We start from the raw sequence: 57,343 nt of genomic DNA, 5'->3' as shown, positions 1-57,343 counted from the left end.
GTTTCCGGGCAAGTTGCAAGGGCGTGGGCAGGCGTTGTATTCCGGGGTAAGCTACGGGCTGGGCGGTGCACTGGGCAGTCTGCTGAGTGGCTACGGCTGGGAAACGCTGGGGTCGGCGCAAACGTTTTATATTGCAACGGTGGTAGTGAATGTGGGGCTGTTCCTGAGTCTGTATGCCATCCGCGATTTGGGGAAACACTATGCACAACAAGTTGGATGAAACTGCTATCTGCACCCGGCTGGATACCGCTACACAGGCAGGTTTGTGCAAAATCCACGTATTCCAGCAACTGGATTCCACCAACCGCTGGTGTTTGCAGGAAGGGCAGTGCGGCGATGTGTGCCTTGCCGAACAGCAAACCGCTGGGCGTGGGCGATGTGGGCGGCAATGGGAATCACCAGCGGGCAGCAATGTTTACCTTTCCCTGCGCTGGTGTTTTGCACACGTGCCGCCACATTTGCCCCTGCTCAGCCTTGTGACCGGGCTGGCAGTGGCGGAAGCGCTCGAAGATTGTGCGCTAGCAGGACATGGCCTGAAATGGCCTAACGATCTGTACTATGCTGACAGGAAACTGGGCGGTATCCTGCTGGAAGCGGTGGGATCGCTGGAGCAGGTGGTCATCGGTATCGGCCTGAACGTCAACATGCTGCCGGAAGAAGTCGCCGTTATTGACCAGCCGTGGATCAGTCTGCGGGCAATCCATGGTGACAGGCTGGATCGCAATGTACTGGTTGCTGCCATTCTCCGGCGACTGGTGACGCAGTTGCAGGAATTTCCAATGCTGGATATGGCGCGTTTTCGGCAGGATTGGCAGCGTTGGGATGTGTTGGCAGGTCGCCCGGTGCGGGTACTTTCCGGTAGCCAGGTATCGGAAGGTGTTGCCTATGGGGTTGATACTCAGGGACAATTGCAGCTCAAGGGAGCAGATGGTTCCCTCAGGACTTTTTCTTCGGCAGATGTATCGGTGCGCATGTGACAATTTTGCTGGTAGATGCAGGCAATTCACGCCTGAAATGGTCAGAGCTGGATGCGTCGGGCGGCATTTCCGCCCAACAAGCGTTGGCGTATGCGGAGCGTCCGGCCTTGGCGGTATTTCTGGATTTGCTGGATGTCTACCCTGCGGTGCAGCATATTACGCTGGTGCATGTGTTGACCCACCTGTTTGATGATAGCGTGCAGGAAGTGTGTGCGGAACGTGGCATTGGCTTGCATGTGGTGCGTTCCGTGGAAAGTGCGTATGGCATTACCTCCGGCTATCAGAATCCTGTTTCGCTGGGTGCTGACCGCTTTGTTGGGCTGGTGGCTGGTCATCGGCTGGCGGGGCGGCAAGCCTGTATTGTGGTGGATTGCGGTACTGCCGTGACCATTGATGCGGTGGAACAGGATGGGCAGCATCTGGGTGGTCTGATCCTGCCCGGCTTGCAATTGTCGGCAGATGCACTGATTGCCCGTGCGCAAAACCGTCTTTCCCTGTCGTTTGACCAGCCCACGATTTTTGCCGACGCAACCAGCCGTGCCATTGGTGGCGGTTGTCTGTTCGGGCTGATAGGAGCGATTGAAGGCATTTGCAAACGGATGCAACACGCCATGACCAGTATGCCGTTGCGTGTCCTGACCGGTGGGGATGCTGAACACTTGCGCCCGTGGTTGCCAGGTGATTGTCTGGTGCAACCGGATTTGTTGATGCGTGGTTTGCACTACATCACCGAGGAGGAGGCATGTATCCGCTGCTGATCCTGCTGTTATTACTCAACCTGTCGGTCTTGACTTGGAATGTGGTGCTGTCGCCGGACGCAGCCTATGCCCGACCACCGCTGACTGATGCTGGTGTTCCGGAACTGGAATTGCGCCATGATGTGGAAGATGTCGTCTACAACAGCAATGCGGTTGGTACGCAAAGCAGTTGTTATACTCTTGGCCCTTACAACAGCGAAAAGGCCGCGCAACTGGTGGCAGACAAGGTGCACAGCTTCGGGTTGGCAACTCAGGTGCGGGCAATGCGCAGCATGGAAACACTCAATTTCCTTGTTTACATTCCACCGTTGCCTGACCATGCCAGTGCCGAACAGACCGCCAAGGACATCGCCAGTTTTGACGTGCGAGACGTGCTGATCATCAATGAAGGCCCTTACCAGAATGCGATTTCATTGGGCTTTTTCAACAACCTCAACAAGGCCAAACGCCACGCGGAATACATCCGCTATCTGGGCTACGATGCCCGCTACACCGAACAGCAAACTGCACGGGAAGTGTTTTGGCTGGACTACGATGAGCCGTTTGGCAGCAATGCACCCGTGCAGGCGTGGAGTGCGGCAATAGACGCAACCTCGGAAGTCCAGCGGATTCCGAGGGTATGCAAATAGTGCCGTCATGCGGTTTAGCGAAACGGTATCAGCCCCGCCATAAACGGGTCAAACTCCGGTTCCGGCAGCCGGTACAGTTTCAACCACGCCTTGAGCGCCTTCACATCGCGGAACAGGCGCAAATCTTGCTGAATGCGGGCAATTTCATCCTGTAGGGTGCGGATGTCCTGTTTGAGCAAGCCCCCCAGCCGTTTGGGCGAGAGCGGCGCGTAAGGTGGCAAGCCCAGCATCAGGCGGATTTCGTCTTCCTTGAACAGGACTTCATCCTGTATTTCCCGCAACTGTTCCGACAGGATTTTGTTGTAATGCTTGAGGCGGTCAGCAGCGATGTTGTTGAGTTTGCTCTGGTCGATCTGTTCCACCGCCAGTTGCAGTTCCAGCAGCTTGAGCAAATCCTTGTTGCCGTAAGCGACCGTGACTTGCTGCATCAGCTCGGTCTTGCGTTCGCGTTCCACCGGGTCTTGCTCACGGTCGGGGTGCAGGGCACTGGTCAATTGGCGGTAAACTGCCTGGATGGATTTGCTGACATTGGCGGCTTCTTCGGCCTGTTGGGCTTCCTTTGCCAGTTGTTTGGCGCTTTTTTTGCGCTGGGGGCGGGCGGCAGCCGCTTCCTGTGCTTGTGCCTGTTGCTGCTGGACTTTTTCTGCCAGCCGTGCTGCTGTCGCTTGTGGGTTGCTCATGTCCAGTTCATCGTCGTCCAGCATCACCCCGAATTCTTGTTCCAGCATTGACTTGATAAAGTCGTTTGCCATCGCCTGTTCTTCCTGCGCTTCGCTGTCGTAATCGCCGCCGCTGTATTTGTTGTACAGCGTTTTCAGTGTGTCATCGTCCTTGCGTCGCAGCAGTTCTTCGCAAAGTTCACAAATCAGGTGACTCAGTTTTTCCTGCTGGTTGGTGGTGAACTTGTGGCTGGTGAACTGCTGGTCAAGCAGGTCAGCCATCGCACGTTGTTGTTCATGCATGGTGGCACGTAGCGGTTCCAGTTTTTCGGCCGCTTCCTGACGTACCGCGTTGAATGTTTCCTGCCATTCCGCCAGCAGCTTTTTCTGGGTGTCGATTTTCTTGATCAGGCTGTTGAATTTTTTCTGTGCCGGGGAAAGGCTGGCTTGGGCAGGCTCAGTCTGGATGTGGACGACTTTGGAAGAAGGCATGTTATTTTCCTTGTGCAGGCAGAGGGGAATGCGCGTGAAGATTAGCACAATTCCAGCTAGATGATGCCCTGCAAAATCGGTAGTATGTACCCCTTTTCCAACGGCAGTTTATCGATTTATGGCTGGCAAAACGCTCTACGACAAAGTTTGGGATGCGCATGTGGTGCGGCAAGAGGCCGACGGCACGTGTTTGCTCTATATTGACCGTCATTTGGTGCATGAAGTCACCTCGCCGCAAGCATTTGAAGGCTTGAAACTGGCTAACCGCCAGCCGTGGCGCATCAATTCGATGGTCGCCGTACCTGACCACAATGTACCAACCATCGGTCTGGAGCATGGCATTACCGACCCGGTTTCACGCCTGCAAGTCGAAACACTGGATGAAAACTGCCGCGATTTCGGTATCACCGAATTCCGTTTGGGCGACATCCGCCAGGGGATCGTCCACGTCATCGGCCCTGAGCAAGGTGCAACCCTGCCGGGCATGACCGTGGTTTGTGGTGATTCGCACACTTCCACCCACGGTGCATTCGGCGCACTTGCTCACGGTATCGGTACATCCGAAGTCGAACACGTGATGGCAACCCAATGCCTTATCCAGAAAAAGATGAAAAACATGCTGGTGAGTGTGGATGGCAAGGTCGGTTCCGGTGTGACCGCCAAAGACATCGTGCTGGCCATCATTGGTGAAATCGGTACTGCCGGTGGCACAGGTTATGCCATCGAATTCGGTGGGCAAGCGATCCGTGACCTGTCGATGGAAGGGCGCATGACCCTGTGCAACATGGCGATTGAAGGTGGGGCGCGTGCCGGTATGGTGGCAGTGGATGACACCACCATCGAATACGTCAAAGGCCGCCCGTATGCACCCAAGGCCGCAGACTGGGACAAGGCTGTTGCGGCCTGGAATCACCTGCATTCCGATGAGGATGCCGTGTTTGACCGGGTGGTACGTCTGGATGCTGCCAGCATCAAGCCGCAAGTTACCTGGGGTACATCACCGGAAATGGTGATTCCCGTTGATGGCAATACCCCCGACCCCGAACAGGAAAGCGATAGCGTCAAGGCTAACGGTATCCGTGCCGCCCTGAAATACATGGGGCTGCAAGCCAACACCCCGATCAGCAGCGTGCAGATCGACAAGGTGTTCATTGGTTCTTGCACCAACTCGCGCATTGAGGATTTGCGGGCTGCCGCCGACATTGCCAAAGGCCGCAAGGTTGCCAGCAATGTGAAACTGGCGATGGTGGTTCCCGGTTCCGGTCTGGTCAAACAACAGGCTGAACAGGAAGGGCTGGACAAAATCTTCATCGAAGCCGGGTTTGAATGGCGTGCACCGGGCTGTTCCATGTGTTTGGCGATGAATGCCGACCGGTTGGAACCGGGCGAGCGTTGCGCTTCCACCTCCAACCGCAACTTTGAAGGGCGGCAAGGGCAGGGGGGGCGTACCCACTTGGTTAGCCCGGCAATGGCTGCGGCTGCGGCAGTCACCGGTCACTTCGTCGATGTGAGGGCACTGTAATGGAAAAATTTGTTGTACACACTGGCCTGGTTGTGCCGCTTGACCGTTCCAATGTTGATACGGATGCGATTATTCCCAAGCAATACCTGAAATCCATCAAGCGTACCGGTTTTGGCCCCACCCTGTTTGATGACTGGCGCTATAACGAGCCGGGCGAGCCGGGTATGGATCACAGCCAGCGGTCGGTCAATGCCGGTTTCGTGCTGAATTTCCCGCGTTATGCCGGTGCATCGGTGCTGCTGGCACGTGAAAACTTTGGTTGTGGTTCCTCGCGTGAGCACGCAGTGTGGGCGTTGACGGATTATGGTATCCGTACCGTGATTGCCCCGAGTTTTGCCGATATTTTCTTCAATAACAGCTTCAAGAATGGCCTGTTGCCGCTGGCCTTGCCTGTCGAAGTGGTTGAACAGTTGTTCCGCGAAACACAGGCTCAGGAAGGCTACCAGTTGACGGTGGATTTGCCGAACCAGCAAGTAGTGACGCCTGCTGGTGATGCGTTTGCCTTCAGCATCGACGAGTTCCGCAAATACTGCCTGTTGAACGGGTTGGATGACATTGGTCTGACCCTGCAACATGCTGACGACATCCGTGCCTATGAAGTACAGCGCAAACAGCAAGCACCCTGGTTGTTTTAATGATTTTGATTGGATTGGTAACGAAATAATGACACACAAAATTCTCGTGCTGCCCGGCGACGGTATCGGGCCTGAAATCGTGGCGGAAGCTGTCAAGGTGCTGGACGTTTTCAAGGCGGAAGGCTCCCTGGATGCAACGTTTGAATACGCCAACATCGGTGGTATTGCCTATGACCGTGAAGGTCAGCCTTACCCGGAAACCACCCAGGCACTGGCGAAAGCCTCCGATGCCATCCTGCTGGGAGCGGTTGGTGGCCCGCAGTACGACACGCTGGATCGTCCACTGCGCCCGGAACGTGGTTTGCTCGCTATCCGTGCTGATCTGGGCTTGTTTGCCAACCTGCGCCCGGCGATCCTGTACGAAGAACTGGCTTCTGCTTCCACCCTGAAACCGGAAGTGGTGGCAGGTCTGGACATCATGATTGTGCGTGAATTGACTGGCGGCATCTATTTTGGGCAGCCCCGTGGCATTCGGGTGCTGGAAAATGGTGAGCGTCAGGGCTTCAACTCTGCCACCTACACTGAATCGGAAATTGAGCGCATTGCCCGCGTTGGTTTTGAAACTGCCATGAAGCGCAACAAGCGCCTGTGTTCCGTCGACAAGGCCAACGTGCTGGAAGTGTGCGAACTGTGGCGTGAAATCGTCGAGAAAGTCGGTAAGGAATACCCTGAAGTCGAGCTTTCCCACATGTACGTTGATAATGCGGCGATGCAACTGGTGCGTGCGCCCAAGCAGTTTGATGTTATCGTTACCAGCAACCTGTTTGGTGATGTCCTGTCGGATGCGGCAGCGATGCTGACCGGCTCCATTGGCATGTTGCCGTCGGCTTCCCTGAATGCCTCTGCCTGTGGCCTGTACGAGCCGATCCACGGTTCTGCACCCGACATTGCAGGCAAAGGGATTGCCAACCCGCTGGCAACCATCCTGTCTGCTGCCATGCTGCTGCGTTATAGCCTCAACCGTGCCGATCTGGCTGACCGTATCGAAGTCGCCGTGAAAAAAGTACTGGCTGATGGAGTACGCACAGGCGACATCTATACTGACGGTTGCCAAAAAGTCGGTACGGCAGCGATGGGTGATGCTGTCGTTGCGGCATTGCAAGGTTAAGTCATGAACAAAGTGGATGTTGCTGTTGTTGGGGCGACCACGCTGGTCGGTGAAGCCATGCTGGATTTGCTGGCTTCCCGCAAGTTTCCGGCAGGTCGTGTGTATGCACTGGAAGCAGAAACCGACGGTGAACAGGATGTCGATTTCGGCAACAAAACCCTGGATGTCGAGCCGCTGGCAGATTTCGATTTTGCTAGCGTGCAGCTTGTGCTGTTTGCAGCCGGTGAGGACATCGCTGCCCGTTATGCACCGGAAGCAGTAGTCGCAGGCTGTGTCGTTATCGACGATAGCGCCTGTTTTCGTTTTGATGCCGATGTGCCTTTGGTAGTGGCAGAAGTCAATCCGCAGGATATTGCCGCTGGCAAGACCCGTCGGATCATTGCCAATCCTGGTAGTACGGTCAGCCAGATACTGGCAGTACTCAAACCCTTGCATGATCGTGTCACTGTCACTCGCATCAACGCGGTGACTTTCCAGGCAGTTTCAGGAAGCGGCAGGGCGGGAGTGGATGAGCTGGCTCGTCAGACTGCCCAGTTGTTGAATGCCCGCCCGGTCGAACCCAGCCTGTATCCACGCCAGATTGCGTTCAACCTTTTGCCACACATCGGTGCTTTCCAGGAAAACGGCTATACTTGGGAAGAAATGAAGATGGTGCTGGAAACGCGCAAAATACTGGGTGAGGCAACGTTGCCGGTAAACCCGAGTGCGGTGCGTGTTCCCGTATTTTTCGGACATGCCGTAGCCCTGCACGTCGAAACCGCGCAAAAACTGTCAGCAGCAGAAACCGTTCGTCTGCTGACAGCCGCTGCGGGTGTGACGGTGCTGGATGAACGTGCTGATAGTGGTTATGCCACTCCCGTCACAGACGCAGTGAATACGGATACGGTGTATGTCAGCCGTATCAGGGAAGATATTTCCTGTGCAGCAGGTCTGGATTTGTGGGTGGTTGCGGATAATGTGCGCAAAAGTGCCGCATTGAATGCTGTACAGATTGCTGAAATATTAGTGCGCGATTATCTGCCGGATTGGTTAAGCGGGAATTAATTCGCTATTATCGACAATAGGCTTAGGATATGAAGCAGATTTTGTGCAGTGTCCGGGCTTGCTTGGGTATAGCGTTGCTTAGCGTAACGTACTGATATATAGTTCCAGCGTAACAACAACAACCAGAATCGCTATTCATCAAAAAAATAAGGGCTAATAAGAAATTTAGTTAAGGTGATGAATCAGGGATGCCACAATCATACAGATACAAAGGGGAATTGCAGTGAATAAACAGGCTCTGAGCTTAGCTGTATTCATCGCCGGTGCATATCCTGCGGCCTCCAACGCCTTGGGGCTTGGGGACATCGAATCCAGTTCTCACCTGAACCAGCCACTTCGTGCCACCATTGACTTGCTGGCGGCAGCTCCTGCGGATGCTAGCCAGATTCAGGTACGTCTGGCGTCTCCTGATGTGTTCAACCGAGTAGGTGTGGCGCGTCCTGATTTTCTCGGCAATCTGAATTTCACTCCTTCCGTGCAGGGCGGCAAGCCAGTTATTCTGGTCACGTCTGATGTGCCCATGCAGGAACCGTTTGTCAATTTCCTGCTGGAAGTCAGTTGGCCCCAGGGGCAATTGCTCAAAGAATATACCGTGATGCTTGACCCGCCAGTACTGATGCAACCTGGCAATACGGTCGCGGGTGACGCAACGGTGCGTGCCGAACCCAAGGCGGCTGGAACTGTGCGTCGTCCAGCGCAACAACAGCAAGCCAGTCAGGGTGCTCAGCCACCCGCACGTCAGGCTGCTACGGCACAACAGGCAAGCAACCGGACTTACCGCGTCAAACCGGGTGATACCCTGTTCCGGGTAGCTTCACGCCTTCAGCAGTCTGGTGTGAGCAATGACCAGATGATGATGGCGCTGTTCCGGGCAAATCCGAATGCTTTCATTGGCGGCAATATCAACAATCTGCGTTCAGGTGTCGAAGTGAAAGCACCGGCTGCCAATGAGGCCAGTAGTGTTTCCCGCGCTGAAGCTCGCCGCGAAATTCGTCAGCAAAATGCCGCTTGGCGCGAATTGCGCAAGACACTGGCCAAAAATACCGTTCCGCAAAAAGCCACAGGTGCGGCGGACAAGCCTGCCACGACTGCTCAGGCTCCAGCCAAACTGGCGGATAATAATGCGGCTGCCAACAATGTTGCCAAGACCCCAGACAAGGCGCGTCTGGAAGTGCTGGGGGCAAAAGCAGGGCAGACAACCGACAGCAAAGCAGCAGTAGCTGCCGGGAATGCCAAGCTGACAGAGCTGGAAAAAGAGCTGTCTTTGGCACGTGAGTCCCTGACCGCACGTCAGAATGAAAACAACGAGCTCAAGTCACGTATTTCTGATCTTGAAGCCCTCATGGGCAAGAAAGACCGCTTGATCTCCTTGCGCGACGAGCAACTGGCCGGTTTGCAGAAACAACTGACTGACAAGGGAGTTGCTGTTCCACCGGTTACGGGCAGCGAGACAACTACTGACAACGCAGCCAGCAAGCCAGCGCAACAGGCGGCTACACCTCAGACAACGCCACCAGATCAGGGTAAGGACATCCAGACCCATGTTGCCAATGTAACGGGGCAAGGCAATGATGCCGTCTTGCGGGGTGAGCAGAAACCAGCTACTACTACGCCAGATGCGCCGAACCAAGCTGTTCCGGCACAGCCTACAACCCCAGCACAACCGGCAACGCCAGCGAATCAGGCTACTCCGGCACAATCGGCAACACCCGCGAATCAGGTTACTCCGGCAGCCCAGGGTACTGAACAGCAAGCCGCTGTTCCTGACAGACCAACTCCGGCTGGTTTGGCAATGGGCGGGCGTTCCAGCATACCGTTGACACCTCCGGTAGAAACCAAACCTGCCGAGCAGAACAATACAACCGTGGTGCCGGTTTCCCCGGTAACAGGTGGCGATGCGAATAACAAGCCGCCCAAGGTGTTCGCCGACCAAAGTGAGGGCAACGATGACCTGCTGAGCTTGCTGACTTCACCACTGGCTTTGCAAATCGGTGCAGGTTCATTGGCGCTGCTGCTGTTGTTATGGTTGCTGGGTCGCCGTCGCAAACCGGCTGGACGGGCGGATTACAAAGCATCCGGTCTACGTGATGAACCGGATGTTGGCACGGACAACTTCCATGCCGCTGACAGCTTTGATCTGGGTGCTCTGGAAAATGAGCTGGACAAAGCTGAAACACGCGGAGAGAAATTTGATGATCATCACGGGCATGATGCAGCCGACCCATTTGGTGTCGCAGGCGGTGCATGGGATGATGTATCTGACAGCAAGTCAGTCAGCGGTGATGGTCAGGAAGAAGATGATCTTTTGACCGAAGCCAATGTTTACATCGCCTACGGTTTGTATCAGCAGGCTGAAAGCGAGTTGAAGAAAGGCATTGAACGTCATCCTGAGCGTCTGGAATATCGGCACAAGCTGCTTGAGTGCTACTTTGTTGCCAACAACCGCGAAGCATTCGACCGTCAGGCCAGCCAGTTCGCCGGTCTGGAAGGTAATAACAAGTCTGCCTTGTGGAAAGCCATTGCTGAATGGGGGCGCAAGATCAGCCCTGATAACGCTCTCTATCAGGAGAATGGTCTCGGCAAGGTGGGTGGCGTAGCCGCTACGGTTGCTGCCGCACTCGGTGGAGTTGCTGCTGCAACGGCATCGGTTGCAGCAGTGGCAAGCCATGATGACACAACATCCGTCAAACCACAGGATAAACCGGTTAGTGTCACGGATGATTTTGAACTGGATCTGGATCGTGCCTTGGGTGAGCTGGACATGGAAGCCAAGCCTGTTGCGGTTGAGAGTAAGGCATCTGCGGATGATGAATTCGCTGACCTTGATCTCGGCGATCTTGATTTTGACGGTCTGGATCTTGACAAACTGTTGCAGGATGACGAGCGTCCATCCCGTGATGTGCCTACCACACCTGCTGTTGCCGCAACAGCATTTGACGATGAGTTACCGGATTTGTCTGATTTTGATGAACCGGTGCAAAAAACCACTCCACAACCAGTTGTGGCAGCGGTAGACGATGATTTCGAGCTGGATCTGACTGATCTGGATCTGGAGTTGGGGCTTGAGGACAAACAGCCTGAGCCAGTAGCCTTTGGCATCGTGCCAACCATTGCAGACGGCGATAATCTGCTGGATTTCGTTACTGATGAACCAGTCAAGCCAGCACCCATAGCGGCTGCTGTTATGGAGCCGGAAGTACCTGTGGCGAAAGCTGCCGGTCACGTCGCCAACCTTAACTTGCACCTGGATAATGCCAGTGGCATCAACCGTATTTTGCCGAAAGACACATTCTACGCTCCGGCAGAAAGTGCTGATGGGGATTGGTTGGGTGATATTGATGATGCCCTGTCGTTCCTTGACTTCCCGGATGAGGAAATCGACCTGCACGAGGCGCATATCAGTACCAAGCTGGATTTGGCGCGTGCCTATCTGGACATGGGCGATATTGAAGGTGCTCGCAGCACACTGGAAGAGGTCATGGTTGAAGGTAATGATGACCAACGTCGTGAAGCCGAAGTGCTGTTGCATCAGACAGGTTGAGCAATCCACGTTTTCCCGTTATAAAGGCCGGTTCATCCGGCCTTTTTTTATTTACGTAACCCGGTCAAGCCCATGAGATTTGCAGCCTGTATCGAATATGACGGAACGCCTTTTTATGGCTGGCAACGGCTTGCCCATGCCCCCACGGTGCAGGAACACGTCGAACAGGCACTGTCGACCGTGGCAGCACATCCGGTCAGCGTGGTGTGTGCTGGTCGGACGGATTCCGGTGTACACGGGCTAGGGCAAATTATCCATTTTGATACGGATGCCCAGCGACCTGAACGGGGCTGGCTGTTTGGTTGCAATGCCCACTTGCCGGATGCGATTGCCCTGCGCTGGATCCAGCCTGTGGCGGATACCTTTCATGCGCGTTTTTCTGCGTTTGCCCGTCGTTACCGCTATGTCATCCTGAATAGGCTTGCCCGCCCGGCCTTGCTGCAAAACCGTGTCTACTGGCAACATGGCAGGCTGGATGCAGAGGCTATGCATCTTGCTGCGCAGGTGTTGGTGGGGGAGCAGGATTTTTCCAGTTTCCGTGCAGCGGGCTGTCAGGCCAGTCATGCCATCCGCGAGATTCACTCGGTACAGGTGACGCGCACAGGGGATTTCCTGTATGTCGATATTGTGGCGAATGCCTTTCTGCATCACATGGTGCGTAATATCGTCGGCTCACTGGTGAAAGTGGGAGCAGGTGAACATCCGGTAACATGGATGGCAGAACTGCTGGCATGGCGTGACCGTACCAAAGCGGGGATGACAGCCCCTGCGGCAGGATTGTATTTTGTACATGTTGCGTATCCAGCGGAATTTGGGCTACCCGATACCTACACCTTACCGTTTTTCCATAGCTGAAGGAGATTGCCATGCAGGCATTGCAAGCACAGGACTTGTTACGTACCCGCTGTTATATCAATGGCGAGTGGGTAGATGCTGATGCCGGTCAGACCATGCTGGTTGTCAATCCGGCAACTGGCGAAAAACTGGCTGATGTGCCGCTGTGTGGTGCAAACGAAACCCGCAAGGCCATTGCTGCCGCAGAGCTTGCCTTGCCTGCCTGGCGAGAGAAAACGGCAGCAGAACGCGGGCGTGTCCTGCGCCGCTGGGCTGAGCTGTTGCTGGCACACCAGCAGGATTTGGCGATACTGATGACATCGGAGCAGGGCAAACCCTTGGCGGAAGCGCGTGGTGAAATCGCTTACGCAGCCTCCTTTTTTGACTGGTTTGCCGAAGAGGGCAAGCGTGCCTATGGTGATGTGATCCCTACGATCCAGCCTGACCGGCGTTTGCTGGTCATCCGCCAGCCAGTCGGGGTGTGTGCGGCGATTACACCGTGGAATTTTCCGGCGGCAATGTTGACTCGCAAGCTGGGGCCTGCATTGGCAGCAGGTTGCACGATGGTGTTCAAACCGGCTGAACAGACCCCGCTGACTGCGTTGGCTCTGGCGCAACTGGGGGAGCAGGCGGGTGTGCCTGCGGGTGTTTTCAACGTGGTGACAGGCAACCCGGTGGCTATTGGTGGAGAGCTGACCGCCAGCCCGGTGGTGCGCAAGCTGTCGTTTACCGGTTCTACCGAAGTCGGTCGCCTGCTCATGCAGCAATGTGCCCCAACCCTGAAAAAACTCTCGCTGGAACTGGGGGGGAATGCACCTTTCATTGTGTTTGATGATGCGGATCTGGATGCGGCGGTGGAAGGTGCTTTGCTCTCCAAGTACCGCAACAGTGGGCAAACTTGCGTATGTGCCAATCGTTTTCTGGTGCAAGCCGGTGTTTATACAACATTCGCTGAAAAACTGGCAGCAAGGGTTGCGAGCCTGAAAGTGGGTAATGGTCTGGATGAGGGTGTTACCCAAGGGCCGCTGATTGATGAGGCTGCGGTGTGCAAGGTGGAGGCGTTGGTGGCAGATGCGGTTTCCCTCGGGGCACAGGTTGTCGGCGGTGGTGGCAGGCATGAATTGGGTAGGACTTTTTACCAGCCCACCGTGTTGACGGGGGTCTTACCAACCATGCGGGTGGCGCGAGAAGAAATTTTCGGACCGGTTGCACCGTTATTCCGTTTTGAAGATGAGGCTGAGGCGGTGAAAATGGCCAACGATACGGAATTCGGCTTGGCTGCCTACTTCTATGCACGTGACATCGGGCGGATCTGGCGTGTGTCGGAAGCTCTGGAATACGGCATGGTGGGGGTCAATACCGGGCTGATTTCCACCGAGGTTGCACCGTTTGGAGGGGTTAAGCAGTCCGGGCTGGGCAGGGAGGGTTCCCGCTACGGTCTGGATGAATACATGGAGCTTAAATATATCAATATGGCGGGTGTGTGAAACTCTTTTGCAAAATTTGTGGAGGCAGCATCTATACTTTGAAGGCATGAGTACTTGCGGGTGACAAAGGAGTGTCATACATGAATAGAGGTTACTTTACCCATGCTTTTCCGGCTTATGCCAGTGTGCAGATGCGCCTGTTGGCTGTTGCATTCGATTCGATACTGGTGGGTTTGCTACTGTTGATGAGTGTCGTTATGGTGGCAGGTGATGTTTGGCTTAGAAATCCGGCAGCCGTTGCTTGGATGGATATATTCTTGTTGCTGGTTTGCGTGCCTTTGCTGTATTTCGTGGGTTTCTGGTGGTTGTCGTGTTCTTCGCCTGGCAAGATGTTGCTGTCTTTGCGGCTGGTGGATGCCGCGACCCAACAGGAGCCTTCCGGTGTGCAATGTCTGTTGCGTTATGTTGGCTATCTGGTCAATGTGCTTTCGTTCGGGCTTGGCATCGTTGGCCTGTTTGACAGGAACAAGCCACTGGGTTGGCATGATCGGCTTTCCGGGACGATGATTATCCAGCGATAACGGCATGGGGCTGACCCGGTTGATATGATGTGGGATACTTCCTGCTTTCAGGAGAACAGGAACACGCATGGCGCATATCAACCGTAGTGCACTAGTGCCATATAGCCCCGAGCAAATGTACCGGCTAGTCGATGATATTCCCCTGTATCCGCAATTCTTGCCGTGGTGTCGTACTGCGCTGGAACATGTGCGGGATGAGGATCAGGTCAAAGCCACCATCGAAATTGCCAAAGGTGCGGTCAACAAAAGTTTCACCACGCTCAATCGTTTGCAGAAAAACAAGACTATTGAAATGCGTCTGGTGGATGGACCCTTCCAGCATTTGCATGGTTTCTGGCGTTTTGATGAGTTGCAGCCGGGAGCGTGCAAGGTATCCCTTGATCTGGATTTCGAGTTCTCCAACAAGATTTTAAGTCTGGCGATTGGCTCTGTTTTTAATCAGGTCGCCAATACGCTGGTAGATTCCTTTGTTGAGCGGGCGAAAAAAGTCTATGGCAAACTCTGAAACCATTACGATTGAAGTTGTATATCCGCTGCCACACGAGCAGTTGTTGCTGTCGGTACAAGTGCCGGAGGGCGCGAGCATCCAGGATGGCATTGTGGCTTCTGGGGTTCTGGAGCGTTACCCGGAACTGAAGCTGGCGACACTGGCAGCAGGGGTTTTCGGCAAAGTCAGCAAACTTGACCAGCCTTTGCGTGCCCGTGATCGTATTGAGATTTACCGTCCGTTGATTGCTGACCCTAAAGCTGTGCGCAAGCAAAGAGCCGCAGAAGGCAAACGCATGAAAAAAGGTGGCGGGGATGCTGCCGATGAGGTGGATACCTGATGCACGGCATGGTTCCTCCTGATCCTGATGGTGGGGTGTCGCGCCCGATTTTTGCTACCGTTTACTTGCCCAAGTTCAAGCCGGGGCGCAACCGTTTTCCTGCCAGTTGTATCCAGCCGTATGCGGATGCTGACGCTGCTGTTGCTGCTGCAAAATGTGATGCCAAACGTTTTCCGGCAATAGTACTCGGCCCTTCCAAGTCATCGGAAGGGCAATACCTGTACTATTTGGTAGAGTGGCTGGCTTAATGTCTACTTGGGTTTGACTTCTACCAATGCATCATCACGGCGGATGTCACGCACGACACCATTCTGGAAGAAAACGGTAACGCTGCTACGCTTGACAGCTTCACCGGGGGATTTGAGGTAAAACACATAATCCCAGCGGTTCTTGTGGAAGTCATCGACTAGCAGTGGGGTACCCAGAACAGCTTGCACCTGGGCAGCACTCATGCCGGTTTGTACCTGTGCCAGTTCTTCGCTGGTAATGTAATTGCCTTGCTGGATTTCCATTTTGTAGGAACTGCATCCCCCTACCAACAAGGCCGTAGCAAGAGAAAATGAAATGATATACTTTATCATGTTAATCTAGGCTATCCATTATAAACATGGGTGTCATGATAGACTATTCACGACGGAGAGTGCAGGGTGGAAGAACGTGATATTAAACGCGCCGGTCTGAAAATTACGCAGCCAAGAGTCAAGATTCTCGATTTGCTGAGTAATTCGCAGGAACATCATTTGAGCGCAGAAGACATCTATAAGCTGTTGCTGGGAAACGGTGAAGAAATCGGTCTTGCTACCGTTTACCGTGTTCTCACCCAGTTTGAGGCTGCCGGATTGGTCAACCGCCATCATTTCGAGGGGGGGCAGGCGGTATTTGAACTTGCTACCGAGGAGCATCATGACCACATGGTGTGCATGAAAACCGGGCGGGTAGTGGAGTTCTATGATGAAATCATTGAGCAGCGCCAACAGGAACTGGCACGGTTGCATAATTTCCGTATCAAGGATCATTCCCTGATCCTGTACGGGGAATTTATCGGGGAAAGCGACGAAAACGCATGAATGCTTTTGCATTTGGCTGGCGTAACGGTATAATCCGCCGTTTTACTCAACCTACGGATTTTGAGACAGGATTTTTATGCCAAGTGTAAAAGTACGCGATACCGAGCCTTTTGAAGTAGCCCTGCGCCGTTTCAAGCGCACTTGTGAGAAAGCAGGCGTTGTTGCCGAAGTTCGCGGTCGCGAATTCTATGAAAAGCCAACTTCTGTGCGTAAACGTATGCGTGCTGCTGCGGTCAAGCGTAACCTCAAGCGTATTTCCCGTGATCTGAACCGCCGCGTTCGTCTGTACTGATCAATTCGCCTTGCCAATGACTGATGCCAGCCTGAAAACGCAAATCAGCGAAGACATGAAATCCGCCATGCGGGCGCAGGACAAGCCCCGTTTGGGTGTGATCCGTCTGATGTTGGCTGCCATCAAGCAACTGGAAGTAGATACCCGTACTGAACTGGATGAGTCTGCCGTATTGGCAGTGCTGGACAAAATGGTCAAGCAGCGCCGTGAGTCTATTCGTCAGTATCAGGATGCGGGTCGTACCGACCTTGCTGACCAGGAAGAGTTTGAGTTGGGCGTTATTCAGGCTTACCTTCCCCAGCCATTGACGGAAGATGAGCTGTACGCACTGATCCAGCAAGGGATAGCAGAAACAGGTGCTGTTTCCGTGCGTGACATGGGCAAAGTAATGAACTGGCTTAAGCCACTGGCTCAGGGGCGTGCCGATATGGGCAAGCTGAGTGGCATGATCAAGGCCCGTTTGGGTACTTAATGGTTGATGGCAGGAACCTTTTTGCGGGTTTCTGCTGATGGTTTTTTCAGGGGTGTGATATGACTGAACTTAAAAATGACCGTTTTTTACGCGCACTCCTGAAACAGCCAGTTGATACGACACCTATCTGGGTTATGCGTCAGGCCGGACGTTACCTGCCTGAATATCGTGCTACGCGGGCGCGGGCTGGTAGCTTCATGGATTTGTGTAAAAATCCCGAGTTGGCCTGCGAAGTCACTTTGCAACCGCTGGAACGCTATGCGTTGGATGCAGCCATCCTGTTTTCCGACATCCTGACCGTGCCTGATGCCATGGGCTTGGGGTTGTATTTCGCCGAAGGTGAAGGCCCACGTTTCACGCATCCGCTCAGAAGCAGGGCAGACATTGAAAAAGTCGGTATTCCCGACCCGGAAGGTGAGTTGCGCTATGTGATGGATGCAGTGCGTACCATTCGTCGTGAGCTGAACGGGAGCGTTCCCCTGATCGGTTTTACCGGCAGCCCCTGGACATTGGCAACCTATATGGTTGAAGGCAGTTCCAGCAAGGAATTCGCCAAAGTCAAAGGCATGTTGTACGGTGATCCTAAAGCGCTGCATTTGTTGCTGGACAAGCTCGCTGACAGCATCATCCTCTACCTGAATGCGCAGATTGCGGCAGGGGCACAAGCCGCGATGGTGTTCGATACCTGGGGTGGCGCATTGACTCCGGCAACCTACCGTGAGTTTTCCCTGCGTTACATGCAAAAAATTGTCGATGGTGTGCAACGCGAAAGCGAAGGCCGCCGAGTTCCGGTTATCCTGTTTACCAAAGGTGGGGCGCAGTGGCTGGAGGCGATGGCAGCAACTGGCTGCGATGCACTGGGTGTCGACTGGACAATCAATCTCGGCGAAGCACGTAGTCGTGTGGGTGCTCAGGTAGCGTTGCAGGGCAATATGGACCCTTGTGTGTTGTACGCTTCACCGGAGATTATCCGTCAGCAAGTGGCTGAGATTCTTGCCAGTTTCGGGCAGGGTTCCGGGCATGTATTCAATCTGGGGCATGGTATTCATCAGCATGTCAATCCTGAGCATGTTACTGCGCTAGTTGATGCCGTCCATGAGCTTGGGCGGCAGTATCACGCCTGATCCAGTAGTGTTATTACTTTCTTGCGTTCTGCCCGCCGGGTTGCCTTGCCGGTAATCGGGCTGATGGGGGCGCTAGCAAAGCGATCGTCATGCGGAAAAATCATCAATTCCACCTCCACATCATCCACGTAAAAACGTAACAACGGATAGTATTCAGGCTTTCTGCTGCCAAAGCGTGCTCGCCGTTCATGAGTCTGGAACGGTATGTGCTGGTCTTCCAGATAGAACATCACTTCTTCTGCGCTGTCGGCAGACAGAAACAAAGTAACGGCTGAATGGGGACTGGATGTACCTTCCAATGCCGCACCAGTCAGGTAGGGGTTGTACTGGCTGAGGAAATCCATCGCTTCCAACGCAACCAGGCGGTGTTGTCGCAACAAGACTGGCTGGGTGGCGGCATCAAACAACTGGATACGGTTATGGATGGCGGCTTCCACTTCTTCGTTGCTGGGCTGGCTGGCAGCCTGCAAGCTCGCTCCCAGTTGTTCCGCAGCCCGCAGTTTGGCTAGCCGGTAATCACGCATCCCTTCTTCGTAAATCAGGCGAGCGGCTTCTTCTGCCACCAGATGGCGTAGTTCTTCGGTGGTGTTGCGCATCAGAAAAGCTGTTCGGGAATTTCTACACGTTCAGGTGGACGGCGTGGTGCCGGAGCTTGATTTGGGCGCTGCGGGCGCAAATCCTGCTCGCTTTGATACTGGAAGCCAGTACCGGAAGGGGTTGCTGCATTACCTTCACCATCCTGCAAGCTATTGTCAATTGGGGCGGCATTTGCTTCCTTGTAGTCATCCGGTTTGTCCCATTCCTTGGATGGTGTGCCTTCCAGTACCCGGTGCATATAGTCGATCCACATGGGTAGGGCGACGTTGGTAGCTGTTTCACCTTCGCCCAGTTTTGACATGTCATCGAAGCCCATCCAGGTGACAGTGACAACGTTCGGGGTGAAACCGCAGAACCAGGCATCTTTCTGGTCGTTGGTTGTACCGGTTTTTCCGGCGATGTCTTTGCGTCCGAGAGCGCGGCTGGCGCGAGCAGCCGTACCAAACTGGGTGACACCTTGCAACATGCTGACAATCTGGTAGTGGGTGCGGCTGTCAATAATGCGTTTGGCTGCCGGATATTGATCGGCTACCGGTGCTGCGTTTTCGGTGTTGCCAGCGGTTTCCCAAAATGGCTTGTCTTCTATGGTCTTGCTGTTTTTGGCATCTTTGTCTTTACTGGTGTCCTTGTCGGTCTTCTTGTCATCAGCCTTAGTATTTTTTATGTCCTTGTTGGCTTCCTGCTTGCTGTTAGTGCAGAATTCCACGTTGTCGCCACAGACTTTGATGGGTTTGAATTCGTCTACCAGTTGACCTGTGCTGTTTTCGATGCGGGTGATGAAATAAGGCTCGATTTTGTAGCCACCATTAGCGAAGGCAGAATACGCTGTTGCCATGCCCAAGGGTGTGGTCATGCCGGTTCCTAGCGCTAGGGTCAGGTTGGGGGGGAGGTCTGCTTGTGGGAAGCCAAATTTGGTGGCGTAGTCGATGGCGTAATTGATACCAATGCTGCGCAACAGGCGAATAGATACCAGATTGCGGGATTTTGCCAGCGCTTCAGCCAGCGTAGTGGGGCCAATGTAACGTCCACCGAAGTTTTCCGGTTTCCAGGAGCTGCCAGGAATAGTAATTGGAGCATCATTGACAATACTGGTGGGGGAAAAGCCTTTGGCGAGCGCGGCTGCATAAATAACGGGTTTGAAACTGGAACCAGGCTGACGTACTGCCTGAGTGGCGCGGTTGAATTTGGAATGGTAGAAGTCAAACCCACCCATGACCGAGCGGATAGCCCCATCCTTGGGGTCGATCGAAATGATGGCACCACCGACAGTGGGTATTTGCGATAGTTTCCAGCTTTTTTTGCTGTCGTCAGTGGGGATAATACGCACAATGTCGCCTGCCTTGAGGACTTCACTGACTTTTTTGGGGGCAGCACCACGCCGGTCTTCATTCTCAAATTCCCGCGCCCATTTTACTGCTTCCATGTCAAGGATAATACGGCTTTCGCCTACCAGCAGGTCAGCAGAGCCGGAGTCGGACTTCAATACCAGTGCTGGTTCCAGTTCGCCCATTTTGGGGTAGGTGGATAGTTTGTCGCGCTGTTCTTCCTCGGTTTTGAAGTCACTCAGATCAATCTTGTCTTCAGCACCCCGGTAGCCGTGACGGCGGTCATAAGCTAGCAGTGCATTGCGCAGTGACTTTTCTGCGTCAGCCTGCTGTTTGGAATCCAGCGTGGTATGCACATGGTAGCCTTGTGTATACGCATTGGTTTCACCATAACGCTTGACGATTTCAGCGCGTACCATTTCTGCCAAATAAGGGGCACTGGTTTCAATTTCGGTCTCGTGAACCTGAGCAGTGTTGGGTTCGTTGATGGCCGTCTGGTAATCAGTTTGGGAGATGTTGCCTAGCTCCAGCATCCGTTGCAGGATATAGTTGCGCCGGATCATGGCGCGTTCCGGGTTGGCAATCGGGTTATAGCGGGAAGGAGCCTTGGGCAAACCGGCAATCATGGCGGCTTGTGCGAGGGTCAACTGGTGCAGTTGCTTGCCGTAATAAGTCTCTGCGGCAGCAGCAACCCCGTAAGCACTTTTGCCGAGATAAATCTTGTTGAGGTACAGCTCAAGGATTTCATTTTTTTCCAATTCCTGTTCGAGGCGGATTGCCAGCAGGGTTTCTTTGAGCTTGCGGTCGACAGTTTTTTCAGCGTTGAGGAAAGCATTGCGAGCAAGCTGCATGGTGATGGTGCTTGCTCCCTGGCTGGCTGAGCCAGTGGAAACCACGCTGTAGAGGGCGCGGGCAATTCCTTTGAAGTCAACACCATTGTGTTCGTAGAAACGGGTATCTTCAATAGCCAGAAAAGCCTGCTTGAGTTGCTCAGGAACTTCTTTGAGTGTCACCGGGCGGCTACGTTTTTCACCGTATTCGGCAATTAACTGGTTTTCGCGCGTATAAATGCGTAATGGAACCTGAATTTCTATCTTGCGCAATTCTTCGTCACTGGGCAGTTGTGGGGAATAGTAGTGGTAAATCCCAAACAAACCCAGTGCGCCAAGAGTAAGCAGTGCGAAGAAAGCACCAAAAATAATCTGGATAAATTTTCCAATGAAACGCATGACTACAAATTCAAGCCAAAAATTAGGTATTTAACATTTGATTGCTGGACAGTGCCCTGTTTGAGGGTCATTGCATCCCAACCAGCCTTAACCTGCCATGAAACCTGCGATTATTGTAGCGTCCAAGAGGCACGTTTTGTTAATTGCCCGCAGATTCCGTTTATCTGAAAACGTGTTTGCTGAGGGGGGCAGAGTAGACTATTTCGTGGTTCGACGCTACCATTGCCTAACAAATAGATTAAAAAACATTATTCGTGGTTAGTAATAATAACAATAACTTCTGGAATACCCTGTGTTTTCATTTTACTCACGCAAAGAATCGTTACTTGGTCTGGACATCAGTTCTTCCGCAGTGAAACTGGTGGAGATGACCCGCAAGGGACGTGATTACCGGATTGAGAGTTACGCAGTTGCCCCCCTGCCGGAGGGCGTTTCCAATGAAAAGGATATTGTCGAGCCGGAACCTGTCGGTGAAGCTATCCGCAAGGCATTGCGGGATAGTCGTGCCAAACTGAAACACTGCGCGTTGGCAGTGCCTACTTCGATGGCTATCAGCAAAATCATCCCGATGCCAGCATCCATTCCGCGCACGGAAATGGAAGCACAAATGGCAATGGAAGCTGAGCAACACATCCCTTACCCCATGAATGAGGTCAACTATGACTTTGAAATTCTGGGGCCTTCTGCCAATTCACCGGAAACGGTTGATGTATTGCTGGCAGCAACCCGTTCGGAAAACGTCGAGGTGCGGGTGGCAGCGGCAGAGATGGCGGGTTTGACAGTGGATATTGTTGATACTGAAACCCATGCCTTGGAAAAGGTGCTGCGTCACCTGACCAATGATCTGGAGCAGCACGATTCCGTGGCAGTGGTCGATTTTGGTGCGACCATGACCGGCATCAGTGTGTTTGAACGCGGCAGGCTGACATTTTCGCGCGAACAGGCATTTGGTGGACGCCAACTGACCGAAGAAATCATGCATCGCTATGGTTTGTCCTGGCAGGAAGCCGGGCTGGCGAAAAAAGAGGGCAACCTGCCTGAGAATTACGTCTCCGAAGTGCTGGAACCATTCAAGGGCAGCATGGTGCGCCAGTTGCACCGTTTTCTTCAGTTCTACTATGCCTCCAGCCAGAAAGACAGTGTGGCGCAAATCCTGATTTGTGGCGGTTGCGCTCGTATTCCCGGCATTGATGAACAAATCCAGTCCGGTATTGGCATTCCGGTACGGGTAGTGAACCCGTTTACACGAGTGGCGCTGGGAACCAAAGTCAGCCCGGTACGCTTCACTAATGACATGCAGGCATTACTGATTGCGGCAGGTCTGTCATTGCGGGGACTGGAATAATGGCTGGCCTTAACCTGCTACCTTGGCGCGAACGGGAGCGCGAGGAAAAAAAGAAGCAGTTTTTCACCCTGCTGGGAGCCGCAATGCTAGCTGCGGCAGGGCTGGTGTTGCTGGGGAATTTTTACATGCAGTCCGTGCTGGAATACCAGCAAGGCCGTAATCAGAAACTGGAACGGGAAATTGCCGAGCTGGACAGGCAGATCAAGGAAATCGAGCAACTGGATGCTACCCGGCAGGCATTGCTGGATCGCATGAAGGTTATCGACAATCTGCAAAGCACCCGTCCGGCGATTGTCCATCTGTTTGATGAAATGGTCAATGCGCTGCCCAAGGGCATGTACCTGCAACACCTGAAACAGGAAGCGACCGTGGTCAGGCTGGAAGGCAAGGCAGAATCCTATGCGCGGGTTTCCAGTTACATGAATCGGCTGGATGCTTCTTCCTGGCTGAATTCTTCCAACCTCAATGTTATTGCCAATGACAGCAAGGGGGGCGATGGGGCGATGGTACTGCGCGAATTCAAGCTGGATGTTACCCAGTTGCTCAAGCAGGGTGGCGATGACGAGGGAAAGGATGCAGGCAAGGTTGATGCTACGCCCAAAGCGCAGGGAACCGCTGCTCAGGGCGTAAAAGCGGCTGAAAAGTCTGGGGGTGGCTCATGAACATGAATGACATCAACAGTCTGGCGGATGACCCTGGTAATGTGCCTTGGTCGGTCAAGGGTGTTGCATTGGCTTGTGTCATGGGGGTTATCCTGTTTTTGGGCTACAAGCTGGTGATTGTGGATGCGATGGCAGAAGTGGAAACCGCAGAACGTAAGGAGCAGGAACTGCGCCAGACTTTTGAAACCCGCCAGAAACGCGCCAGCCAGTTGCCTCAGTATCAGACGCAACTGGAGGAAATGCAGCGTTCCTTCGGGGTGCTGATGCGTCAGTTGCCGAGTGATACCGAGATTCCTGGTCTGATTCTGGATATTTCCGAAAAAGGCTTATCCAACGGGCTGGAGCTGGAACTGTTTGAACCGGGCGGTGAAATTCTGATGGATTTCTATGCGGAAAAACCAATCAAGATCATTGCCAAAGGCTCTTATCATGAACTCGCCAGTTTCGTCAGCGATATTTCCGGTTTGCCGCGCATCGTGACCATTCATAATATCGACCTGACACCGGAAAAAGACAGCAAGCGCTTGCGTATGGAAGCATCGGTTAAGACTTACCGCTATCTGGATGAATCCGACAAGGATGCAGAAGCCGGTTCAACCGACAAGGATGCGCCCGCCAAAAAGGCAGCAGATGGCAACAAGTCAGCAGCAGGGGGGAAAGCGGGATGATGAAACAGCACCATTCCCGCCAGACGGCAGGCGGAATTAAGTTATCAGCCGGTTTGGTGTTGCTAGCATCACTGGCAGGTTGCACCCAGGACAGTACTGATCTGGATCAGTACATGGCATCGGTCAAGGCCAGACCCCCGGCACAAATTGAACCCATCCCGGAAATAAAACCCTATGTACGCTTCATTTATCCGGGGCATGACATTGATCCGTTTGATGCTGACATCCTGAAACCGGATGTAGCGCCCGGTGCAGATGGTGGTGTTTCTCCCGACCCCAACCGGGTTCCAGAATTCCTTGAAGGTTTTCCGCTGGATGGTTTGCGCATGGTGGGAACCGTCTACCAGGGTAAGGATTTGTGGGCGTTGATCCGCATTCCTGATGGAGCGGTTCACCGGGTCAAGGTAGGCAATTACATGGGCAAGAATCATGGCAAAGTGACCAAGGTCGAGGAAACCAAGGTAGCCCTGTTGGAACTGGTGGAAAACGGTTTCGGTGGCTATAAGGAACAAGAAAACACGATAGCCCTGTCCGACGACTTGTCGGCAAAAAAATAACAATAATGGCTCCTGCAAGGTATTGATTGAAGGACTGGCACAGAATGAAAACAATAAAGCAAACGGCTGCTCTGGTGGTATTGATGTCGTCTGTCATGGCGGTGAGCCATGTACTGGCGGCAAACCATCAACTACAGGGCATGACAGCCCAGGCTGGCAGCCAGAACAAGACCGAAGTCAGGTTGAAATTCAATTCCCCGGTAACATTGCCCAAAGGGTTTGCCCTGGAAAATCCGCCGCGTCTGGTGTTTGACTTTCCAGCCACCGAAATCAACCCGGACAGCCGTCAGCAGACGGTCAATCTTGGACAGGTGCAATCCATTGAAGCTGCCGATAACAAGGGTAAGGCCAGGGTTATTGTGCGCATGAAAGAGCTGGTTAACCACTCGGTCGAATTACAGGGCAACGAGGTTGTCATGGTCTTTGACACGGATTGTGCTGGCGGTTGTGCGGGCACGGCTCCAGTACGTTCCGGGGCTGCCAAAGCTGATATGCCGAAGGAATCCGCCAGCAAAAGTACCGACACCAAGGCGGGGGCAGAGAAAAAAGTACCGGAACAAGTCAAAACACCTCCCGTTTTCGTTGCACCGCCTGCTGAAGCCAAACAGGTCAAACAGGCAGAACCGGTACTACCTGAGTTGCCTGCGCCAGCCCCACTCAAACCACTGGATAGCAGTTATGCCTGGTATGCACCTCCGGCAGGTGAAAAGTCTCAGCCCATGACTCAGCCACTGACTCATCCTGTGACAGTTCCGCCGCCAGATCCTGCAACACCGGTTGTTCCCGTAGCAGCAGAACCGGCAGTGCTTGCTTCAGCACCGCCTGCTCCGTCAGCCAAAGCCAATAGCGCACCTGTATTGCAAAACCTCGATTTTCGCCGTGAACCGGATGGTGGAGCGAAAATCATCCTGACATTGCCATCCGCCAATGTGGAAGTGAAGGATGAGGCACGCGGCAATTCCCTGACGCTCTCCTTGCAGGACGTGGACTTGTCTTCCCAGCTCCAGAAAAACATGGATGTGGCAGACTTCGGTACGCCTGTCAGTGGGCTGGATGTCTCTCAACAGGGCATGAATACCCGTATCCGCATTGCCGCACACGAAGCCTTTACCCACCGGGTCAAGCGCAGTGGCACGGAATACACGGTTTACATCGACAAGCAGAAAATGTCCGCTGAGGAAAAGCTGGCAGCCGCCAAAAAGCCTAAGGCATTCTCCGGGGAAAAGCTGTCCCTCAATTTCCAGGACATCGAAGTACGTGCCGTGTTGCAACTTCTGGCAGATTTCACCGATAAAAACATCGTGGTCAGCGACACCGTGCAAGGCAATATCACCGTGCGCCTGAAAGACGTACCGTGGGATCAGGCGCTGGATATTGTGCTGGAATCCAAAAATCTGGCGATGCGGGAAAATGGCAATGTCATCTGGGTTGCACCGGCTAGCGAACTAGCTGCCAAGGAAAAGCAAGAGCTGGAAGCTATGATGTCCAAGCAGCAGCTTGAGCCGCTGGTGACTGAGTATATTGCTGTCAACTTCGCCAAGGCTGCCGATCTGGTGGCGCTGATTGAAAAATCCAAAGGCGAAGACAAACAGTCGCTGTTGTCACCTCGCGGCAAGGTGTCAGTTGACGAGCGTACCAATACCTTGCTGGTGCAGGAAACTGTCAGCCAGATCAAATCCATCCGCGAACTGGTCAAGGCGCTGGATGTACCAGTTGAGCAGGTCTTGATCGAATCACGTATTGTCAGTGCCACCGATGGTTTCGGCAAGGAACTGGGCGCTCGCTTCGGGATAACCCCCGCCTGGGCTAATGCCAATAGCGTCGGGATTGGCACGGGGCATCTGGGAACTGGCACAACTGACTATTTCAACAGTATCGCGGCTGCCTCGGTTGACCCTACCGGAAAAACGCTCACCAAATTGCCTGGCCTGACTGACCGCCTGAGCGTCAACCTGCCAGTCACCGGCGCTTCGGGGGCTTTCGGCTTTTCAGTGCTGACCAAGGATTTCATGGTGGATCTGGAACTGTCTGCCCTGCAAGCTGAAAACAAGGGTGAAATCATTTCCACTCCACGGGTTATTACCTCCAACCAGAACAAGGCACTGATTGAGCAGGGTGTGGAAATCCCGTATTTGCAGGCATCTTCCAGTGGTGCAACCAACGTGGCGTTCAAGAAAGCGGTCTTGAGTCTGGAAGTGACCCCGCAGATCACGCCGGATGAGCACATTTCTATGGATCTGAAGGTCAATCAGGATACGGTTGGCAGCATTTACAGCGGCGTACCCAGCATCAATACCCGTGAAGTCCAGACCAAGGTACTGGTTGAAAACGGGCAGACGGTGGTATTGGGGGGGGTGCATGAGGAATCCACGGTCAATAGTTCGACCAAGGTTCCGGTATTGGGTGATGTGCCGGTGCTGGGCAAACTGTTCCGCACTGACAAAAATACCAATGACAAGCGCGAGTTGCTGATCTTCGTCACCCCGAAAATTGTGGACGGCAAGTCTTAAGCAACAAGCTGCTTGATTCCCGCGCCCGGTGCTGGCATAAATCCCGGATGCGAAACAACATCATTCTGGTGGGTTTGATGGGCGCGGGAAAATCCACCATAGGCCGACAACTCGCCCGCCGGATGAACCTGACCTTCTACGACTCTGACAAGGTGATTGAGGAGCGTACCGGCGTCAGCATTCCGCATATTTTCGAGGTGGAAGGCGAGGCTGGTTTCCGGGACCGGGAAGCACAAGTCATTGCTGATCTGGCTGTCATGTCCGGTATTCTGCTGGCAACCGGTGGTGGCAGTATCCTGCGGGAAAGCAACCGCCAGCATCTCAAGGCTAGCGGCTACGTCATCTATTTGCGTGCCAGTGCCGAGCAACTTTTCCAGCGTATCAGGCAAGACAAAAACCGCCCGCTGATGCAAACTGCCAACCCCCTGCAAACCCTGCGCGACCTGCTCAAGGTGCGTGAGCCACTGTATCTGGAAGTGGCTGACATGGTTATCCCCACCGGCAAACAGAAAGTCAATCTCATCCTGCGCGAGATTGAAAACAAACTGAAACAATTACAGGAAAGCTCCCATGCAAACGCTCCATCTTGACCTCGGCGACCGTAGTTACCCCATTTACATCGGTCAGGGTTTGCTGCAACAGGCTGAACTGGTCAAACCTTACATCAAGGGTAAAAGTGCCGTGGTTGTTTCCAATACCACAGTTGCTCCGCTGTACCTGCAAGCGACCGAAGCCCTGCTGGATGGTTTGAAACAGTCAGCGGTGATCCTGCCCGATGGCGAGGCATACAAGAATCTGGATGTCCTCAACCAGATTTACACCCACTTGCTGGAAAACCGGGCTGACCGCAAAACCACCCTGATTGCGTTGGGTGGCGGGGTGGTGGGTGATATGACCGGTTATGCGGCTGCCAGTTACCAGCGTGGGGTCAATTTCATCCAGATTCCGACCACCTTGCTGGCGATGGTCGATTCTTCGGTGGGGGGCAAGACCGGCGTCAACCATCCGCTTGGCAAGAACATGATCGGTGCTTTTCACCAACCCCAATGCGTGCTGATCGACACCGACACGCTCAACACACTGGCAGACCGTGAACTCAGCGCCGGGATTGCGGAAGTGGTGAAATACGGCCTGATCCGCGACCCTGCTTTCCTGCAATGGCTGGATGCCAACATGGACAAGCTGCTGGCACGCGACCCCGAAGCCCTGACTTATGCCATTTACCGTTCCTGCGAACACAAGGCGGAAGTGGTGGCGGCGGATGAGCGCGAATCCGGGCAACGCGCCTTGCTGAACCTGGGGCATACCTTCGGGCACGCGATTGAAGCGGGCATGGGCTACGGGCAATGGCTGCACGGCGAAGCCGTCGCCACCGGTATGGTGATGGCGGCGGAACTCTCCCAACAAATGGGCTGGTTGGGTGCTGACGAGGTGGCGTATGTGCGTCATATCCTGCAACGCGCCCGCTTGCCGGTTGATCCGCCTGCGCAATTGTCAGGTGAGGCTTTCATGCGCTACATGTCGGTCGACAAGAAAGTGCTGGATGGCACGTTGCGGCTGGTGCTGATGAAATCGCTGGGCGAATCCATCGTCACTGCCGATTTTGATGCAGAGGCACTCAAGCGGGTGTTGCGGCGGGAAATGTAAAACTTTATGTATGACATTTTCTTCAGTTATTCCAGCAAAGATCGCGAGCGGCTCACACCGTTGGTGAGGGCGTTTGAGCGGCAGGGCTGGTCAGTATTCTGGGATCACCAGACCATCCATACCGGGGAAAACTGGCATCGCAAGATTGAGGAGGCGATCAACAACAGCCGCTGTGTGGTAGTGGCATGGTCGCGGTATTCCGTGCAGTCCGAATGGGTGCTGGAAGAAGCGCATAAAGCCAAACGGCGGGGTGTGTTGCTGCCGGTCAGGATTGATGATGTGGAGCCACCTTTCGGGTTTTCCTTGCGGCAGGCCGGGGATTTCACCCACTGGAATGACAAGCCGGATCACCCGGTTTTTATCGAGCTGGCAGCACGGATTTATGCTTTGCTGGCAGATTCATCACCGCCACCAGAACCACAACCTGCAACGCTGTTGTCACGTTCACGGCCAGGTTCAGGGAAAACAGGGCAGTTTCTCGGGATTGGGGTTGGGGTGGTGGCAATGGCAGGTGCAGTGTTTTACATGCAGCAGCCTGAAGTTCCCAAGCCTCCTGTTCCTGCGCAAACAGTCACCCAACCTGCTGCTACAACCCCTGTTGTCCCAGTGCCATCAACCCCGCCAACTCCCCCACCAGTCAAACCGGAGCGTCAGCCGTTCGAGCCAGAGATGGTGAATATCCCCGCAGGCAGTTTCACGATGGGCTGCAAGGAAGGGCGTGATGACGTGGAGGGTGGTTGTGACAGTGATGAAAAACCCGCTCACAAAGTCACTCTCAGTGCTTTCAAACTGGCAAAAACCGAGGTGACGGTAGGGCAGTTCCGCGCTTTTGTAGAGGCTACCCGTTACAAAACCACAGCAGAAGAAAAGGGTTCATGCTGGTCGCTTGATGCTGATGGGAAATGGGGTGATGTTAAAGGCAACTCATGGCGCAAATTGGGTTTCCCGCAAACGGATGATCACCCGGTAGCTTGCGTCAGTTGGGATGATGCCCAAGCCTATGTAGTTTGGTTGGGTAAGGAAACCAGCAAACTTTACCGCTTGCCGACAGAAGCAGAATGGGAATATGCAGCACGTGGTGGTAAAGAAAATGCGTATCCTTGGGGGCAAAGCATTGGCAAAAATAATGCAAATTGTTCAGGTGACTTGTGTGGGGAGAAGTTTGACTATACTTCTCCAGTAGGCAGCTTTTCCCCTAATCCGTTTGGTTTGTATGACATGCACGGTAATGCATGGGAGTGGGTCAGCGATTGGAAAGGCGAATATGCTGCGGAGCAGCAGCAAGACCCGAAGGGTGCAAGTTCAGGCTCTAGCCGCGTGTTGCGCGGTGGCTCGTGGGTCAACGAACCGAGGTACGTGCGTTCTGCTCTCCGCAACGACCGCACGCCAGACCTCCGGCACTACAATGTGGGGTTCCGTGTTGCCCAAGGTCAATAAGCTCAAGGCCGCCGGAGGCGGTGGCGCGGGTAGTGGAGCAGCCAGCAGGCGTGAGCGGGCGAACGCTAGCACGCGCGACGAAGACATCCCTCCCAGCTTCCCCTTGTCAGGGGAGTAGCCGAATGTCTGTTGTCTGATAGTGATCCCTGTTATGGGATGTTGATAAACGCTACTACCGCCCCAGTTTCATCAATTGTCCGGTCTGCTTGTACGCCAGCGCTTCTAGAATGATGCCATTGGTATTGGCTGTCAGGATCTTGTTGGGTAGCCCGGTCACTTCGTACAAACCGGAATACCAACCACGCTGCGGATCAGCTAGGCTCGCCGCCTTTTCCATCAGTTTCTGGGTATAGTCGGTTTCGTACAGCATGTGCCAGCCAATGACAGCCTTGCTGCTCAAGGTTTTGAACTGGCTGGCATCTTCGCCTTTTTCGGTAATCGCGTTCCAAGCCTTGCCGCTGGTGAATACCGTGTTGTAAACGAAGTGTGGCGGCTGGTCGATATTGTCTTCCGAAACGGCAGTGAGGATGCCAGTGCTGGCAAACCGTTTTTCCTGCGCTTTATAGACGCGCCATGCCAGTTCCTGTGACAAGTGATCCCAGCCGAACTCGATACCATCAAGGATATACGGTTCACTGACCACGTAGTTGTGTGCGCCGTATTGCAGCGGGTCACGGCTGTCGGTGGCTACCTGAATACCTTCAATGTCCACAAACTTGAGGAAATCGGTGTAACGCAAGGCGCTGGAGACATCTGCCCCCATCAGGTTAAAGGATTTGGCGGCGTATTCCTCATACCCCAAACGCCCTTCCTGCGGGTAGGCTGTTTTGCCTTTGCTGTCGACCGCTGCACCGTGCATCGTGCCAGCCAGCAGCATCGGGTTGGTATCCCAGCTTGCCAGCACTTGCTTGACCGATTGCGTGTGTTGCGGGTAATTCCACGCCAGTATGTTGAATGGCACGAGCACCCGCCCAATGTCGATGGCTGACCAGCCAATACCCTGTTCACTGGGTTGGTTATTGTAATCCACCATTTGCAGTGAAATGGTGTTGTAGGATTTGTTGGGCAGCTTGCCTTCAAACAAGGGCAGTTTTGCCAGCGAATCCAGTGCCTTGAAAATGCGTGCATCGAATTCGGTTTGGTCAATGATCCCGAGCCGCTGTGCTGCAATCACCGCCATCAGGTAAGATGAGGTATCCCATAACGTGGAGGCGGGGTACTTGTCGGCAGAATTGACCAGCCCGGTTTCAGTCACGGTGTTGTTCTGAAAATATTTCCAAGCCGTTTTTGCCCATTCCATTTCTTGCGCTGTCAGTGGGCGGGTTGGGGCAATCTTGACATCGGAACTGGTTTCAATGACCGCTTCGGGCGTGTTGGCACTACCCATACTGATACCTTCCAGCCAGCCGACCAAGCCGAAAGCCGTGACCAGCCCGGTCAGAAAAATGATATGGCTGCGGGCGCGAACCAGATTCTGTTTGAAACTCATGCAATAACCTCATTATTGTTATGTTACCCCTCACCCCAACCCCACACCCAGCCCCCTGCGGGGTCGTCCCTCAAGGGGAGAGGGGCGAAGATCAAGACGCAAATATCTCTTGTTCCCCCTCGCCCCTTGAGGGAGAGGGGGCTAGGGGGTGAGGGGTTTCTTCCTCCGGCTGCCAGAACGCTGCCAGCACAATCCCACTCAACGCGATAATATTGTTCAACCCCCAGAATACATTGACCAGAATCCCGCCCAGTGAGTAGTCGTTGTTGCCAAGCACGAAATACTGCACCGTGGCATACACCAGCCCCAGCAACGTCAGCACAATCACCGCAAACTGTGGCAGTACCAGATGGAAAAAATTGCCTTCCTGCCGGTCTTTGGGTGTCACCGGGAATTTGATCTGCTCGCCCTTCAACACCGTCCAGATGGCACGCAAGTTGACCGGGAAGAATGACAGGTAACTGGCTTTGGAGCGGTAGCCTGCAATTCCCCACGTTCCCACCATGAATGCCAGCTCCATTGCAATCAGGAACGGTAAAATGTGCAGGAAAAAGTCGCCGGTATACGCACTCACCGGGGCAATGCCGCTAAACAGGTAAACCAGTGGCGCTGCCAAAAAGATCAGATTCCAGATGCCGCCGAGGTATGACCATGCTGTTGCCCCGTACATCAGGCGTTGCGCCAGGCTCATACCCTTGCGGGTCATGGGGCTGTCATTCGCCACTATATCGAGCGTGCCGCCTGCGTATTTGAAACGTTGCACAGTCCAGCTCAACAAGTCTTGCGGGGAAAGCATTTTGGATTCCACCGCCGGGTGTAGCACCGATTTCCAGTGACGGTCTTCATCCGAATGCAACACAATGGAGGTGTAAATGTCTTCGGAAACGTGGAAACGGTACGGGGTAAATTCCTCTTCCCCCGCCACCTGATGACGCATTTCCTGCACCAGACCGCTGTCGAGTGCTTGCCCGCCCATCAATTTCTGCAATTGCTGGGATTGTTTGCCAACCTGCTTTTCAATGGTGTCAGCGTAGCATTTGAGGGCGGCTTCCATCACGGCTTCACGGCGGTGGATTGAGCCTGCCCCGCAACAGAACGACGCATTCGCCCAGTTGCGGCGGCGCTGAATCACGTCATAGAACATTTTCGGCTCATTCACAAACGGGTCTTCGCCGACACGTATTTCGCCGAAGATTGCTTCTACACCTTTGCCGAGCCAACGACCGGGTGCTTTCAAATACTTGCCCCAAACGTCTGGCAGGCGTTTGCCTTCGGGTAAATCAAAGAACCATTGCGGGGTTTGTACCCACGCCACATCCGGGTCACGAAAATAGCCGAGCGTGTGTTCGAGAATAGTCGGAAATGGGCGGGTATCCGCGTCACAAATCACAATGAAATCACCGTGGGTTTGCTCCATCGCATTGCGCAGGTTGCCTGCCTTGAAACCGATATTGTTGGTGCGGGTGATGTAACCCACGCCTTCTTCATCAGCAACCTGTCGCATTGCAGGGCGTTTGCCGTCATCCAGCACGAAAATTTTCAGCTCAATTGGATACGGGTAGGTGACTTTTTTCGCGTCAATGATGCTCAGGCGTACCAGTTCCACTTCCTCGTTGTAGGTGGGGAAAAACACATCCACCTTGATTGGGCGGTCTTCGGCATGTTCCGGGCGCACCACCTCGTTGAATTTGGCAGGCGGCGGCAATTGTTCGTAGTCTTTGACCTTCCACAGGTTGAACACAAACAAACCCAGCCCGAAGTAAGAGGCGGTTTCTGCCACCAGCAGCGGAATGGCGTACCACAAGGCATCCGGGTTAAGCGATTCTGTCCAGCGCCACCACAGATACCACGCTCCCAAGGTCATGGCGATGACCGCGAGGAATTGCCAGATGCTTTCCGTCACTGCTGAATAGGGCAATGGTGGTTCCGGCTGACGGTCTTCAAACTTGTCGAAATAGAATCCCATAACAGTGCGTCTTATTGTTGTGATTGGATAGTAAAGCGGTATTCGTTACGGCTGATCAATTTGCCTTGTGCATCGGTGATCTCGGCTGTAAGGCGATACTTGCCCGGCTGTTGCACCGGCGCTGTGTAATCACGCAAATGCCGATGGCTATCGGGTGCAAGCGCAAATGACCAACTTTGGGTATCGCGCTGTTGCTTGCCTTGCCAAAGCGTGAGCCGATACTTGGCATTCCGCAGGTGCGCAAGGCTGTCATTCAACGCCCACACACCAACCGTGACGGGTTCGCCAGCCACGTAATCCACCTTGTTCCATGCAAGGCTGGGCAGAATCGGCTGGTAGGCACGTTGCATGGCGTAGTAGCCTGGTTTTGGCTTGCGCCAAAAATCGACTACTGCCCAGTTCATGGAAGGCCAGTTTTCCACCAGCATGAACTGAAATAACGAGCCGACGGGTTGATACGCCTGCCGTCGGTAGGATTCGGCTGCCAGTTGTGTCAGTTGCGCCTGATACTGTTGGGTATTGGTAATGAACTGTTCCAGTGTTTTGCCTTGCGGCACTTTGGCAATTTCCAGGGTCTCCTTGCGCTGGAAATTGTGGTATTCCCACTGTTTCCAATCGGCTTTGCTGGTGGGCAATTCCGGCTCTTCACCAAGGATTTTTGCCAGCGTGAAGCGATCCGGCAAGGCTTGTGCCCCGAATTCGGCAATGGTGTGTAGCTTGGTTGGCTTGGCGTAATCCAGCCAGTGATTGGAATACCAGCCTAACCACGGGTGTTCTTCGGTGGCGGAAATTGCGGTAATTGGGCGCGAGTTATCCAATGCCTTGGCTGTTTGGTAGAGCTTGTCATCCAACTGCTTGTTTTGCTGCGGGTCGTAATCCTTGTATTTCCACTTCATCCAGGCCGCATTCCATGGCGGTTCATTGTGCAATGTCCAGTGGATAATGGAAGGGTGATGCCCGAACTGGCGGATCATGTCACCGACTTGAGAAACGGCTTGCTGATGGAATTCGGCGGTATCCTGATAGCCCCATTGCAGCGGGAAATCCTGCCAAACCATCAAGCCGGTTTCATCGCACAGGCGGTAGAACTCCGGCGCGGTAATGTGGGCGTGGACGCGCACGGTGTTGATGTGGGCATCCTGCATCAACTGGATGTCGTGGCGGAAATCTTCCGTCTTCATCTCACTAAGCCACTGGTTAGCGATGTAATTCGTGCCTTTGAGCAGAATGCGCTGGTGATTGATCTTCCAGATACCTTGCGGGGAGCGCTCGACCTTGCGGAAGGCGATGCGTCGTTGGAAACTGTCCAGCACTTTACCATTGTGTACCGCGCTGACAGTGAGGGTGTAAAGGTTGGGGGCGCCATAACCGTTGGGATTCCAAAGGTTGGGGTTGGCGATGGGGATGATCAGTGCGGGACGAACTGGGCTTATGCCTTGCCATTCACCGACTGACCACTGCAACTGCGTACCTGCTGGCAACTTGCCCAGCACATCCACATCGACCTTAACCCGCCATTGCTCCAGACCCTTGACGGCTTGCACCTGCACTTGTTGTGGCTGCAATTGCACTTGCGCTGACTGCTGCAAACGCACCTCACCCCAAATGCCGCCGGTATTCTTTTCCTGCCCACGTGCCGACCATGCGCCACCGGGGCGGGTATCGTGATGCGCAAAAATGCCTTTGATCAGCCGTTTGCGCAGTGAAAAATCTTCGGGCTTTTCCAACGGACTGTTAACCCGCACCAGCAGGGTGTTTTGCCCTGCCTTGAGGTGCGGGGTCACGTCGAAGGAAAAGGTTTGGAAATAGCCTTCGTGTGCGCCAAGTTTTTGCCCGTTCAGCCATACATCGGCGAAGTAATCGACCCCACCGAAGTGCAGGCTGGAAACGGTTTCAGGCGCAACGTCAGCATTGAACTTGAGGCGATACCAAGCCATGCCGTGATGGTCGAAACCCTGCGCCGACCAGTTGCCAGGAACGCGGATACGCTGCCAGCGGGCGTTGTCCACCGGCATTTCTGCGCTACCAGAAGGCAGGAATTCCCACATGCCATTGAGTGAACCCGATACGTTTGCGGTATCCGGTTGTGTTGTTGGCAACACGCTGCATCCCTGCATCAACAGGAATACCGCCAGCAGCAAGGCACGGGATAGCCAGTTCATGTCACACCAACTGCTTGCTGACGTGCAAGTGGTTGCCCTTGGCATCACTACTGTAACGAATGGAATCTGCCAGCAAGTGAATCAGTCCCATACCCCAGCCACCTTCCGGCAAGCCTTCCGGGTCTGGCATATCACGGGTTGTGCTGTGCAATTCATCCGGCATGGTGTGACCACGGTCAGAAATCACCAAATGCACTTCCTGCGGACTGTATTCCACCCGCACATGTACATCATTGCCGCCCTGCATCTGGTAAGCATGTTCGATCACATTGTTGACGGCTTCCACCATCATCAGTTCAAGCTGCCCCAATTGTTCTGCGGACAGTGACAGTTCCTGACCGATGCCACGCAATGCGCCGGAAAGCACCCGCACTTGTTCCAAACGGCTGTCGATGGAAAGGCGGATGTTGTATTCCTGATATTGCATGTCCATCACGCTGCCTCCTTTTCCTGTGTCTGGACTTCCTGGAAAGTCAGCATGTTGCTGAACAGCAGCATGTCATGGATGTCGCCAGGATTCAGTACCCGGCGCATGTCATCGACCAGCCAGCGGATTTGGGTTTCGCCCAGATTCAGGACATTACCATCGGGTGAAATGCAGTCGCCGCCGAAAACCAGCTTATTGTCCAGCGATGCCAGCCCGCCAATACGGGTGTAATCGCTAATCAGGCATTCACTGATTTCTGCCCCGGATTCGATCACGCAGTTCGCACCAATCATGCAAGGCCCGGTAATTTCCGCACCCGCTTCGATTTTAGTGCTGCTGCCAATGTAAACCGGTGGTTTAATCTTGACCCGATCCCAGTTGACACTCACATTGATGCCAGTCCATATACCCGGTTTTACCTGTTTGCCGGGCATCTGAAAACCCTTGATCTTGCCTTGCAGTGCCATACGGGTTGCTGCCCACACATCAGGGACAGAGCCGATGTCGACCCACTGGAAATCCATTGGCAAACCGTAGAACGCCTCACCGGCTGCGACCAGCGCGGGGAACAGTTGACCGCCGATGTCGTATTCGATCTCGGCGGGGATGTACTGGAAAATATCCGGCTCAAAAATGTAAATACCGGTATTGATGGTGTTGGAAACCGCTTCTTCCGGCTTGGGTTTTTCCTGAAACTGCACAATGCGCTGCTGTTCGTCGAGTTTGACCACGCCGTACTTGTGGACTTCCTCGTGAGGTACTTCTTGCAGGATGATGGTGGCAATTCCGCCTTTTTCCTTGTGCCAGCGCAACGCAGCGCTGATGTCGAGGTCAATCCACGCATCGCCGCACAGTACGATGAAGGTTTCATCAAAGAAACCGGAAAACTCCTGAATGCGCTTCATGCCGCCTGCCGAGCCAAGGGCTTTGCCTTCCAACCCGTCTTCGGTCATGTAACCTTCATAGGAGTAGGCAATGTGCACACCCAACTGGTTGCCATCGCGGAAATAGTTTTCGATCACTGGCGCAAGGTGGCTGGTGTTAACCACAATCTCGCGTACATCATGAGTACGTAATAGTTCAACAATGGATTCCATCACTGGCTTGCGCAGGATCGGGATCATCGGTTTCGGCATTTCGTTAGTAATGGGGCGCACCCGCGTCCCTTTACCGGCGGCGAGAATCATCGCTTTCATCAGTTTTCTCCCCTAGTCAGCAGAGTGTGGGTGATTAGGCGGCAACCATGCCGAGGGCTGCATCCACGTCAGCCGCCATACGGAACACACGATCCATGCGGGTGAGTTTGAACAGATCAGCGACAATGCCTTTTGCCCCGGCGATAACCAGATCGCCCCGGTTGCCGACCATTTTCAGCAGGCTGACCAATGCTCCAAGGCTGCTACTGTCCATGAAGGTGACAGCGCTGATGTCGAGCACGATGCGGGTTTTGCCGTCTGTCAGCAGTTGGGCAATGTGATTTTTGAGTTCGGGGGCGACGGCGGCATCCATGCGGGCTTCTTCGATGGTTGCGATGGTAAATTCGCCTTCAGTGCGGATAGAGAGTTTCATTGTTGTTGTCCTCTTTGTTGATGAATTTATATTAATTATTTGAAGATAAATTATATCTATGACATAGATGTTTGGCTAGCCACAAAAGTCGATGGTCATCAAGGAAATATCATCGGGTTTGTCTTCTCCTCCCTTGTTCAGACCAAGACGTTTGGATAGATCAACCACCATATGCCGTGCAGGCAGGTGCATCAGCGCTTGCAGGTTTGCCTGCAAATCCTGTTCCGTGAGTGGTTCACCGCAAGGTTTCTGCAATTCCAGCACCCCGTCCGAATACAGGATGAAACGGCTACCGGGCGGGAAGGGCATACTGATGGTTTCGTACTCAATGTCTGGCAACAGGCCAATCGGAAAGCCGGTACAGCGCAGTTGTTCCAGTTGGCGGGTTTGCGGGTCATACAGAAACGGTTGCGGATGCCCCGCTTGCACGAAATACAGGCACTCCTCCCGTGTATCAACTACCCCCATGATCAAGGTCAGGTAATGGTCGCCGGTATCCAGGGCATGGTTGAGGTGTTCATTCAAGCGGGAAGCCAACCGGGATGGGAACTGCGGGGCATTGTCGCGATTCAGTTCGTCCAGACAGTATAACTCGCCACTCGAACTCAATAGTGTTTGCAGGCACATGGAAAGCAGTGCGGAAGAAATACCATGCCCGGAAACATCTATCGAGTAGAAAAACAGTAGATCGTCACTGATCTGAAAGTAGTTGAAGGTATCGCCGCCAATGAACTGGGCTGGCATGAAAAACCAGTCAACACACAGCCTGCCAAACATTTTCTGGGTGGGCAACACCCCAGTTTGCAGCACCGCAGCCCTTTGCAGGTCGTTGCGGATCAGGGTCTGAGCTTCTGAAAGCGAACGGTTGATGTTTTCCAGGCGGCGGTTTTTTTCTTCCAGCGTGTACTCCAGATTCAGTACCCGTTGGGCTGCCCGCAAGCGGACTTCCAGTTCTTCACGCACAATCGGTTTGGTGGCAAAGTCATCTGCACCTGCTTCCATGCCGTGAATCAGGTTTTGTTTGCCTGACATGCCAGTGAGCAAAATGATATAGACGTAATGGGGCAGCTCTGCTGTGCGGATGGTGCGGCAAAGGCTGGGGCCATCCATCACCGGCATCACCCAGTCACTGATGACAAGCTGAAAATGATGTTGCTGGATCAGCTCCCATGCGACTTGTCCATTGTCTGCCAATGTAACCTGATGACCCATCAAACCCAGGATACGGCGCAGGATCAGTTGCATGTCTCTGGCATCGTCAACCACTAGAATATTCATGCGCTGTTCGTCTTTTTTATGTTTGGGATAACACGCTTTATTGATGTATGCTAGCATCAATCAAATACCAAAATATACAAATATAAGATAAACGCAGGTAATGGATTATGAGCACAAATGCCTCTCAGGTTGTTGACGAAGAAACCTTCACCATGCTTCAGGAACTCATGGCAGATGAATTCGCTGAGTTACTTGATTTTTTCCATAAAGATGTTACTGCGGCACTGACTGAGTTACCTGTTTGTGTGCAGCAGGCTGATACTGCCCAGGTCGGGGCGATTTGCCACAAGCTCAAATCCAGCAGCAAACTGATTGGTGCTTTCAACATGGCTGAGTTTGCGCGTTTGCTAGAAGAGTTCAAGGATGATCACGACCAGCCGCGTGCCAGTGAACATTTGCGCCAACTGGCGGCGGAATATGCACAAGTGCTGGTCTGGCTGGAGAGCCGTCAGGTGTCGGCCTGAAAAACAAACAATAACGGTTTCCCAATCTTTACAGGGGGTATCATGAAAGGTCTGGTTTTTACCGAATTTCTGGAAATGGTCGAGAGTAAGTTCTCGCCTGCCATGGTTGATGACATCATTGATGATTCTGACCTACCTTCCGGTGGGGCATACACTGCCGTTGGCACTTACCCGCATTCTGAAATGCTGGCATTGGTGCAAAGTCTGTCCAAAGAAACCCGCCTGCCAGTTCCGGCCTTGGTGAAAATTTTTGGGCAACACCTGTTCGGGCGGTTTGTTGAGCTGTACCCCAGCTTTTTCCAAAATACCCGTAATGCCTTTGATTTTCTGGACTCCATTGAAAATTATGTGCATATCGAAGTACGCAAGCTGTATCCAGATGCCGAATTACCCACGTTTGACACCACTCGCAGTGCCGATGACCGCAAACTCGTGATGGTCTATCGTTCCAGGCATCCGTTTGCATCACTGGCGGAAGGCTTGATCGAAGGCTGCCTCAGCCATTTCAATGAAAAAGCCCAGGTGGAAATCATTGACCAGTCGGCAGGCCAGGGGACACAGGTCGCATTCCATATTACCCGCATGGCAGCCTGAACATGACTGCGGAAATGCTGGTTCGGCTGGAAAAGCGTCTGGATAGGGAGCGTCGCGCCCGTAAACAGGCTGAACAGTTGCTGGAACACAAAAGCCTAGCACTGTACCAGACCAATCAGGAATTACGCGCTCTGGCGGATTCACTCGAACAGCGCATGGAAGAACGCACCCGTGAATTAGTGGAAGCACGTGACCAAGCCTTGACCGCCAATCGTGCCAAAAGTGCTTTCCTTGCTGCCATGAGCCATGAAATCCGCACACCGATGAATGGCATCATTGGCATGACCACGCTGTTGCAGCACACGACCTTGCAGCCGGAACAGGCGCATCAGGTGGACACTATCCTGCAATCGGCACAGTCCTTACTCGTCATTATCAACGACATCCTCGATATTTCACGACTGGAAGCAGGCAAGCTGGAGCTACTGGATGAACCCTTCCGCTTGTGCGACATCCTGCCCAACGTGATTGCCACCATGCGTACCATTGCAGAGCAAAAGCAGTTGGCACTGGAAACGCACGTGGCAGAGGGTTTGCCGAAACAGTTACACGGTGATTCGCTGCGTTTGCGACAGGTGTTGCTCAACCTGATCGGCAATGCCATCAAGTTTACCCAACAGGGCAAAATCATTGTGCGGGTAAAACCGGTGGATGGGGATGTGCTGCGTTTTGAAGTGCAGGATACCGGTGCGGGTATTTCGCCAGAAAAGCAGGACAAACTATTCCATGCCTTCAGCCAGATCAGCCGTTATGACCAGCACAACCACGGCGGAACCGGGCTGGGATTGGCGATCAGCCGCAAACTGATCACGTTGATGGGCGGTGCGATCGGGGTGAACAGCACTCTTGGGGAAGGCAGCACCTTTTGGTTTGAAATTCCGGTAATCGACTTGCATTACCAGTCGCCTGTCGCCAGCGTGCCGTCATCTGATGCGCTGCGCGTGCCCAGAGCTACCAATGATGGTGATGAACCCGTGCGCATTCTGGTGGTGGAAGACCACAAGGTCAACCAGATGGTAGCGAGAGGAATGCTGGCAAAACTCGGCTACCACGTTACGTTGGCAGAAGACGGTTTTCAGGCACTTGACTGTCTGCGTCAGGCGACGTTTGCGCTGATTTTGATGGACATCCAGATGCCTGGCATAAGCGGGGTGGAAGCCACGCGCCGCATCCGTGCCGAGTTCCCGCATTTGGCAGCCACGCCGATCATCGCGCTGACCGCCAATGCCATGAAGGGCGACGAACAAGAATACTTGGCAGCGGGCATGAATGCCTGCCTGACCAAACCCATCCAGATGGACACATTGGCAAGTACCTTGCTGGACTGGTGTCCCGCCACGGTGTAAAGGGGAATACCGATGAATAGCTTGCAACACCTGTTACTCAGCACGCTGCTGGTTTTGGTGGTTTACCTGATCATCCAGAACCAGCAACTGCACGCCAGCTTGCAACACGGGCAGCAAGCCACAACAACAACATTGGCTACTACGCTCGAACCACTGGCAGAAAAGCTGGATGCCATCAACACTGTCACCACCAAACTCGGCAAGGAAGCCGATGATGCCGCTAACCAGAAACTCACCGCCCTGCAAAAACGCCTGAGCTTGTATAAAACCCTGTCAATAGTCAATCAGGCAGAACGCTTGCGGGCCGAGGGCAAAGGGACAGAAGCGGCAGAGAAACTCGTCAGCACTAAAAAAACCATTTGGGAGACAGGTGAAACTTTCACCGCTCACAAAGCCAGGTTGCAAGGGCTAATGGGGCCAATCGACAAGCTGACGGGCGCATGGAAAAGCGGTGATACCAGCACCAATGTGGATGCAGTACGCAAAGAACTCGATGCCGTTTTGGGGGAGTTAAATAATGACGCAGAAAAATAATCATGACCGCTGGTGGCAGCGGTATCCCTTGCAGATTGGTGGCGCATGGCTGGCTGGTTTGTTGCTGGCAATAGGCATCATTTTCGCCCTCAACGGTGGTACACCGCCAACACCCGCCAACAGCGCCGATAATCGCGGCAGTTTGCTGGATTTGGTGAGTCAGCGTGCTGGCAGTTCCCGTTCCGACACCTTTTGTGAACTGTCGAAAGGGCCGGATCAACGTTGTCTGGGCGAACCCCAAGCCTTGTGCAGCAAAGATCTGGAAATGGCAAAAATTGCTTGGAAATACTTTGAAAACAACTATAACCCGACTACAGGTTTGTATAACGCAGCGGATAAATACCCTTCCACCACCATGTGGGATACTGGCTCGGCACTCGCTGCAACTATTGCCGCGCACGATCTTGGCTTGATTGACGAGAAAACCTTTGATGAGCGCATCCAGGCCATGTTCAAGACTTTCACCAACATGGAACTGTTCAACAAGGAGGCTCCCAACAAGGTTTACCATGCCTCCACCGGGGCAATGGTCGACTACCGCAACCAGCCAGCCCCGGAAGGTATCGGTATTTCTGCCCTTGACCTTGCCCGTATCATTTCCTGGCTGAATACGCTGGGCTGTATGCACCCGAAATACGCTTATCCGGCGAAAAAGGTGATTGAGCGTTGGGACATGACCCGCCTGATCAAAGACGGGCAAATGTTTGGTTTGTACCGTGACCCGGCTTCCAAGGAAAAAGCCATTGTGTTGGCGCAGGAAGGGCGGTTGGGTTACGAACAGTACGCAGGCAAGATTTTCCGAGAACTGGGTTATGACCAGCAGATTTCGGCAACCTACAACAATAAATTCCGTGCTGTCACCAACATTTATGATGTACCGATTGCCTATGACAGCCGCGACCCGCGTGATTTGGGGGCGTACAATTACGTGGTGACAGAATCGTATGCGATGGATGCGGTGGAAAACGGTATTGATGCTGAAAACCAGCCACTGTTGGCAAACATCTATGAGGTGCAAAAACGGCGTTGGCAGGAAACCGGCATTGTCACTGCGGTGTCGGAAGACAACCTCGATCAAAAACCTTTCTTCCTCTACAACACTATTTTCACTGCCGGGTTGCCGTGGAACGCTACCACGGATAAGGGTGTACGTTACGACAATCTCAGAACCGTTTCGGTGAAAGCGGCATTGTCCCTAGCGATTTTGTTCCCGGAAGACCCTTACAGCAAGGAACTGGCATACACTGTCGGCACGGCGTATGACCCAGAACGGGGCTGGTATTCTGGCATTTATGAAAACGGTGGTGGTTACAACAAAGCGATTACCGCCAATACCAATGGCATCATCATGAGCTTGCTGCTGTACAAAAAGTATGGTGAGTTTTATCCGGTATGCAAACGTTGTAAGCGTGGCTTGACGCTGGACGTTGCCAAAGCCAACACCTGTGATACTTGCGAGATCAAATAAAAGCCTGTTGCTATTGGTAACAGGGGGCTGTTTATGGATGCCGGTCACGCTGGCACAGCCTCCCTTGCTGCAAACACTGGAAAAACTTGCTTGTGCGGCTGACAGTCAGGTGGCGGCGGGTCAGCTTGAGCGGCTCTTCAATATCGCAGCACCCGGTCAGCAGTGGCCGGATGAATGGCTGGGCAAACAGCCGGGGCAAGCCAGTCTGCACGCCGGGACACTCGACATTGCACTGCACACCCTGCAACAAACCGCGAGCCGCTTTCCTGATTTGCGTACCACCTCCGAACAGGTGGCGTTGCAATGGGATTATTGTGCGGTGCTGGAAGAGCAGAAGTTTTATGACCTGTGGTTGCAATCCTCCGGCTTGAACAAAACACCTGCGGGTGACGCACCTTTGAAATGGGCAGGTTTCCGGCAATGGGGCTTTTTTACCCCTGATCCACCTGAGCGTTTTGTGCCGTTGTTGCTGGATGAAATCCGCATCGCCCCCAGCGCGTATCACTTGTTCCTGCACCGGATTTACCGCAAACAGTGTTTTCCGCACCCTGAAACCGGCCTGCTGGCACGGGAAGAAGCTACCCCGGATGCCAACCAGCGCAGGGAGCAAGTTAGCTCTGTGCCAGCACCGGCAGAACCATCGACCCCGTACCCGTTTGCATGGCAACCGCTGTGTCCGGTTGAACAAAACAAAAGCGTTGCAGCAGTTCCGGCAAAACCGGCAACAAGCCCGCCTGTTGCCGCACAACAAGCAGCAGCACCAGCACAGGTCACACAAACCACGTCATCTCCTCCCGTCAGGCGGGTTGACACGTCACGTCCGCCTGCACGCCCCCGACATGCAGCACCACGTGCTACCGCTAGTGTACCTGCGGTAACAGCAGAACCTGTTGCGGCTGTGCCTGCTGGTGAACGTCCGGTTGTACCGATCGTGATTGTTTCCCCTTCAGAACCAGCCTTGCCCGCACAAGGTGAGCAAGGCGCAAGAGGCAATGTGGGGGATGTGCCGCGACAGCAAGCGGCAGCAGCTCCGAAAAAAGCGGTCAGGGCGCAAGCCGGTCTGCCGCCAACAGCAGCAGAGGAGTTGCCCGCTGTGGTTGCGGTTTCTGCGACAGGTGACATTCCTGTGTACGTGGAAGCGCCATTGGACGATGGTCTCCAGTCACACAGTACCACTGGCATGGTGGATAGTAGGCAGGGTAAGCCCAAACTGCGCTTGGCAGGCAGTTTTGCCGATAGTGTGTCACTCAAGGATGGTAGCAACACCGTTTCTGTTAGTGCTAGCTGGTCGCCCAAACCCGACTGGTTTATCAGCGGCAATGCCTCGTTCAAGGATGGTGAGCCAGGTTATGCCTGGAGTGCGGGGTATGCCGACCATAAGCCGGGTGGCTGGTCAGCCCAGATCAACAACTGGGGGCCGCTCAAACCTGGTGACGGCTTGGGGCTGGACAAGGCAGTGGTCAATATCGGGCACAAGGTCAAATCCACCGCACTGGAAAAGCGCAAGCTGGCAGCTTCCGCCAACCTGAGTGTGCCGGTCAAGGGCAAGCCCAGCCTGAGTGGGACACTGCAATGGAACCCGACCCCACACTGGTATGCCCGCACCACTGCCAGTGTGCCGCTGGAAGGCGGCAATCCCAACTGGAATTACGTAGTCGGCTACAGCAACCCCAAAAAGCTGGGTAAGTGGAAAGTCGAATACAGCAATTACGGCACGAATGCGTTCCCCGGCGACAATCTCAAGGATGGTTCGGTGACAGTCAGTCGGGGCTGGCAGTTTTAACCTGAATTTTCATGTAACAATTGACCCGCTTCATTAAAACTTCCCCGCCGCCAAACACTGCTTCTTATTCTGATTAAACGCCAGAAATTCCGGTGTCAGCGTCACCCCTTTGCCACACTGCTGACATTGCTGGTTCAGCGAACCGTACAGTTTATGCAGCAACACCGACAGGATAACCCCGTTGGTATTCGCCGTGGTTGCCTTGTTCACACCCAATGCGGAATCTTCGTAAATGCCTGAATACCAGCCACCTTTGGGGTTTTTGGCAGCTTGCACTGTTGCCAGCAACACTTTGCTGTATTCACGCTCTGGGAATAAATACGCCATCGAAACCGCTGCCTTCACCGAAACCGTGCGTAACGCCGACATGTCTGCGCCCTTGTCGGTAATCGCTGCCCAGGGAATGTCATCGCTGAAAATAGTGTTGTAAACAAAGTAGGGTTTGCGGTCGATATTGTCTTCGGAAACTGCCGTGACAGTGCCTGTTTGTTCCCAACGGCGTTGTTGTACCTGATAAATGGTTTCCAGCAGCGGCTTGTTTTCGCTATCTAGGCCGTGTTCCAGTGCATCCATCGCGTAAGACTCGGATACCACGTAATTATGTGCCCCCAATGTCGAGGCATCGCGTGAATCCACCAGTAATTTCACCCCGGAAACGGTGGCATCAGTGGCATACTGATTGTGGTAACGCGCCGACAAACTCAGGTCGAAACCCAACTGGCGAAAGGCTTTGGCGGCGTATTGCTCGTAACCGAGACGGCCTTCCTGCTGGACTTCCACCGTGCCATCTGCGTCCTGGTAGGCTAAGCCGTACATTTGCCCGTGTTCCAGCAAGCGGCAAAAATTCCAGCTTTCCAGCACTTTGCGAGCTTTGTCAGCGTGTTGCGGGTGCAGGCAGGCAAGGATATTCAGCCAAGACACCAGCCGCCCCAAATCCAAGGTGGAAACACCGATACCGGTCTGTGATGGCTTGTTGCGGTAATCCACTTTTTGCGCGGTTTTGGTGTTGTATACCTTGTTGGGGGCTTCGCCATTGAACAGATCGAGGTTGCGCAGGGTGTAAAGCATCTGCCCGATGTCTTTATCGAAACGCTCGCGCTCAATCAGCCCCAGTTTTTCAGCGGTGATAAAGGCTGCCAGCGTTGAGCCAACATCCCACAGCGTGGTGGAAGGATAATTATCCGCTGCATTCACCAGCCCGGTTTCCGGTTGCCGGTTGTTCTCGAAATACTGCCATGCCAGTTTTGCCATTGCCCGGTCGCGTTCATCCAGTTGCCCAATGCGGGCAGGGCAATGTTGGGGTGCGGCTTTGGCTGATTCGGTAGCATGGGCGACATTTAGCCATATACTGCAACACAGGATCACGGGCAAGGTCGGGGTAAAACGCTGCATGATTATTGTTATTCCGGCTCTTGGGGAAGTGCTGATTCTTACCCCCACAATCGTCGGGTGTCAATTGCAGGCGGACAAACGCACCTGTACCATCAAGGCATCATAACAATAATGGGGTGACACGCCATGTTCCCGAAATATTCACTGGCTGTGCTGTTTGCCATGCTATCCATCAGCAGCGTCTGTGCTAATGAAGCCAAACCTGAACGTTACCCTGCTTGCCCTGATACACCAGTGCAGGTGGGCAAGGAGGATTACCAGCCCAGCAACCTGTCATTGCAGGGTTTGACCGGTATTTACATCAATCTCGATGATGTAATCAGCAGTGCCAAACCCAAAAATCTCAAGTTGCAAGCCGACCTGAAAGACGCGGTAGTCAAACGGCTGGAAAAAGCCGGGATGCGCCTGCTTAGCAAGGAAGAGCTGGAGAAAACCCCTGGTCAGCCGGAAATGAGCATGTTCCCCAGTTACCCCAAACATTTGGGGCCGTTCAAACCGGGCGAACCACGCATTGAATACAACGCCCAATGCTGCACCGCTGGTATCTGGACATCCTTCACCCAGGGCGCAAGCACCTTGCGCAATCCCTTACTCAACCACAAGCTGGGCACATGGGGTGAAGGGCATAACACCACCGATTGCAGCGACGTCGGCAAATGGCTGAATGAGGTGGTGCTGAAAACGGTGGACAATTTCATTGCTGCCAAGCAAAAAGCCGATCAGGATTACAAGGCATGGCAAGCCAAACAGGGCAAGTCTGCCGCCAATGCCGCAGCATCCGCCCCGGAAAAAATGGCTGACAAGTTGCCGGATCAGCCTGTTGCAGCACCCGTTGCCGCCAAACCTGTGGAAATTCGTAGCACCAGCGATACGGCAGCCCTTGCCTGTGACACGGCAGTATTGCTGTATGCCGAGTTGTTCCCCGGTGGATCAGCAACCCTCAGCCGTGGCAAAATGGGTATCCTCAGCAAAGTGGCTGACAACATGAAAGCCTGTCCGCAATACCGTTACCGGATCGAAACCCATTCCGACCAACGCGCTGACGACGAATACAACGAAGTGCTGTCGGCTCGTCGGGCGGTTGCTATCCGCAATTATTTGGTGGATCACGGGGTGGATGAAGAACAGTTCGAGCTGCGTTTTTACGGTGAGCGCAAACCGCTGGTGGAGGGCAATGATGCAGCGGCATGGGCGGCGAACCGGCGGGTGATGGTGACGCCAGTGAAGGGCAAGGCTGCCGCGTACTGACCCATGCCGCCATTGGCTGTGGTTGATAGGCAGTTATTATTTGAATTCACGAGCGGTGGGTTATGCACGAACAACACAGTGACCTGATCACGGCAGTGCAGCGCAACTGCCACATTGTCGACGCCCGCCACGCGGGAGATTACACCTTATGCGTGTACCTGCTGAAAATGCGCGAATTTTACCGTTGGGAAAAAGGCATCCTTCTCAGCGAAGTTGTAACCAGCGATGACGTAGGCGAATGGCTCACCCAACGTGAAGCGGTGTGGGATGCGCTGGACGAGCAAGATTACGCCCCGTTACCCATCAATGGCTGCGGTGAATACGAGCCGTTTGCCAATGAAGCTATCAACGCTGCGTTGAATGGCGCAGGTTTGGTCTACAGCGCGGGCTATGGTCGTCGTTGCCGCCCGCTGTTTTTTCTGGCGGAACTGGAACAAGTGATCGAGCAGGACGGCTATACCATTCTGGTTGCCGGGCGCGAACTAGCGCGGGATGTGGAAGCCCCACCCGCCATGAATCAGGGCAAACAGGTTTTTATTCGCCGCGAATCTTTGCGCCGCATGGTGTGGGAAAAGGTTGACGAATGGCGCTGGAGTGGGCTGGATAATCCAATGGGGCGGGCGCTGGCTTGTTACGACTTCGATACTGATATGGAAGCGGCGCTGGATGAACTGGCAGCGGCTGAAACCCAAACGGTCGTGGCGCACGAAATTGGCGAAGTGAAAGCCGGGCAGGTGCTGGATGATGTGCAATGGCAGTCCATGCTGTTTGCCTTGCCACCTTCCCATGCTGACATTATGTTGCGTGCAGTGCGTGACCTGCTGGCGGATTGTCTGCATACCCTGCCGGAACTGCTGGCACGGGGTAATGTCGCTTCTATCCATTTCTATTTCGGCAATTTGTCCGCGATGCGCAAAAAGCTGGTTCCACAATTGCTGGAAGCCTACCGGCACTGGCATGAAAGCGGCGATACCGGGCAGATTGCCGCTTACGCAGCATGGGGGCGGGAACACTGGGCACACGTCGGCAAGACAGCAGTGGCACTGTTTGCGGCACAAGGTGTTGCTGCCATCAAGGATATTGAAGCCCTGATCCTGCCCACGGATGTATCCTGATAGATTGCAATAAAGGTTTAAACACAGCCCATGTCCAAACTGCAACTGATTGCCTTTGACCTGTTCGGTGTCGTCATTACTGACGGGCATCTTGTCACCCACGGTCTGTTGCCGCTGTTGCCAGCCGGAACAACCAAGGCTGAAGTCAAACCCTTCTACGATGCCTATACTGGCGGGCAGATTTCCGAAGCGGCTTTCTGGCTGGGGATCAACCTGACAGTCGATTCCGCCATCCGCAACCGCTTCCTTGATGTATTCGAGTTGGATGATGAACTGCCGCAAGTCATACAGGCTTTGCGGGGGCACTACCGTCTTGGCATCCTCTCCAATCTGGGGGCGGAATGGGGCGATATGCTAGAAAGCCGTTTCCGTTTCAGCGAGACGTTTGAGCCGCGCATCATCAGTGGGGCAGTGCAATGCCAGAAGCCGGAACCCGCCATTTTCGAGGTGCTGATCAATGCCAGTGGGGTGGAGGGTTTTGCTATCGCTTTCATTGATGACCGGCGTGAAAATCTGGCGGTTGCCAAACAGTTCGGCATGACTACCATCCATTATGCCCGCGAGCCGGATGTACACCGGTATACACCTGACTACACCATCCATTCCTTGGCTGAAATATTGCATTTTCTCTGATAGTGCTATGCGGATGGCACGGTATTTGCTCTAATAGAGATTGTGAATTAAAGTGACAACCAAGTATCCATTCCCATGCCACCAGTGGAAAGTTTGACAGGCCAGTTACATGTAGCGCTGCATTATCGCAGTGAGGGCGGTTTGTGCCACGTGCATACGGTTGACATTCATTCCAGCCGCCTGCGTCTTGCTGCGCCCTTTTTTGCCGACAAGCCGGTCACTGGCGTGCCCAAGCTGGTTGGCATGTTGTTTAGTTTATGTGGTACGGCACAAACGGTTGCGTCTACCCGCGCTTGTGTACAGGCTTTGGGGCAAGTACCTGATGCTGCCGCCGAGCAACAGTATGACCGGCAGGTCAGGATTGAGACCTTGTTTGAGCATCTGCTGGGGCTGTCACGGGAATGGCATGGTACGCTGGCTTGCGAACCACCGGCTGCCAGTGAACTGCAAACCCTGTTCAAATTCAGGCGGGAACTGTTGCAAAGCCCCAATCAGGCAGTGATGGATGACATCCAGCACTGGTTTGAAACCCGTCTGCTGGGTTTGCCGACCCAGCGATGGCTGGATTACTGCATCCGTCATGATGTCAAGAAACTTTCCATTCGCGGCAAGATTGGCAACCTGATGACCAGAATCTGTGCCAATGGCTGGCAGGATCTGGGCAATACCGAATTACATCCCTTGCCCGATTTGGACACCGGCTGGTGGCTGGCAACACTGGCATCTCCCGACGCTGCCCATTTCTGTGCCGAGCCGGAGGTAAACGGACAAGCCTGCGAAACTTCCGCTCTTACCCGGCAGTGGGACAACCCGGCCTTGCAGATCTGGCGCGAGTATTACGGCAGCGGTTTGCTGACACGCCTGATGGCGCGGGTGCTGGATATGTTGGAATGCTGGTGGGAACTGGGGAAAGAAACCCCTCCCAACCTCCCCTTATCAGGGGAGGGGAAGAGTGGACTTCCCGAAGGGATTTCTCTCATCCAGACCGCACGAGGTCTTCTCGTCCACCGTGCCACCCAGCAATCTGGCCTGATCCAGCAATACCAGATCGTTGCTCCTACTGAATGGAATTTCCACCCACAAGGTTCGCTGTACCACATGTTGCACGGCCTGACTGCTGGCAACGAAACCGAGTTACGCGCCAAGGCTCAAGCCCTGATCACCGCCCTCGACCCGTGCGTGGCTTACCAACTGGAGATGACCCGTGCATGAAATGTCCCTGTGTGAAGGCGTGTTGCAAGTGCTGGAAGACGAAGCCAAACGCCAGCATTTCAGCAAGGTAAAAACGGTCTGGCTGGAAATCGGCGCCATGTCTGGGGTGGAGGTGGAAGCCATGCGCTTTTGCTTTGATGTGGTGATTCGCCACACGCTGGCGGATGGTGCTAAGCTGGAAATTATCGAAGTCCCCGCCGAAGCGTGGTGTCTGAATTGCACGCAAACCGTCACGGTAAAACAGCGCTACGATGCTTGCCCCCACTGCGGCAGCTATCAGTTACAGGTCACGCGCGGTGAAGAAATGCGTATTAAGGAACTGGAGGTAGAGTGATGTGTACAGTATGCGGCTGCGCTGAAGGCGAACTCAAAATCGAAGGTCAGGTAAAACCCCACACCCATGCAGCGATTCGGGGGAAACACCACCACTCTCATGATCACGACCACCCGCATGACCATGCTCATGCGCATGATCACCATCACCACCACGACGGGCATACCCACGATTACGGGCAAGGTGCTGCCCGCGCCCACGCCCCCGGCATGAGCCAGTCACGCATGGTGCAAATCGAGCAGGACATCCTCGGCAAAAACAACCAGTACGCCGACCGCAACCGCCAGCATTTCGCCCAGCACGCCATCCTTGCGCTCAACCTCGTTTCCAGCCCCGGCTCTGGCAAAACCACCCTGCTGACCGAAACCTTGGCTCGCCTCAAAGGCAAACTGCCCCTAGCAGTGGTGGAAGGTGACCAGCAAACCAGCAACGACGCCGACCGCATCCGTGCAACCGGTGTTCCTGCGCTGCAAATCAACACCGGCAAGGGCTGCCATCTGGATGCGCACATGGTCGGGCACGCGCTTGAATCCCTGCCTGTTGATGACGGCGGTATCCTGTTCATCGAAAACGTCGGCAATCTGGTCTGCCCTGCCGCCTTCGATCTGGGTGAAGCGCACAAGGTCGCCATCCTTTCCGTCACCGAGGGTGAAGACAAGCCGATCAAATACCCCGACATGTTCCACGCTGCTGACGTGATGATCCTCAACAAGATCGACCTGTTACCGTATCTCAAGTTCGATGTGGCGAAATGCGAGGAATACGCCCGTCGGGTCAACCCCAACATTCAAATTCTGCACGTTTCCGCCACCAGTGGTGAAGGTATGGATGGCTGGCTCGACTGGCTGCAACAGCAGCGCACAGGCATCGTCGAGCAACAGATGCAGGCGTTGATAGCCAAAATGCAAGCCCTGCGCAACACCCTTTCCGGCTAGCCGATGGAAACCCCGCGCCCTGCCGTGTTGCTGCTGGACGACGAAATCCGTTCCGTCGAAAGCATGGCGCGGATTTTGGGCGAAGAATTCGAGGTACACACCGCTTTCCGCGCCCAGCAGGCACTGGAATTGCTGGAAGAGCAACATATTCAGGTGATCCTCGCCGACCAGCGGATGCCGGAAATGACTGGGGTGGAATTCCTCACCCGTGTGCGGGCGCAATACCCCGACATCGTGCGCATGATCATTTCCGGCTATACCGACCCGGAAGACATTATCGAAGGGGTGAACGCAGCGGGCATTTACCAGTACATTTCCAAACCCTGGCATCCCGACAACCTGCTGTTGACGGTGCGTAATGCCGCCCGCCTCTACCAGTTACAGCGCGAAAATGCCGCCCTGTCGCTGGAACTCAAACTCAGCGAACAGCACCTGCTGGAACGTACCCAGCAACACCGTCGCCGCTTGCAACACAGTTTCCACCTCGACAATATCGTCCGCGCTGCCGACAGCGGCTTGAACAGCGCCCTGCAACTGGTGGAAAAAGTCGCCCCCTATGACGTATCGGTGCTGATCAGCGGCGAATCAGGAACCGGCAAGGAACTGTTTGCCCGCGCCCTGCATTACAATAGCCAGCGGGCTGACAAGCCGTTCGTGGTGGAAAACTGCGGCGCATTGCCGGATGCCTTGTTGGAAAGCGAGTTGTTCGGTCACAAGCGCGGCGCATTTACTGGCGCGGTGGCTGACCATATCGGCCTGTTCGAGCAGGCACATCTGGGCACGATTTTTCTGGATGAAATTGGTGAAACCAGCCCGGCTTTCCAGATCAAGCTGTTGCGGGTATTGCAGGACGGCAGTTTCCGCCCGGTCGGCAGCAGCCAGCGGCGTTACGCCAATGTGCGGGTAATTGCTGCCACCAACCGCGATTTGCTGGAAGAAGTACGGATGGGGCGGTTCCGTGAAGATTTGTATTACCGGCTGGCAGGCGTGACCATCCACCTGCCACCGCTGCGGGAACGGCGCATGGATATTGCCCCGCTCGCCAACTTTCTGTTGCAGCGTAGCAGCCAGCAGATGGGCAAACCGGCACGCGGCTTCACCCCGCAAGCCCTGCACGCACTGCAAGGTTACGGCTGGCCCGGCAATGTGCGCGAATTACACAACGAAGTGCAGCGGATGCTGGTGATGGCTACGGATACGACGCTGGATATGGCAGCCCTCAGCCCGCATATCCAGTTCGGCAACACGACGGCACTGACAGAAACCAGCAGCAGTGTGCACCCGCTATTCAACATCCCCGGCACGCTCAAAGAACGGGTGGAGGCACTGGAAATCCACATCGTCCGCGCAGCCCTCGACCGGCATCACGGCAACAAAAGCCGTGCAGCGGAGGAACTGGGGCTGTCGCGGGTAGGCTTGCGCAACAAACTGGAGCGGTATGGGATCGCAGGAACCGACGACTGATTTCAGCTTGACTGCCACGCAGGAGCAGGCATGGATCGAAGTCATCCACAAAATGGACGAGACTTACGCCGACCTGTTGCATTATCAGGTGGAACTGGAGAGCAAGAACGCCGCCCTCGAAGAAGCCCAGCAATTCATCACCAGCATCGAAGCCGCCATGACCGACGTGCTGATCGTGTGCGATTTTCAGGGGCGTATCCAGCGGGTGAATACCGCACTGGAACGCATTGTCGGCAAGACTTCCGCCGAACTGCTCAACCAGCCGTTCCAGTCCCTGTTTACCCAGGAATGCCTGCCGCTGGTGAACAGTTTCCAGCAAAAAATCCGCGCTACTGCCATCCACGACTGCGAAATCACCCTGCAAGGCGTACACGAACCCGTGCCACTGGCGATGAACTGCACTTCACGCACCGATGCCCGTGGGCGCATCGAAGGCATGGTGCTGATCGGTCGCCCGGTGGGGGAATTGCGCAAGGCGTTCGGTGCATTGCATCAGGCACACGAAGAATTGCAGCACGCCCAGCAGCAACTGGTCAGCTCGGAAAAAATGGCGGCACTAGGGCGGCTGGTGGCGGGCGTTGCGCACGAACTCAACAACCCGATCAGTTTCGTCTACGCCAACATGCACGCGATGCAGCGTTACGCCAGCCGCATCCGTGAGTATCTGGACAACCTGCACAGCGGCAAACCTGCCGCCGAACTGCATGCCCTGCGCCAGCAATTACGCATCGACCACATCCTCAAGGACATGGATTCGCTGGTCAGCGGCACGGTGGAAGGCGCGGAACGGGTCAGCGACATTGTGCGCGATTTGCGCAGCTTTTCCTCCAGCCAAACTGACAAGACGGTGCGTTTCGACCTGTTGCACGTACTGGAAACCTCGGTGCGCTGGGTGGTGAAAGGCAGCCGCATGGAAGTCATCATTGTCTACGACCTGCCGGATGAATTGTGGCTGGAAGGCATTCCGGGGCAAATCCAGCAAGTCATCATTAATCTGGTACAAAATGCGCTGGATGCGATGCGGGCGTGCGCCAAGCCACGGCTTTACATTATCGGCAGGCTGGAAGGCAACGAGGCGGTGCTGAGTATCCACGATGAAGGCACGGGGATTGCGTCAGAAAATCTGGTGCGGGTATTCGACCCGTTTTTCACCACCAAACCGATTGGGCAAGGCACGGGGCTGGGCTTGTCGATCAGCTACGGGATTATTGCCGAGCATGGTGGCAAGTTGCTGGTGCGGAATCATCCGAATGGCGGAGCGGAGTTTACGGTCAGGTTGCCGCTGAACCCCTCACCCCCAGCCCCGCACCCAGCCGCCTCTGGCGTCGTCCCTCAAGGGGCGAGGGGAGCAAGAGAGGATCACCGATGAAGGTATTGTGGCTGCAATCCGGCGGTTGTGGTGGTTGCACCATGTCCTTGCTGTGCGCGGAAAATCCCGGCTTGCTGGATACGCTCAGCAATGCCGGGATTGAACTGCTGTGGCATCCCTCACTGAGCGAAGCCAGTGGTGCAGCAGTGATTACCCTGCTGGAACAGCTTGCGGCTGGCTCGCAGCCGCTGGATGTGCTGTGTGTGGAAGGCTCCATCCTGCGCGGCCCCAACGGTACGGGTGCATTCCACCAACTGGCAGGCACCAATACTGCCATGCTGCACTGGGTACAACGGCTGGCGGAAAAGGCGCAATACACGCTGGCGATTGGTTCCTGTGCGGCGTTTGGCGGCATCACGGCGGGTGGCTGCAACCCCACCGATGCTTGCGGCTTGCAATACGACGGGCATTTGCCGGGTGGCGCACTGGGCAAGGATTACCGCGCCCGTTCCGGTTTGCCAGTGATCAATGTCGCCGGTTGCCCCACCCATCCGGGCTGGATTACCGAAACCTTGCTGCTGCTGGCGTTGCAGGGAATGCAGCCTGACGAACTCGACAGCTTCGCCCGCCCACGCTTTTACAGCGACCATCTGGCACATCACGGCTGTTCGCGCAACGAGTATTACGAATACAAGGCCAGCGCGGAAAAGCCTTCCGACCTCGGCTGCATGATGGAACACATGGGCTGCCTTGGCACGCAGGCACACGCCGATTGCAATCTGCGGCTGTGGAACGGGCAAGGCTCCTGCACCCGCGCTGGTTACGCCTGCATCAATTGCACCGCGCCGGAATTTGAGGAGCCGGGGCATCCGTTCCTGCATACGCCGAATATTGCCGGAATCCCGATTGGCTTGCCGACCGACATGCCGAAAGCGTGGTTTGTGGCGCTGGCATCCTTGTCGAAAGCAGCAACACCGAAACGGGTGCGGGAGAATGCGCAGGCGGATCATATTGTGGTGCAGCCGGGGAAAAAGAAATAGGCTTATTTGTAAGCAACGGCACGTTAGCGCATAATCTTTGCGCGGAAATAGGTGTGCAATCACCTTGTTCGCTTACTAAACTCAATGAAATTAAAGGAAAAAAGGAGAAGAGAACATGGCAGAATGGCGTAAAGTGGCTAAAGGCTTCGTACTCGGCGACGGTCACATCAGCATCAAGGAAGTCGACCTGCTGCGTGAACTGGTGCTGAAAGATGGCGATGTCAGCAAAAGCGAGCTGGATTTCCTGAAAGAAATCAAGGCCGAAGCCAAGACAGCAGTCAAGGTGCTGGACGAGCTGATCGCTGAATGCGAAGCGATGGTCAACAAGTAAGCCATCCGCGCATAACGGATTGAACTGGACGGTGGTGCAAGTGATTGTGCCACCGTTTTGCAGCACGATATAGACGAGTCACTATGAACGATTGCGCTATTGATTTTCCGAGGCATATCCCGCTGTCTGCCGATAGCCGTGACATTCTTGAGTATATAAATAAACCTCTGTCTGCCCGTCGACCAGTTGGTTATCAACGTGATTTTCTGGAAAGTTACGTCCCTAACCAATCGGCTTATTTATCGGAAACGCTTCGCAGACAACTGCATAAAATGGGCAATACTGGGCAAGGTATGCGTCCTGCTGGCACTTATGGTCGTGCGATTCTTAATCGTTTGTTAATTGATTTGTCATGGGCATCCAGTCAGTTAGAAGGTAATACTTATTCACGTCTTGATACTCGTGCTCTGATCGAAAATGGCACGATTGCAAGCGGTAAAGCCTTGATAGAAACCCAAATGATTCTGAATCATAAGGCCGCCATTGAATTACTAATGGATAATATTGATTCCGCAGGATTCAATCGCTATACCCTGATGAATCTACATAGTGCTTTATCAGAAAATCTGCTTTCTAACCGTACTGATGAAGGGCGGTTGCGCCAACACATTGTTGAGATTAGCCATGGCGTTTACAGACCCTTGGATGTTCCGCAGCAAATCAGTACCCTATTCGACGAAATATTAGAAAAGACAAATAAAATAAAAGATCCTTTTGAGCAATCATTTTTTATCATGGTGCATTTGCCCTATTTGCAGCCATTTGCAGATGTAAATAAACGCACTTCCCGCATGGCGGCAAATATTCCGCTACTCTTAAATAACTTATGCCCACTGACTTTTTTAGGTGTCCCTGAAACGGCTTATAGTCAAGCAATTCTCGGTGTTTATGAATTAACTCGCATTGAATTATTGCGCGATATTTTCATGCAGGCATATGAGCGTTCCACACAAGAATACATCGCATTAAAGAGTAACCTGACTGAGCCTGATCCGTTACGATTACGCTATAGAGATGAGATTAAAAAAGTCGTGCGTGACATCGTGTTAAATCCTGAGCAGCACCCTCTGGATATGATCCATACTTTTATTGCGAATTTGCCAGACGATCATGAACGTATAGAATTGCAATCTCTATTAATCGAAGAATTGCGTCAAATACACGAAGGCGTGCTTGCCCGCTACGGATTGCGCCCGTCGCAATGGGAAAAATGGAAACATTGGGCAGAAGTCTATTAATGCAAAATCAGCAGCAATCATGACGGCTCTTTGGGATTTCCCGTGG

Annotated in this window: 56 protein-coding genes (1 of these 56 cut by a window edge); 44 read left to right on the top strand and 12 right to left on the bottom strand. The window is 54.0% G+C overall.

From position 1 onward, the window contains the following. The 4 genes in view from B2U47_RS16450 to B2U47_RS16435 are tightly spaced (each overlapping or abutting the next) and all read left to right on the top strand, a layout consistent with a single transcriptional unit that may run on beyond the window. Window positions 1-220, top strand: partial view of an MFS transporter gene (locus B2U47_RS16450; protein ID WP_296680774.1) — the 3' portion only. 977 nt of this gene lie to the left of the window's left edge; 220 of the gene's 1,197 nt are visible here — the last part of the coding sequence; the start codon falls outside the window, past its left edge; the stop codon is at window positions 218-220. Further along, the gene (locus B2U47_RS16445) at window positions 201-977 is read left to right on the top strand and encodes a biotin--[acetyl-CoA-carboxylase] ligase (RefSeq protein ID WP_296680778.1); all 777 of its coding nucleotides are present in this window, start codon (window positions 201-203) and stop codon (window positions 975-977) included. Before B2U47_RS16450 ends, B2U47_RS16445 begins: the two co-directional genes overlap by 20 nt. Next, window positions 974-1,735 carry a type III pantothenate kinase gene (locus tag B2U47_RS16440; RefSeq protein WP_296680782.1) on the top strand — a complete coding sequence of 254 codons (762 nt, stop codon included), beginning with the start codon at window positions 974-976 and terminating at the stop codon, window positions 1,733-1,735. Before B2U47_RS16445 ends, B2U47_RS16440 begins: the two co-directional genes overlap by 4 nt. Continuing rightward, on the top strand, window positions 1,720-2,364 hold the full coding sequence (locus B2U47_RS16435) for an SPOR domain-containing protein (RefSeq protein WP_296680786.1): 645 nt from the start codon (window positions 1,720-1,722) through the stop codon (window positions 2,362-2,364). Before B2U47_RS16440 ends, B2U47_RS16435 begins: the two co-directional genes overlap by 16 nt. A 14-nt stretch (window positions 2,365-2,378) precedes the next feature. On the opposite strand, the gene B2U47_RS16430 is transcribed toward B2U47_RS16435, so the two are convergent. Continuing rightward, entirely contained in the window at window positions 2,379-3,515 is a 1,137-nt protein-coding gene (locus B2U47_RS16430) for a molecular chaperone DnaJ (RefSeq protein WP_296680789.1), read from the bottom strand. 118 nt (window positions 3,516-3,633) lie between these two features. Between B2U47_RS16430 and leuC the strand changes: the two genes are divergently transcribed. The 11 genes from leuC (at window position 3,634) to B2U47_RS16375 (ending at window position 15,282) form a co-directional block, all read left to right on the top strand. Further along, a complete protein-coding gene (gene leuC, locus B2U47_RS16425; protein ID WP_296680791.1) occupies window positions 3,634-5,037 on the top strand; it encodes a 3-isopropylmalate dehydratase large subunit in 1,404 nt (467 codons plus the stop codon). Continuing rightward, entirely contained in the window at window positions 5,037-5,672 is a 636-nt protein-coding gene (leuD, locus tag B2U47_RS16420) for a 3-isopropylmalate dehydratase small subunit (protein ID WP_296680794.1), read from the top strand. Before leuC ends, leuD begins: the two co-directional genes overlap by 1 nt. A gap of 28 nt (window positions 5,673-5,700) precedes the next feature. Further along, window positions 5,701-6,780, top strand: coding sequence for a 3-isopropylmalate dehydrogenase (gene leuB / locus B2U47_RS16415; RefSeq protein ID WP_296680798.1), 1,080 nt, complete (start codon window positions 5,701-5,703; stop codon window positions 6,778-6,780). A 3-nt stretch (window positions 6,781-6,783) separates the two neighbouring features. Continuing rightward, the gene (locus B2U47_RS16410) at window positions 6,784-7,824 is read left to right on the top strand and encodes an aspartate-semialdehyde dehydrogenase (RefSeq protein WP_296680801.1); all 1,041 of its coding nucleotides are present in this window, start codon (window positions 6,784-6,786) and stop codon (window positions 7,822-7,824) included. 223 nt (window positions 7,825-8,047) lie between these two features. After that, entirely contained in the window at window positions 8,048-11,365 is a 3,318-nt protein-coding gene (locus B2U47_RS16405) for a FimV/HubP family polar landmark protein (RefSeq protein WP_296680804.1), read from the top strand. A gap of 72 nt (window positions 11,366-11,437) precedes the next feature. Beyond that, window positions 11,438-12,220: a tRNA pseudouridine(38-40) synthase TruA gene (truA, locus tag B2U47_RS16400; RefSeq protein ID WP_296680807.1), complete on the top strand. Its 783-nt coding sequence runs from the start codon at window positions 11,438-11,440 to the stop codon at window positions 12,218-12,220. 11 nt (window positions 12,221-12,231) lie between these two features. After that, window positions 12,232-13,686: an NAD-dependent succinate-semialdehyde dehydrogenase gene (locus B2U47_RS16395; RefSeq protein ID WP_296680811.1), complete on the top strand. Its 1,455-nt coding sequence runs from the start codon at window positions 12,232-12,234 to the stop codon at window positions 13,684-13,686. Between the two features lie 80 nt (window positions 13,687-13,766). Beyond that, window positions 13,767-14,207 carry an RDD family protein gene (locus tag B2U47_RS16390; RefSeq protein WP_296680816.1) on the top strand — a complete coding sequence of 147 codons (441 nt, stop codon included), beginning with the start codon at window positions 13,767-13,769 and terminating at the stop codon, window positions 14,205-14,207. A 67-nt stretch (window positions 14,208-14,274) separates the two neighbouring features. After that, window positions 14,275-14,712 (top strand): type II toxin-antitoxin system RatA family toxin, encoded by a 438-nt coding sequence (locus tag B2U47_RS16385; RefSeq protein WP_296680819.1) that lies wholly within the window; start codon window positions 14,275-14,277, stop codon window positions 14,710-14,712. Next, on the top strand, window positions 14,699-15,034 hold the full coding sequence (locus B2U47_RS16380) for an RnfH family protein (RefSeq protein ID WP_296680823.1): 336 nt from the start codon (window positions 14,699-14,701) through the stop codon (window positions 15,032-15,034). The genes B2U47_RS16385 and B2U47_RS16380 overlap by 14 nt, the downstream gene beginning before the upstream one ends. Next, window positions 15,034-15,282 carry a hypothetical protein gene (locus B2U47_RS16375; protein WP_296680826.1) on the top strand — a complete coding sequence of 83 codons (249 nt, stop codon included), beginning with the start codon at window positions 15,034-15,036 and terminating at the stop codon, window positions 15,280-15,282. The genes B2U47_RS16380 and B2U47_RS16375 overlap by 1 nt, the downstream gene beginning before the upstream one ends. A gap of 3 nt (window positions 15,283-15,285) precedes the next feature. Here B2U47_RS16375 and B2U47_RS16370 read toward each other — a convergent pair whose 3' ends face one another. Beyond that, entirely contained in the window at window positions 15,286-15,615 is a 330-nt protein-coding gene (locus B2U47_RS16370; RefSeq protein ID WP_296680829.1) for an outer membrane protein assembly factor BamE, read from the bottom strand. Window positions 15,616-15,681: 66 nt separating this feature from the next. On the opposite strand from B2U47_RS16370, the gene fur reads away from it, so the two are divergent. From fur to hemE, 4 genes are all read left to right on the top strand, one after another. Further along, entirely contained in the window at window positions 15,682-16,101 is a 420-nt protein-coding gene (gene fur / locus B2U47_RS16365) for a ferric iron uptake transcriptional regulator (protein WP_296680832.1), read from the top strand. Window positions 16,102-16,177: 76 nt separating this feature from the next. Beyond that, complete coding sequence (rpsU, locus tag B2U47_RS16360; RefSeq protein ID WP_002710445.1) at window positions 16,178-16,393, top strand: 30S ribosomal protein S21; 216 nt, start codon at window positions 16,178-16,180, stop codon at window positions 16,391-16,393. A gap of 16 nt (window positions 16,394-16,409) precedes the next feature. Beyond that, entirely contained in the window at window positions 16,410-16,865 is a 456-nt protein-coding gene (locus tag B2U47_RS16355) for a GatB/YqeY domain-containing protein (RefSeq protein WP_296680946.1), read from the top strand. Window positions 16,866-16,924: 59 nt separating this feature from the next. Beyond that, window positions 16,925-17,989: a uroporphyrinogen decarboxylase gene (hemE, locus tag B2U47_RS16350; RefSeq protein ID WP_296680839.1), complete on the top strand. Its 1,065-nt coding sequence runs from the start codon at window positions 16,925-16,927 to the stop codon at window positions 17,987-17,989. Here hemE and B2U47_RS16345 read toward each other — a convergent pair. Beyond that, window positions 17,980-18,585, bottom strand: a complete 606-nt coding sequence (locus tag B2U47_RS16345) for a hypothetical protein (RefSeq protein ID WP_296680842.1) — start codon at window positions 18,583-18,585, stop codon at window positions 17,980-17,982. The genes hemE and B2U47_RS16345 overlap by 10 nt on opposite strands. After that, window positions 18,585-21,140: a penicillin-binding protein 1A gene (locus tag B2U47_RS16340; protein WP_296680845.1), complete on the bottom strand. Its 2,556-nt coding sequence runs from the start codon at window positions 21,138-21,140 to the stop codon at window positions 18,585-18,587. The genes B2U47_RS16345 and B2U47_RS16340 overlap by 1 nt, the downstream gene beginning before the upstream one ends. Before the next feature lie 292 nt (window positions 21,141-21,432). Here B2U47_RS16340 and pilM point away from each other — a divergent pair, with 292 nt between their 5' ends. From pilM to B2U47_RS16300, 8 genes are read left to right on the top strand one after another with little or no spacing between them, the layout of a single operon-like run. Beyond that, complete coding sequence (pilM, locus tag B2U47_RS16335) at window positions 21,433-22,485, top strand: type IV pilus assembly protein PilM (protein ID WP_296680848.1); 1,053 nt, start codon at window positions 21,433-21,435, stop codon at window positions 22,483-22,485. Next, window positions 22,485-23,147 carry a PilN domain-containing protein gene (locus B2U47_RS16330; protein ID WP_296680849.1) on the top strand — a complete coding sequence of 221 codons (663 nt, stop codon included), beginning with the start codon at window positions 22,485-22,487 and terminating at the stop codon, window positions 23,145-23,147. Before pilM ends, B2U47_RS16330 begins: the two co-directional genes overlap by 1 nt. Beyond that, window positions 23,144-23,815, top strand: a complete 672-nt coding sequence (locus B2U47_RS16325; RefSeq protein WP_296680852.1) for a type 4a pilus biogenesis protein PilO — start codon at window positions 23,144-23,146, stop codon at window positions 23,813-23,815. The genes B2U47_RS16330 and B2U47_RS16325 overlap by 4 nt, the downstream gene beginning before the upstream one ends. Next, the gene (locus B2U47_RS16320; protein WP_296680855.1) at window positions 23,812-24,372 is read left to right on the top strand and encodes a pilus assembly protein PilP; all 561 of its coding nucleotides are present in this window, start codon (window positions 23,812-23,814) and stop codon (window positions 24,370-24,372) included. Before B2U47_RS16325 ends, B2U47_RS16320 begins: the two co-directional genes overlap by 4 nt. A 44-nt stretch (window positions 24,373-24,416) precedes the next feature. Further along, window positions 24,417-26,882, top strand: a complete 2,466-nt coding sequence (pilQ, locus tag B2U47_RS16315; protein WP_296680856.1) for a type IV pilus secretin PilQ — start codon at window positions 24,417-24,419, stop codon at window positions 26,880-26,882. A gap of 47 nt (window positions 26,883-26,929) precedes the next feature. Next, window positions 26,930-27,472, top strand: coding sequence for a shikimate kinase AroK (gene aroK, locus B2U47_RS16310; protein ID WP_296680859.1), 543 nt, complete (start codon window positions 26,930-26,932; stop codon window positions 27,470-27,472). Next, on the top strand, window positions 27,453-28,529 hold the full coding sequence (aroB, locus tag B2U47_RS16305; protein ID WP_296680863.1) for a 3-dehydroquinate synthase: 1,077 nt from the start codon (window positions 27,453-27,455) through the stop codon (window positions 28,527-28,529). Before aroK ends, aroB begins: the two co-directional genes overlap by 20 nt. A gap of 6 nt (window positions 28,530-28,535) precedes the next feature. Further along, the gene (locus B2U47_RS16300; RefSeq protein WP_296680865.1) at window positions 28,536-29,966 is read left to right on the top strand and encodes an SUMF1/EgtB/PvdO family nonheme iron enzyme; all 1,431 of its coding nucleotides are present in this window, start codon (window positions 28,536-28,538) and stop codon (window positions 29,964-29,966) included. 172 nt (window positions 29,967-30,138) lie between these two features. Here B2U47_RS16300 and B2U47_RS16295 read toward each other — a convergent pair whose 3' ends face one another. The 7 genes from B2U47_RS16295 to B2U47_RS16265 form a co-directional block, all read right to left on the bottom strand. Further along, on the bottom strand, window positions 30,139-31,455 hold the full coding sequence (locus B2U47_RS16295) for a DUF3131 domain-containing protein (RefSeq protein ID WP_296680868.1): 1,317 nt from the start codon (window positions 31,453-31,455) through the stop codon (window positions 30,139-30,141). Between the two features lie 91 nt (window positions 31,456-31,546). Beyond that, complete coding sequence (locus tag B2U47_RS16290; RefSeq protein ID WP_296680871.1) at window positions 31,547-33,421, bottom strand: glycosyltransferase family 2 protein; 1,875 nt, start codon at window positions 33,419-33,421, stop codon at window positions 31,547-31,549. Window positions 33,422-33,432: 11 nt separating this feature from the next. After that, window positions 33,433-35,583, bottom strand: coding sequence for a glycoside hydrolase family 2 protein (locus B2U47_RS16285; RefSeq protein ID WP_296680872.1), 2,151 nt, complete (start codon window positions 35,581-35,583; stop codon window positions 33,433-33,435). A 1-nt stretch (window position 35,584) separates the two neighbouring features. Beyond that, a complete protein-coding gene (locus B2U47_RS16280; RefSeq protein WP_296680875.1) occupies window positions 35,585-36,016 on the bottom strand; it encodes an ATP-binding protein in 432 nt (143 codons plus the stop codon). Beyond that, complete coding sequence (locus tag B2U47_RS16275; RefSeq protein ID WP_296680877.1) at window positions 36,016-37,206, bottom strand: NDP-sugar synthase; 1,191 nt, start codon at window positions 37,204-37,206, stop codon at window positions 36,016-36,018. The genes B2U47_RS16280 and B2U47_RS16275 overlap by 1 nt, the downstream gene beginning before the upstream one ends. Before the next feature lie 34 nt (window positions 37,207-37,240). Beyond that, on the bottom strand, window positions 37,241-37,579 hold the full coding sequence (locus B2U47_RS16270) for an STAS domain-containing protein (RefSeq protein ID WP_296680880.1): 339 nt from the start codon (window positions 37,577-37,579) through the stop codon (window positions 37,241-37,243). Between the two features lie 75 nt (window positions 37,580-37,654). Continuing rightward, window positions 37,655-38,857, bottom strand: coding sequence for a PP2C family protein-serine/threonine phosphatase (locus B2U47_RS16265; RefSeq protein ID WP_296680883.1), 1,203 nt, complete (start codon window positions 38,855-38,857; stop codon window positions 37,655-37,657). A gap of 107 nt (window positions 38,858-38,964) precedes the next feature. Between B2U47_RS16265 and B2U47_RS16260 the strand changes: the two genes are divergently transcribed. From B2U47_RS16260 to B2U47_RS16235, 6 genes are read left to right on the top strand one after another with little or no spacing between them, the layout of a single operon-like run. Further along, complete coding sequence (locus tag B2U47_RS16260) at window positions 38,965-39,321, top strand: Hpt domain-containing protein (RefSeq protein ID WP_296680885.1); 357 nt, start codon at window positions 38,965-38,967, stop codon at window positions 39,319-39,321. Between the two features lie 42 nt (window positions 39,322-39,363). Next, a complete protein-coding gene (locus B2U47_RS16255) occupies window positions 39,364-39,915 on the top strand; it encodes a heme NO-binding domain-containing protein (RefSeq protein WP_296680888.1) in 552 nt (183 codons plus the stop codon). A gap of 2 nt (window positions 39,916-39,917) precedes the next feature. Next, window positions 39,918-41,261 carry an ATP-binding protein gene (locus B2U47_RS16250; RefSeq protein WP_296680893.1) on the top strand — a complete coding sequence of 448 codons (1,344 nt, stop codon included), beginning with the start codon at window positions 39,918-39,920 and terminating at the stop codon, window positions 41,259-41,261. Window positions 41,262-41,273: 12 nt separating this feature from the next. Beyond that, complete coding sequence (locus B2U47_RS16245; protein WP_296680896.1) at window positions 41,274-41,795, top strand: hypothetical protein; 522 nt, start codon at window positions 41,274-41,276, stop codon at window positions 41,793-41,795. Then, window positions 41,779-43,263, top strand: coding sequence for a DUF3131 domain-containing protein (locus B2U47_RS16240; protein ID WP_296680899.1), 1,485 nt, complete (start codon window positions 41,779-41,781; stop codon window positions 43,261-43,263). The genes B2U47_RS16245 and B2U47_RS16240 overlap by 17 nt, the downstream gene beginning before the upstream one ends. 37 nt (window positions 43,264-43,300) lie before the next feature. Further along, on the top strand, window positions 43,301-45,046 hold the full coding sequence (locus B2U47_RS16235) for a hypothetical protein (protein WP_296680901.1): 1,746 nt from the start codon (window positions 43,301-43,303) through the stop codon (window positions 45,044-45,046). Window positions 45,047-45,079: 33 nt separating this feature from the next. Here the strand turns inward: B2U47_RS16235 and B2U47_RS16230 are convergent, their stop codons facing one another. Continuing rightward, window positions 45,080-46,438 (bottom strand): DUF3131 domain-containing protein, encoded by a 1,359-nt coding sequence (locus B2U47_RS16230; protein WP_296680905.1) that lies wholly within the window; start codon window positions 46,436-46,438, stop codon window positions 45,080-45,082. 126 nt (window positions 46,439-46,564) lie between these two features. Here B2U47_RS16230 and B2U47_RS16225 point away from each other — a divergent pair, with 126 nt between their 5' ends. From B2U47_RS16225 to B2U47_RS16175, 11 genes are all read left to right on the top strand, one after another. Beyond that, window positions 46,565-47,686 carry an OmpA family protein gene (locus B2U47_RS16225; protein ID WP_296680909.1) on the top strand — a complete coding sequence of 374 codons (1,122 nt, stop codon included), beginning with the start codon at window positions 46,565-46,567 and terminating at the stop codon, window positions 47,684-47,686. Between the two features lie 62 nt (window positions 47,687-47,748). Then, complete coding sequence (locus B2U47_RS16220; RefSeq protein ID WP_296680913.1) at window positions 47,749-48,801, top strand: Sfum_1244 family protein; 1,053 nt, start codon at window positions 47,749-47,751, stop codon at window positions 48,799-48,801. Between the two features lie 30 nt (window positions 48,802-48,831). Beyond that, window positions 48,832-49,434 carry an HAD family hydrolase gene (locus B2U47_RS16215; protein WP_296680916.1) on the top strand — a complete coding sequence of 201 codons (603 nt, stop codon included), beginning with the start codon at window positions 48,832-48,834 and terminating at the stop codon, window positions 49,432-49,434. Between the two features lie 75 nt (window positions 49,435-49,509). Continuing rightward, window positions 49,510-50,646 carry a nickel-dependent hydrogenase large subunit gene (locus B2U47_RS16210; protein WP_296680919.1) on the top strand — a complete coding sequence of 379 codons (1,137 nt, stop codon included), beginning with the start codon at window positions 49,510-49,512 and terminating at the stop codon, window positions 50,644-50,646. Window position 50,647: 1 nt separating this feature from the next. After that, complete coding sequence (gene hypA / locus B2U47_RS16205; RefSeq protein WP_296680949.1) at window positions 50,648-50,980, top strand: hydrogenase maturation nickel metallochaperone HypA; 333 nt, start codon at window positions 50,648-50,650, stop codon at window positions 50,978-50,980. After that, the gene (hypB, locus tag B2U47_RS16200; RefSeq protein ID WP_296680921.1) at window positions 50,980-51,915 is read left to right on the top strand and encodes a hydrogenase nickel incorporation protein HypB; all 936 of its coding nucleotides are present in this window, start codon (window positions 50,980-50,982) and stop codon (window positions 51,913-51,915) included. The genes hypA and hypB overlap by 1 nt, the downstream gene beginning before the upstream one ends. A 3-nt stretch (window positions 51,916-51,918) precedes the next feature. Continuing rightward, window positions 51,919-53,379, top strand: coding sequence for a sigma-54-dependent transcriptional regulator (locus B2U47_RS16195; RefSeq protein WP_296680925.1), 1,461 nt, complete (start codon window positions 51,919-51,921; stop codon window positions 53,377-53,379). Further along, a complete protein-coding gene (locus B2U47_RS16190) occupies window positions 53,354-54,748 on the top strand; it encodes a PAS domain-containing sensor histidine kinase (protein WP_296680928.1) in 1,395 nt (464 codons plus the stop codon). The genes B2U47_RS16195 and B2U47_RS16190 overlap by 26 nt, the downstream gene beginning before the upstream one ends. Beyond that, window positions 54,745-55,728 (top strand): HupU protein, encoded by a 984-nt coding sequence (locus tag B2U47_RS16185; RefSeq protein ID WP_296680931.1) that lies wholly within the window; start codon window positions 54,745-54,747, stop codon window positions 55,726-55,728. The genes B2U47_RS16190 and B2U47_RS16185 overlap by 4 nt, the downstream gene beginning before the upstream one ends. Window positions 55,729-55,843: 115 nt before the next feature. Further along, on the top strand, window positions 55,844-56,059 hold the full coding sequence (locus B2U47_RS16180) for a hypothetical protein (protein ID WP_296680934.1): 216 nt from the start codon (window positions 55,844-55,846) through the stop codon (window positions 56,057-56,059). A gap of 83 nt (window positions 56,060-56,142) precedes the next feature. Then, entirely contained in the window at window positions 56,143-57,297 is a 1,155-nt protein-coding gene (locus tag B2U47_RS16175; RefSeq protein WP_296680937.1) for a Fic family protein, read from the top strand. Window positions 57,298-57,343: the final 46 nt, after the last annotated feature.

The organism is Thiothrix sp. UBA5583 (assembly GCA_002425225.1).
Classification (GTDB): Bacteria; Pseudomonadota; Gammaproteobacteria; order Thiotrichales; family Thiotrichaceae; genus Thiothrix; species Thiothrix moscowensis.
Note: the sequence above shows the minus strand (reverse complement) of the source record. Positions and strands in the feature narration are given on the sequence as shown.

Bases quoted from the DNA above. Each gene is read 5' to 3' on its own strand.
- B2U47_RS16445 (WP_296680778.1), top strand. From the start codon at position 201: ATGCACAACAAGTTGGATGAAACTGCTATCTGCACCCGGCTGGATACC.
- B2U47_RS16435 (WP_296680786.1), top strand. From the start codon at position 1,720: ATGTATCCGCTGCTGATCCTGCTGTTATTACTCAACCTGTCGGTCTTG.
- B2U47_RS16430 (WP_296680789.1), bottom strand. From the start codon at position 3,515: ATGCCTTCTTCCAAAGTCGTCCACATCCAGACTGAGCCTGCCCAAGCC.
- leuC (WP_296680791.1), top strand. From the start codon at position 3,634: ATGGCTGGCAAAACGCTCTACGACAAAGTTTGGGATGCGCATGTGGTG.
- leuD (WP_296680794.1), top strand. From the start codon at position 5,037: ATGGAAAAATTTGTTGTACACACTGGCCTGGTTGTGCCGCTTGACCGT.
- leuB (WP_296680798.1), top strand. From the start codon at position 5,701: ATGACACACAAAATTCTCGTGCTGCCCGGCGACGGTATCGGGCCTGAA.
- B2U47_RS16410 (WP_296680801.1), top strand. From the start codon at position 6,784: ATGAACAAAGTGGATGTTGCTGTTGTTGGGGCGACCACGCTGGTCGGT.
- truA (WP_296680807.1), top strand. From the start codon at position 11,438: ATGAGATTTGCAGCCTGTATCGAATATGACGGAACGCCTTTTTATGGC.
- B2U47_RS16395 (WP_296680811.1), top strand. From the start codon at position 12,232: ATGCAGGCATTGCAAGCACAGGACTTGTTACGTACCCGCTGTTATATC.
- B2U47_RS16390 (WP_296680816.1), top strand. From the start codon at position 13,767: ATGAATAGAGGTTACTTTACCCATGCTTTTCCGGCTTATGCCAGTGTG.
- B2U47_RS16385 (WP_296680819.1), top strand. From the start codon at position 14,275: ATGGCGCATATCAACCGTAGTGCACTAGTGCCATATAGCCCCGAGCAA.
- B2U47_RS16380 (WP_296680823.1), top strand. From the start codon at position 14,699: ATGGCAAACTCTGAAACCATTACGATTGAAGTTGTATATCCGCTGCCA.
- B2U47_RS16375 (WP_296680826.1), top strand. From the start codon at position 15,034: ATGCACGGCATGGTTCCTCCTGATCCTGATGGTGGGGTGTCGCGCCCG.
- B2U47_RS16370 (WP_296680829.1), bottom strand. From the start codon at position 15,615: ATGATAAAGTATATCATTTCATTTTCTCTTGCTACGGCCTTGTTGGTA.
- rpsU (WP_002710445.1), top strand. From the start codon at position 16,178: ATGCCAAGTGTAAAAGTACGCGATACCGAGCCTTTTGAAGTAGCCCTG.
- B2U47_RS16355 (WP_296680946.1), top strand. From the start codon at position 16,410: ATGACTGATGCCAGCCTGAAAACGCAAATCAGCGAAGACATGAAATCC.
- hemE (WP_296680839.1), top strand. From the start codon at position 16,925: ATGACTGAACTTAAAAATGACCGTTTTTTACGCGCACTCCTGAAACAG.
- B2U47_RS16345 (WP_296680842.1), bottom strand. From the start codon at position 18,585: ATGCGCAACACCACCGAAGAACTACGCCATCTGGTGGCAGAAGAAGCC.
- B2U47_RS16340 (WP_296680845.1), bottom strand. From the start codon at position 21,140: ATGCGTTTCATTGGAAAATTTATCCAGATTATTTTTGGTGCTTTCTTC.
- B2U47_RS16330 (WP_296680849.1), top strand. From the start codon at position 22,485: ATGGCTGGCCTTAACCTGCTACCTTGGCGCGAACGGGAGCGCGAGGAA.
- B2U47_RS16325 (WP_296680852.1), top strand. From the start codon at position 23,144: ATGAACATGAATGACATCAACAGTCTGGCGGATGACCCTGGTAATGTG.
- B2U47_RS16320 (WP_296680855.1), top strand. From the start codon at position 23,812: ATGATGAAACAGCACCATTCCCGCCAGACGGCAGGCGGAATTAAGTTA.
- pilQ (WP_296680856.1), top strand. From the start codon at position 24,417: ATGAAAACAATAAAGCAAACGGCTGCTCTGGTGGTATTGATGTCGTCT.
- aroK (WP_296680859.1), top strand. From the start codon at position 26,930: ATGCGAAACAACATCATTCTGGTGGGTTTGATGGGCGCGGGAAAATCC.
- aroB (WP_296680863.1), top strand. From the start codon at position 27,453: ATGCAAACGCTCCATCTTGACCTCGGCGACCGTAGTTACCCCATTTAC.
- B2U47_RS16300 (WP_296680865.1), top strand. From the start codon at position 28,536: ATGTATGACATTTTCTTCAGTTATTCCAGCAAAGATCGCGAGCGGCTC.
- B2U47_RS16295 (WP_296680868.1), bottom strand. From the start codon at position 31,455: ATGAGTTTCAAACAGAATCTGGTTCGCGCCCGCAGCCATATCATTTTT.
- B2U47_RS16290 (WP_296680871.1), bottom strand. From the start codon at position 33,421: ATGGGATTCTATTTCGACAAGTTTGAAGACCGTCAGCCGGAACCACCA.
- B2U47_RS16285 (WP_296680872.1), bottom strand. From the start codon at position 35,583: ATGAACTGGCTATCCCGTGCCTTGCTGCTGGCGGTATTCCTGTTGATG.
- B2U47_RS16280 (WP_296680875.1), bottom strand. From the start codon at position 36,016: ATGGACATGCAATATCAGGAATACAACATCCGCCTTTCCATCGACAGC.
- B2U47_RS16275 (WP_296680877.1), bottom strand. From the start codon at position 37,206: ATGAAAGCGATGATTCTCGCCGCCGGTAAAGGGACGCGGGTGCGCCCC.
- B2U47_RS16270 (WP_296680880.1), bottom strand. From the start codon at position 37,579: ATGAAACTCTCTATCCGCACTGAAGGCGAATTTACCATCGCAACCATC.
- B2U47_RS16265 (WP_296680883.1), bottom strand. From the start codon at position 38,857: ATGAATATTCTAGTGGTTGACGATGCCAGAGACATGCAACTGATCCTG.
- B2U47_RS16260 (WP_296680885.1), top strand. From the start codon at position 38,965: ATGAGCACAAATGCCTCTCAGGTTGTTGACGAAGAAACCTTCACCATG.
- B2U47_RS16255 (WP_296680888.1), top strand. From the start codon at position 39,364: ATGAAAGGTCTGGTTTTTACCGAATTTCTGGAAATGGTCGAGAGTAAG.
- B2U47_RS16250 (WP_296680893.1), top strand. From the start codon at position 39,918: ATGACTGCGGAAATGCTGGTTCGGCTGGAAAAGCGTCTGGATAGGGAG.
- B2U47_RS16245 (WP_296680896.1), top strand. From the start codon at position 41,274: ATGAATAGCTTGCAACACCTGTTACTCAGCACGCTGCTGGTTTTGGTG.
- B2U47_RS16240 (WP_296680899.1), top strand. From the start codon at position 41,779: ATGACGCAGAAAAATAATCATGACCGCTGGTGGCAGCGGTATCCCTTG.
- B2U47_RS16235 (WP_296680901.1), top strand. From the start codon at position 43,301: ATGCCGGTCACGCTGGCACAGCCTCCCTTGCTGCAAACACTGGAAAAA.
- B2U47_RS16230 (WP_296680905.1), bottom strand. From the start codon at position 46,438: ATGCAGCGTTTTACCCCGACCTTGCCCGTGATCCTGTGTTGCAGTATA.
- B2U47_RS16225 (WP_296680909.1), top strand. From the start codon at position 46,565: ATGTTCCCGAAATATTCACTGGCTGTGCTGTTTGCCATGCTATCCATC.
- B2U47_RS16220 (WP_296680913.1), top strand. From the start codon at position 47,749: ATGCACGAACAACACAGTGACCTGATCACGGCAGTGCAGCGCAACTGC.
- B2U47_RS16215 (WP_296680916.1), top strand. From the start codon at position 48,832: ATGTCCAAACTGCAACTGATTGCCTTTGACCTGTTCGGTGTCGTCATT.
- B2U47_RS16210 (WP_296680919.1), top strand. From the start codon at position 49,510: ATGCCACCAGTGGAAAGTTTGACAGGCCAGTTACATGTAGCGCTGCAT.
- hypA (WP_296680949.1), top strand. From the start codon at position 50,648: ATGTCCCTGTGTGAAGGCGTGTTGCAAGTGCTGGAAGACGAAGCCAAA.
- hypB (WP_296680921.1), top strand. From the start codon at position 50,980: ATGTGTACAGTATGCGGCTGCGCTGAAGGCGAACTCAAAATCGAAGGT.
- B2U47_RS16195 (WP_296680925.1), top strand. From the start codon at position 51,919: ATGGAAACCCCGCGCCCTGCCGTGTTGCTGCTGGACGACGAAATCCGT.
- B2U47_RS16190 (WP_296680928.1), top strand. From the start codon at position 53,354: ATGGGATCGCAGGAACCGACGACTGATTTCAGCTTGACTGCCACGCAG.
- B2U47_RS16185 (WP_296680931.1), top strand. From the start codon at position 54,745: ATGAAGGTATTGTGGCTGCAATCCGGCGGTTGTGGTGGTTGCACCATG.
- B2U47_RS16180 (WP_296680934.1), top strand. From the start codon at position 55,844: ATGGCAGAATGGCGTAAAGTGGCTAAAGGCTTCGTACTCGGCGACGGT.
- B2U47_RS16175 (WP_296680937.1), top strand. From the start codon at position 56,143: ATGAACGATTGCGCTATTGATTTTCCGAGGCATATCCCGCTGTCTGCC.